General features: G+C 56.5%; 51 protein-coding genes, 2 tRNA genes and 1 pseudogene (2 of these 54 running past the window's edge). 29 read left to right on the top strand and 25 right to left on the bottom strand.

What is annotated here, in order from left to right; genetic code table 11:
- Positions 1 to 326: the 3' portion of a helix-turn-helix domain-containing protein gene (locus GNG27_RS08540; RefSeq protein ID WP_156263388.1), read on the top strand. The gene continues 127 nt to the left of window position 1, outside the view; the window shows 326 of its 453 coding nt (coding positions 128-453); its start codon lies off the left edge, out of view; the stop codon is at positions 324 to 326.
- Positions 327 to 371: 45 nt separating this feature from the next.
- On the opposite strand, the gene GNG27_RS08535 is transcribed toward GNG27_RS08540, so the two are convergent.
- Both GNG27_RS08535 and GNG27_RS08530 read right to left on the bottom strand, forming a co-directional pair.
- The gene (locus tag GNG27_RS08535) at positions 372 to 2300 is read right to left on the bottom strand and encodes a bifunctional diguanylate cyclase/phosphodiesterase (protein ID WP_142489002.1); all 1929 of its coding nucleotides are present in this window, start codon (positions 2298 to 2300) and stop codon (positions 372 to 374) included.
- Between the two features lie 17 nt (positions 2301 to 2317).
- Positions 2318 to 2812 (bottom strand): molybdopterin-dependent oxidoreductase, encoded by a 495-nt coding sequence (locus GNG27_RS08530; protein WP_142489001.1) that lies wholly within the window; start codon positions 2810 to 2812, stop codon positions 2318 to 2320.
- A 768-nt stretch (positions 2813 to 3580) separates the two neighbouring features.
- Between GNG27_RS08530 and GNG27_RS23635 the strand changes: the two are divergent.
- Positions 3581 to 3739 (top strand): annotated as a pseudogene (locus GNG27_RS23635) (GNAT family N-acetyltransferase); the annotation flags it as partial.
- Here the strand turns inward: GNG27_RS23635 and GNG27_RS08525 are convergent.
- The 3 genes from GNG27_RS08525 to GNG27_RS08515 are packed head-to-tail and all read right to left on the bottom strand — an operon-like array spanning position 3705 to position 4929.
- Positions 3705 to 4235, bottom strand: coding sequence for a DUF4865 family protein (locus GNG27_RS08525; protein ID WP_156263387.1), 531 nt, complete (start codon positions 4233 to 4235; stop codon positions 3705 to 3707). The pseudogene GNG27_RS23635 and the gene GNG27_RS08525 overlap by 35 nt on opposite strands.
- On the bottom strand, positions 4232 to 4621 hold the full coding sequence (locus tag GNG27_RS08520; RefSeq protein WP_156263386.1) for a tautomerase family protein: 390 nt from the start codon (positions 4619 to 4621) through the stop codon (positions 4232 to 4234). The genes GNG27_RS08525 and GNG27_RS08520 overlap by 4 nt, the downstream gene beginning before the upstream one ends.
- Before the next feature lie 5 nt (positions 4622 to 4626).
- Positions 4627 to 4929 (bottom strand): carboxymuconolactone decarboxylase family protein, encoded by a 303-nt coding sequence (locus tag GNG27_RS08515; protein WP_156263385.1) that lies wholly within the window; start codon positions 4927 to 4929, stop codon positions 4627 to 4629.
- A gap of 100 nt (positions 4930 to 5029) precedes the next feature.
- Here GNG27_RS08515 and GNG27_RS08510 point away from each other — a divergent pair, with 100 nt between their 5' ends.
- Both GNG27_RS08510 and leuA read left to right on the top strand, forming a co-directional pair.
- Positions 5030 to 5902: a LysR substrate-binding domain-containing protein gene (locus tag GNG27_RS08510; protein ID WP_156263384.1), complete on the top strand. Its 873-nt coding sequence runs from the start codon at positions 5030 to 5032 to the stop codon at positions 5900 to 5902.
- A 95-nt stretch (positions 5903 to 5997) separates the two neighbouring features.
- Positions 5998 to 7674 (top strand): 2-isopropylmalate synthase, encoded by a 1677-nt coding sequence (leuA, locus tag GNG27_RS08505; protein WP_156263383.1) that lies wholly within the window; start codon positions 5998 to 6000, stop codon positions 7672 to 7674.
- On the opposite strand, the gene GNG27_RS08500 is transcribed toward leuA, so the two are convergent.
- Together GNG27_RS08500 and GNG27_RS23630 are read right to left on the bottom strand one after the other, a co-directional pair.
- Complete coding sequence (locus GNG27_RS08500; RefSeq protein ID WP_156263382.1) at positions 7626 to 8420, bottom strand: helix-turn-helix transcriptional regulator; 795 nt, start codon at positions 8418 to 8420, stop codon at positions 7626 to 7628. The genes leuA and GNG27_RS08500 overlap by 49 nt on opposite strands.
- A 3-nt stretch (positions 8421 to 8423) precedes the next feature.
- Positions 8424 to 9011: a YcxB family protein gene (locus GNG27_RS23630; RefSeq protein ID WP_231600436.1), complete on the bottom strand. Its 588-nt coding sequence runs from the start codon at positions 9009 to 9011 to the stop codon at positions 8424 to 8426.
- A gap of 262 nt (positions 9012 to 9273) precedes the next feature.
- On the opposite strand from GNG27_RS23630, the gene GNG27_RS08485 reads away from it, so the two are divergent.
- Both GNG27_RS08485 and GNG27_RS08480 read left to right on the top strand, forming a co-directional pair.
- Complete coding sequence (locus GNG27_RS08485; RefSeq protein ID WP_142488994.1) at positions 9274 to 10158, top strand: SDR family oxidoreductase; 885 nt, start codon at positions 9274 to 9276, stop codon at positions 10156 to 10158.
- A gap of 428 nt (positions 10159 to 10586) precedes the next feature.
- Complete coding sequence (locus GNG27_RS08480; protein ID WP_156263381.1) at positions 10587 to 11579, top strand: hypothetical protein; 993 nt, start codon at positions 10587 to 10589, stop codon at positions 11577 to 11579.
- Positions 11580 to 11812: 233 nt separating this feature from the next.
- On the opposite strand, the gene GNG27_RS08475 is transcribed toward GNG27_RS08480, so the two are convergent.
- Entirely contained in the window at positions 11813 to 13195 is a 1383-nt protein-coding gene (locus tag GNG27_RS08475) for a glycoside hydrolase family 28 protein (protein WP_156263380.1), read from the bottom strand.
- Between the two features lie 263 nt (positions 13196 to 13458).
- On the opposite strand from GNG27_RS08475, the gene GNG27_RS08470 reads away from it, so the two are divergent.
- The 3 genes from GNG27_RS08470 to GNG27_RS08460 all read left to right on the top strand — a co-directional run bounded on the left by GNG27_RS08470 (position 13459) and on the right by GNG27_RS08460 (position 16036).
- Complete coding sequence (locus GNG27_RS08470) at positions 13459 to 14253, top strand: SDR family oxidoreductase (RefSeq protein ID WP_156263379.1); 795 nt, start codon at positions 13459 to 13461, stop codon at positions 14251 to 14253.
- Positions 14254 to 14398: 145 nt separating this feature from the next.
- Positions 14399 to 14635, top strand: a complete 237-nt coding sequence (locus GNG27_RS08465) for a DUF1272 domain-containing protein (protein WP_156263378.1) — start codon at positions 14399 to 14401, stop codon at positions 14633 to 14635.
- 27 nt (positions 14636 to 14662) lie between these two features.
- The gene (locus tag GNG27_RS08460; RefSeq protein WP_156263377.1) at positions 14663 to 16036 is read left to right on the top strand and encodes a Xaa-Pro peptidase family protein; all 1374 of its coding nucleotides are present in this window, start codon (positions 14663 to 14665) and stop codon (positions 16034 to 16036) included.
- A 131-nt stretch (positions 16037 to 16167) separates the two neighbouring features.
- Here GNG27_RS08460 and ttrA read toward each other — a convergent pair whose 3' ends face one another.
- The 3 genes from ttrA to ttrB are packed head-to-tail and all read right to left on the bottom strand — an operon-like array spanning position 16168 to position 20960.
- Positions 16168 to 19236, bottom strand: coding sequence for a tetrathionate reductase subunit TtrA (gene ttrA, locus GNG27_RS08455; RefSeq protein ID WP_156263376.1), 3069 nt, complete (start codon positions 19234 to 19236; stop codon positions 16168 to 16170).
- Positions 19229 to 20224, bottom strand: a complete 996-nt coding sequence (ttrC, locus tag GNG27_RS08450; protein WP_156263375.1) for a tetrathionate reductase subunit TtrC — start codon at positions 20222 to 20224, stop codon at positions 19229 to 19231. The genes ttrA and ttrC overlap by 8 nt, the downstream gene beginning before the upstream one ends.
- The gene (gene ttrB, locus GNG27_RS08445) at positions 20214 to 20960 is read right to left on the bottom strand and encodes a tetrathionate reductase subunit TtrB (RefSeq protein ID WP_142488986.1); all 747 of its coding nucleotides are present in this window, start codon (positions 20958 to 20960) and stop codon (positions 20214 to 20216) included. Before ttrB ends, ttrC begins: the two co-directional genes overlap by 11 nt.
- 164 nt (positions 20961 to 21124) lie before the next feature.
- On the opposite strand from ttrB, the gene ttrS reads away from it, so the two are divergent.
- The gene (gene ttrS / locus GNG27_RS08440; RefSeq protein WP_156263374.1) at positions 21125 to 22861 is read left to right on the top strand and encodes a tetrathionate respiration histidine kinase TtrS; all 1737 of its coding nucleotides are present in this window, start codon (positions 21125 to 21127) and stop codon (positions 22859 to 22861) included.
- The gene (gene ttrR, locus GNG27_RS08435) at positions 22861 to 23442 is read left to right on the top strand and encodes a tetrathionate respiration response regulator TtrR (protein ID WP_156263373.1); all 582 of its coding nucleotides are present in this window, start codon (positions 22861 to 22863) and stop codon (positions 23440 to 23442) included. Before ttrS ends, ttrR begins: the two co-directional genes overlap by 1 nt.
- A gap of 28 nt (positions 23443 to 23470) precedes the next feature.
- On the opposite strand, the gene ampC is transcribed toward ttrR, so the two are convergent.
- The 3 genes from ampC to GNG27_RS08420 all read right to left on the bottom strand — a co-directional run bounded on the left by ampC (position 23471) and on the right by GNG27_RS08420 (position 26530).
- On the bottom strand, positions 23471 to 24613 hold the full coding sequence (gene ampC, locus GNG27_RS08430; RefSeq protein WP_142488983.1) for a CMY2/MIR/ACT/EC family class C beta-lactamase: 1143 nt from the start codon (positions 24611 to 24613) through the stop codon (positions 23471 to 23473).
- 113 nt (positions 24614 to 24726) lie between these two features.
- Positions 24727 to 25875: an FAD-dependent monooxygenase gene (locus tag GNG27_RS08425; protein ID WP_156263372.1), complete on the bottom strand. Its 1149-nt coding sequence runs from the start codon at positions 25873 to 25875 to the stop codon at positions 24727 to 24729.
- The gene (locus tag GNG27_RS08420; protein ID WP_156263371.1) at positions 25865 to 26530 is read right to left on the bottom strand and encodes a DsbA family oxidoreductase; all 666 of its coding nucleotides are present in this window, start codon (positions 26528 to 26530) and stop codon (positions 25865 to 25867) included. Before GNG27_RS08420 ends, GNG27_RS08425 begins: the two co-directional genes overlap by 11 nt.
- A gap of 107 nt (positions 26531 to 26637) precedes the next feature.
- Between GNG27_RS08420 and GNG27_RS08415 the strand changes: the two genes are divergently transcribed.
- Both GNG27_RS08415 and GNG27_RS08410 read left to right on the top strand, forming a co-directional pair.
- Positions 26638 to 27552 (top strand): LysR family transcriptional regulator, encoded by a 915-nt coding sequence (locus tag GNG27_RS08415; protein ID WP_142488980.1) that lies wholly within the window; start codon positions 26638 to 26640, stop codon positions 27550 to 27552.
- A gap of 148 nt (positions 27553 to 27700) precedes the next feature.
- Positions 27701 to 28804 carry an NADH:flavin oxidoreductase/NADH oxidase gene (locus GNG27_RS08410; protein WP_142488979.1) on the top strand — a complete coding sequence of 368 codons (1104 nt, stop codon included), beginning with the start codon at positions 27701 to 27703 and terminating at the stop codon, positions 28802 to 28804.
- A 171-nt stretch (positions 28805 to 28975) separates the two neighbouring features.
- Here the strand turns inward: GNG27_RS08410 and GNG27_RS08405 are convergent, their stop codons facing one another.
- On the bottom strand, positions 28976 to 29422 hold the full coding sequence (locus GNG27_RS08405) for a transposase (RefSeq protein WP_142488978.1): 447 nt from the start codon (positions 29420 to 29422) through the stop codon (positions 28976 to 28978).
- Between the two features lie 175 nt (positions 29423 to 29597).
- Positions 29598 to 29685, bottom strand: a tRNA-Ser gene (locus GNG27_RS08400).
- Positions 29686 to 29863: 178 nt separating this feature from the next.
- Between GNG27_RS08400 and GNG27_RS08395 the strand changes: the two genes are divergently transcribed.
- Genes GNG27_RS08395 through GNG27_RS08375 form a run of 5 tightly spaced genes read left to right on the top strand, consistent with a single transcriptional unit; the run spans position 29864 to position 36409 of the window.
- A complete protein-coding gene (locus GNG27_RS08395; protein WP_156263370.1) occupies positions 29864 to 31687 on the top strand; it encodes an iron ABC transporter permease in 1824 nt (607 codons plus the stop codon).
- Position 31688: 1 nt separating this feature from the next.
- Complete coding sequence (locus GNG27_RS08390) at positions 31689 to 32768, top strand: ABC transporter ATP-binding protein (protein ID WP_156263369.1); 1080 nt, start codon at positions 31689 to 31691, stop codon at positions 32766 to 32768.
- A 25-nt stretch (positions 32769 to 32793) separates the two neighbouring features.
- The gene (locus GNG27_RS08385) at positions 32794 to 33897 is read left to right on the top strand and encodes an ABC transporter substrate-binding protein (RefSeq protein WP_156263368.1); all 1104 of its coding nucleotides are present in this window, start codon (positions 32794 to 32796) and stop codon (positions 33895 to 33897) included.
- Positions 33898 to 33936: 39 nt separating this feature from the next.
- Positions 33937 to 35364, top strand: coding sequence for an inositol monophosphatase family protein (locus GNG27_RS08380; RefSeq protein ID WP_156263367.1), 1428 nt, complete (start codon positions 33937 to 33939; stop codon positions 35362 to 35364).
- A complete protein-coding gene (locus GNG27_RS08375) occupies positions 35354 to 36409 on the top strand; it encodes a substrate-binding domain-containing protein (RefSeq protein WP_156263366.1) in 1056 nt (351 codons plus the stop codon). Before GNG27_RS08380 ends, GNG27_RS08375 begins: the two co-directional genes overlap by 11 nt.
- Positions 36410 to 36445: 36 nt before the next feature.
- Here GNG27_RS08375 and GNG27_RS08370 read toward each other — a convergent pair whose 3' ends face one another.
- Positions 36446 to 37825, bottom strand: coding sequence for a carbohydrate porin (locus tag GNG27_RS08370; RefSeq protein ID WP_142488972.1), 1380 nt, complete (start codon positions 37823 to 37825; stop codon positions 36446 to 36448).
- A gap of 508 nt (positions 37826 to 38333) precedes the next feature.
- Here GNG27_RS08370 and GNG27_RS08365 point away from each other — a divergent pair.
- The 3 genes from GNG27_RS08365 to GNG27_RS08355 all read left to right on the top strand — a co-directional run bounded on the left by GNG27_RS08365 (position 38334) and on the right by GNG27_RS08355 (position 42215).
- Positions 38334 to 39773: an MFS transporter gene (locus GNG27_RS08365; protein WP_185902419.1), complete on the top strand. Its 1440-nt coding sequence runs from the start codon at positions 38334 to 38336 to the stop codon at positions 39771 to 39773.
- 63 nt (positions 39774 to 39836) lie between these two features.
- The gene (locus GNG27_RS08360; protein WP_156263365.1) at positions 39837 to 41516 is read left to right on the top strand and encodes a glycoside hydrolase family 43 protein; all 1680 of its coding nucleotides are present in this window, start codon (positions 39837 to 39839) and stop codon (positions 41514 to 41516) included.
- Positions 41517 to 41927: 411 nt separating this feature from the next.
- Positions 41928 to 42215: a hypothetical protein gene (locus GNG27_RS08355; protein WP_156263364.1), complete on the top strand. Its 288-nt coding sequence runs from the start codon at positions 41928 to 41930 to the stop codon at positions 42213 to 42215.
- Positions 42216 to 42341: 126 nt separating this feature from the next.
- Here the strand turns inward: GNG27_RS08355 and GNG27_RS08350 are convergent, their stop codons facing one another.
- The 3 genes from GNG27_RS08350 to GNG27_RS08340 form a co-directional block, all read right to left on the bottom strand.
- Positions 42342 to 42917, bottom strand: a complete 576-nt coding sequence (locus GNG27_RS08350; protein ID WP_156263363.1) for a hypothetical protein — start codon at positions 42915 to 42917, stop codon at positions 42342 to 42344.
- 358 nt (positions 42918 to 43275) lie between these two features.
- Positions 43276 to 43363 (bottom strand) — tRNA-Ser (locus GNG27_RS08345).
- 145 nt (positions 43364 to 43508) lie between these two features.
- Positions 43509 to 45137 (bottom strand): ABC transporter substrate-binding protein, encoded by a 1629-nt coding sequence (locus tag GNG27_RS08340; protein ID WP_156263362.1) that lies wholly within the window; start codon positions 45135 to 45137, stop codon positions 43509 to 43511.
- A gap of 267 nt (positions 45138 to 45404) precedes the next feature.
- Between GNG27_RS08340 and yccA the strand changes: the two genes are divergently transcribed.
- Complete coding sequence (gene yccA / locus GNG27_RS08335) at positions 45405 to 46064, top strand: FtsH protease modulator YccA (protein WP_032617416.1); 660 nt, start codon at positions 45405 to 45407, stop codon at positions 46062 to 46064.
- Positions 46065 to 46150: 86 nt separating this feature from the next.
- Positions 46151 to 46480 (top strand): sulfurtransferase TusE, encoded by a 330-nt coding sequence (tusE, locus tag GNG27_RS08330; RefSeq protein WP_103823605.1) that lies wholly within the window; start codon positions 46151 to 46153, stop codon positions 46478 to 46480.
- Here tusE and yccX read toward each other — a convergent pair.
- From yccX to GNG27_RS08315, 3 genes are all read right to left on the bottom strand, one after another.
- Positions 46477 to 46758, bottom strand: a complete 282-nt coding sequence (yccX, locus tag GNG27_RS08325) for an acylphosphatase (RefSeq protein WP_142488965.1) — start codon at positions 46756 to 46758, stop codon at positions 46477 to 46479. The genes tusE and yccX overlap by 4 nt on opposite strands.
- 62 nt (positions 46759 to 46820) lie before the next feature.
- On the bottom strand, positions 46821 to 47609 hold the full coding sequence (locus tag GNG27_RS08320) for a helix-turn-helix transcriptional regulator (RefSeq protein ID WP_156263361.1): 789 nt from the start codon (positions 47607 to 47609) through the stop codon (positions 46821 to 46823).
- Between the two features lie 10 nt (positions 47610 to 47619).
- Positions 47620 to 48177: a kinase inhibitor gene (locus GNG27_RS08315; protein ID WP_142488964.1), complete on the bottom strand. Its 558-nt coding sequence runs from the start codon at positions 48175 to 48177 to the stop codon at positions 47620 to 47622.
- A gap of 175 nt (positions 48178 to 48352) precedes the next feature.
- On the opposite strand from GNG27_RS08315, the gene rlmI reads away from it, so the two are divergent.
- Positions 48353 to 49543, top strand: coding sequence for a 23S rRNA (cytosine(1962)-C(5))-methyltransferase RlmI (gene rlmI, locus GNG27_RS08310; protein WP_156263360.1), 1191 nt, complete (start codon positions 48353 to 48355; stop codon positions 49541 to 49543).
- A gap of 60 nt (positions 49544 to 49603) precedes the next feature.
- Positions 49604 to 49921, top strand: a complete 318-nt coding sequence (gene hspQ / locus GNG27_RS08305; protein WP_032617412.1) for a heat shock protein HspQ — start codon at positions 49604 to 49606, stop codon at positions 49919 to 49921.
- Between the two features lie 38 nt (positions 49922 to 49959).
- Here hspQ and GNG27_RS08300 read toward each other — a convergent pair whose 3' ends face one another.
- Entirely contained in the window at positions 49960 to 50373 is a 414-nt protein-coding gene (locus tag GNG27_RS08300; RefSeq protein ID WP_106992629.1) for a CoA-binding protein, read from the bottom strand.
- A 171-nt stretch (positions 50374 to 50544) separates the two neighbouring features.
- On the opposite strand from GNG27_RS08300, the gene GNG27_RS08295 reads away from it, so the two are divergent.
- Entirely contained in the window at positions 50545 to 51207 is a 663-nt protein-coding gene (locus GNG27_RS08295) for a DUF2057 family protein (RefSeq protein WP_142488962.1), read from the top strand.
- Between the two features lie 79 nt (positions 51208 to 51286).
- A complete protein-coding gene (gene mgsA, locus GNG27_RS08290) occupies positions 51287 to 51745 on the top strand; it encodes a methylglyoxal synthase (protein WP_142488961.1) in 459 nt (152 codons plus the stop codon).
- A 161-nt stretch (positions 51746 to 51906) separates the two neighbouring features.
- On the opposite strand, the gene helD is transcribed toward mgsA, so the two are convergent.
- The gene (helD, locus tag GNG27_RS08285) at positions 51907 to 53961 is read right to left on the bottom strand and encodes a DNA helicase IV (protein ID WP_156263359.1); all 2055 of its coding nucleotides are present in this window, start codon (positions 53959 to 53961) and stop codon (positions 51907 to 51909) included.
- A gap of 123 nt (positions 53962 to 54084) precedes the next feature.
- Between helD and GNG27_RS08280 the strand changes: the two genes are divergently transcribed.
- A complete protein-coding gene (locus tag GNG27_RS08280; RefSeq protein WP_142488959.1) occupies positions 54085 to 54531 on the top strand; it encodes a YccF domain-containing protein in 447 nt (148 codons plus the stop codon).
- An 18-nt stretch (positions 54532 to 54549) separates the two neighbouring features.
- Positions 54550 to 55949 carry the 5' portion of a YccS family putative transporter gene (gene yccS, locus GNG27_RS08275; RefSeq protein WP_156263358.1) on the top strand. Its footprint extends 736 nt past the window's final position, so only the first 1400 of its 2136 coding nucleotides appear in the window; its start codon is at positions 54550 to 54552; its stop codon lies off the right edge, out of view.

Raw genomic sequence — 55949 nt, 5'->3', positions numbered from 1 at the left:
AGAAGAGCCTCGGCATCGCAAAAAACATGCTGGCGACCCGGCTGAAACTGCTGGTGGACGAGGGGATTCTGGTGCTGCAACCCGCCTCCGACGGCAGCGCGTGGCAGGAGTATGTCCTTACGGAAAAGGGCCGCGCCCTGCAAACCGTGCTGGTGGCGCTCTCCCAGTGGGGGAATGCGCATCTGTTTGCTGAAGGGGATGTCGGAACGGTAATGGTGGATGCCCGGGATCGGTTGCCGCTGCGCAAGCTGGCGATGGTGGCGAGCGACGGGCGGGAGCTGGGGCCGGAGGAGGTCGTGGCGAAATATCCGCCGGCAAAGGGGTGACAGGGCCTCAGCCTTCCACCACCGGGGCATCAGCAGGTTCGCGGTTTAACCGTTCCGGATCCTCCCGTCGATACCAGGCTGAGGTTTTCCAAACAGATAGCCTTGTGCAAGATCGCACCCCAGTGCCTGAAGATTTTCCAGCTGTTCCAGCGTTTCAACCCCTTCTGCGACCGTTTTCATATTGAGGGACTTCGCCATCCCCGTAATGAGTTTGATGATGTTAAGGGCGTCTTCCTGGGTAGATATCGAATGCACAAAGGACTTGTCTATTTTGATTTTATCGAAGGCGAGTTTACTCAGCCGTGAAAGAGAAGAGTATCCCGTACCAAAATCATCAATGGAGATTTTCACGCCCAGGGCTCTGAGCCGGTTAAGCGTATTCAGCGGCGTACTGTTTTCGGTAAAGAGAGAAGACTCCGTCACCTCCAGTTCAAGGCGGTCAGCCGCAAGCCCTGTCTCTTTCAGAATGGTCAACACTATTGCGGCAAAGGCTTTGCTGCTTAGCTGAACAGGGGAAACATTGACTGAAATTTTTACCGGAACCGCCCAGGAAGCCGCTTCCCGGCAGGCCAGTTCCAGCACCGTTTTGCCCATCTCGTTGATCATTCCTGTTTTTTCAGCAACAGGAATAAAGCTGTCCGGCGACAGAAGGCCCTTCAGAGGATGCATCCATCGAATAAGGGCCTCATAGCTGTAGATCTCCTGACTGAACGAATCGACAATAGGCTGGTAGTAAACCACAAATTCTTTGTTCACTATGGCCATGGCCATATCATGCTCAAGGGTTCTGCTTTCCTGCAGTTTTTCTAACATGCGTTGGCGGAAAACTTTTATATGTCCGGAGCCCTCTTTTTTGGCTTCATACAGAGCCAGATCGGCAAATTTGTAGAGATAGTCGGCGCGGCGTTCGGTTGCAGAGATAACAATCCCCACACAGGTGGCGATATTGATAATCGTGTTATCAATAGTGTAGGGCTGGTTGATAGCGTCACATATTTTTTGGGCGCGCGAAACCGCGCTGCTCTCAGTCAGACCGCTCGAGAGAAAGGCAAACTCATCCCCCCCTAAGCGATAAAGCGTTTCTGACGTCAGGCTTATCGACATCAGGCGGTCGGATATCTGGCGTAATAACCTGTCGCCGGCATCATGCCCCCAGGTATCATTGACCTCTTTGAAGCGGTCTAAATCAAATAGCATCACCGCCACAGAGGCATTATTCCTTTCTGCCGCTTCGATGATTTTTTTTAAATTATCCCAGAAAAACTGGCGGTTATTCATCCCGGTAAGCGAATCGTGGTAGACGTCATATTCCAGCTGGGCGTTCTGAATTTGCAGTTTTTCTTTCGATGTCTGAAGCTCTTCCGCAAGGCTGGTGACCTGCAGATGCGCCTTCTGAATATTTCTGTTCTGATAGAAGATCAGCGTCCCGAGGATGGCGCTCAGTATTATCAGCAGTACAGAGGTTGCGGAATAAATATAGTACAGGGTTTGAATTTTGAGGTTAGCGCCGCTAATCGAGTTAACGTCCTTGTCTAATGCACCGGATGAAAGACGGCTGAGCGGCGCATCAAGCGTATGCATTGTTTTAAGGTAGTTCTCGAGTTCCGGACGGTTCATTTTCTCAAGATGAACATCCAGATATTTAAGTATCGTTTCAAGTTGTATAGCCAGTTCATGGTGTGATTTATTGCTTTCGATATAACGCCCCAAATCACCTTCTTTGGTTAAATCGCTCTGGCTGAGCATAATGTCAAGACGCAGGCGCACATCATCGATCGACAGCGTATCATCAATAGTATAAAGGCCAAGCACTGATTCGAATCGGTAATATTCTGATACCAGCTGTGCAGCAGACCATGAATCAGTGTAGTGAGTCAGTTTTTGTAACTCTTCCTGTCTTTCATGCACAAGAAAAGATATATATCCCGTAGAGATAAAAAGGAAAAAAATGATGCCCGCCAGTATCCTGTTCATGATGCTCTCCTGAACGCCTATTCGATCATCATTTTGCTGACCTGCCATGCAGACCTTGAATAGAAAATCTGATTATTCAGTTCAGGCAGGCTGTCATAAGGATAGACGACGAATAGCGGCCCTTTATCACGGATACGCATATATTCTCCGTTGATTTTCAAGGCAAGGATGACGTTGTATTTTTTGAAATCATTGAGCGGAATAACGGTAGTGTAGTCATTGAGCGCCGTGACCTTAACGATAGAACCTTTCGCCCCGACATAATCCATGAGCTTTTGCAGTGGAACACCCGTAAAGGTAGGACGCCCATTATACCAGGGAGAGGTGGTCTGAAAACTTACCATGCCCAGTTTCTCAAGGCTGGCGATATCAAAAACGGCTTTCCCGTCTTCATTTGTATTTTGGATATTACCGGACAGGGTTAAAAGGACTTTACCGGCAGGTTTGGGAAGCTCACCCGCCCAGACCTGAGTGGCTGCCACGAGGCCTAACAACAAGACAATCAAGCGCATTCTAACCTCACCTTTCCATCAAATGTAAAGAAGTATAATTTAGTTATTATGCTATTAATATATGTCGTCAGACTATTATGGATTCAATAAATTACAATTAGCATTTATCACATAAAAATCAAGAAGTTAAACCCCATTGCGATTCATGATGTTGGTTAGGTATGGTCTGAATTGTTATTTGAGATAGGTTAACGCCTTTCTTGCCTGTACAAAAAACAAGCCACCGGGTTATTAAGTGTAAATATACCCGCACAGAGATGAAGGTTTAATTTCTCTTTGCAGCCACACAGGATTCTCACCCGCATGCCGAACGTGCTTCATGCGTTGCAGCCCACGGTAGCACGTTTACTGCGCGAGACCTTTGCCATGCAGACGTTCGTTCCTGGATGCAGCGCGTCTCTGGACCAGCCCCGCAACTATTCAGATCGGTGCAGGGATTCATTTAAATATTTCCCGCTCGACGCCAGTCTCGTTCGTTGCATAATATTTAATTTCGGCTTTTTGCAGCCGCGTTCCGCCCATACGTCCGGTGTGAGTGGCCATCTAACAGAAGTGAGGTAATACATCTCTGCAAGCCCCAGCGATTATATTAGTGTAAAAACCTATATTACCTGGACTTGTCCATCTGAGATATTCAGTGCATTACGCTTAAACTCAGAAACAATTTAGAAATGCGTTTTACGATATCGATAATTTATATTCGTTTTAATTTATTATTTCTGACTATGCCACGGACTATTTTCTGTAAATAAAGTCCGTTCCCGGACGCGGGCCCCGAAAGCGGCTGTCAACAGCCGGTCGAGAAGCCTGTCAGAGCGTAGCGGCATGCGTTTAGTTCGCGTCGAAAAAGGGCAATACGTGTCCGGTGAGCTGGACACGGAATTATGGGAGATCACGCGTGAGGAGTGGCAGCGATTGGATCCGTAACCCCGCTTGCCACATACCCAATACGGTAATTCTCCATCCCCGCCTGGGGCGCGTCGCCGAATTCCACCTGCAACAGCTGCCAGCGGCTGACATCCCAGGCACAGAGCGGCGCGTGCATCGCCAACGCCGACAGGTCGCCGTGAGCGGCTATTGGCTGACGATCGATAGACAGCCAGGCGGCATCTTTGACCTCATCAACTGCAGGCAGGCGCAGCGCCAGCCAGGTATCAATCTGTGGCCAGCCAAAATCCTGCGTCAGCTTGCGAAAGCCTGGGCTCTGTAAAAACCGCGCCATCGCCCCGGCATCTTCCCAGACGTAGAGAGGCGCATAGCGGTTCTCTTCGGTATATTCGTCTTCACGTCGGGAAACGAGGTACGCCTTAAACAGCAGCCCGGCGAAACCATCCAGCTTCGCGCCATTCTCCGCAATGCGGTTCTCAACGATCGCCATATCGTAATCGGCTGGCAGGGTGAAGCGGTATTGCATTACGATCATAACCCCTCCTCCGACAGCATCCGCCCCTGGCTGAAGCTCCAGTCATCGGCGGTGTTGAAGTGAATCATCACCATCACGTCATCCGGGTGAATATCCAGCGCCGTATGCAACCGTTCGCACAGCAGGCGACAGAGGTTGTGCTTCTGCTCGCGCGTGCGGGGCTTGCCCGCAAGAATGTGGAACTGGATAAAGTTGTCGCTGCGCCCATTGCTTTTGTAATGGCGGTCAAACACGCGCAGCCTGGCCGGAAGCAGCTCGAAAATCTGAAAGCAATCCCCCGGCGGGACGGCAAACTCGGCCTCAAGGCTCTGCCGCAGAATGTCGGAGATCTGCGTTATCTGTGCGTCGCTGTACCCCGGACGCAGGGAGATGCGGGTGAAAGGCATCGGCGCTACTCCTCGTCCAGGCAGCCAAGAGCCGACACCGCCGCCGGCCAGCCGGCGTAAAACGCCAGATGGGTGAAGGCTTCGGTGATTTCCTCTCTGCTCAGGCCGTTTTGCTGCGCGAAATCGATATGCCAGGGCAGCTGCTGCACGCGCCCCAGCGCCGTCAGGGCGGCCAGGGTGATCAGGCTGCGGTCGCGCGGGGAGAGCGCGTCACCTTTCCAGATATCATTGAACAGGATCTCCCTGCTCAGCTCGGCCAGCTTAGGCGCGATGCGGGACAAAGTTTCAGCAGTTAGTGATTTCGCCATGGTGTTCTCTCCGTATTGACAGTAAGGCGATTCTGGCGCCATATTTTCATCCTGAAAATCAAATAATCTGCGGCCTACCATCCCGCTTTTCAGGACGATTATGAACAAGCTTCCCCCAACGATCGACCTCGACGCTCTGCGCACTTTTGTTACCGGTATGGAGTGCGGCAGCTTCGCTCAGGCCGCCATCCGCCTTTGCCGCTCCACCTCGGCGGTGAGCGCCCAGCTGAAAAAGCTGGAACAGCAGTGCGGGGCTGAACTGGTAATGAAAAAGGGCCGCGGCCTGGCGCTGACCCGCGACGGCGAGATTGTCATGGGCTATGCCCGCCGGATGCTGGCGCTGAATGATGAGATGCAGAGCGCTCTGAAGGGCGAACAGCTGCAGGAGGAGATCCGCATCGGCATGCAGGAAGATTTTGGCGAGTCGCTGATGCCGGGCATCCTGGGCCAATTCAGGCGCCACCATCCCGGCGTGCGGATTATTGCCCGGGTGGATCGCAACCGGGCCCTGCTCAACGCCTTTGACGCTAACGACCTCGATATGGTGCTGCTGTGGCAGAACGAGCGCGAACCGCGTCAGGGCCGGACAATCGGCCAGAGCCAGATGGTGTGGATCCAACACCCGGATCTGGACATCAGCGCCCTGCTGGCCAAGGGCGAACCCCTGCCGCTGGTGATGTTTGAACACCCCTGCCTGATGCGATCCCGCGCCATCGACTGCCTGAACCGGGCGGGCATCCCCTGGCGGGTGGTATTTGTCAGCCATAGCCTGAGCGGGATCTGGGCGGCAGTGCAGGCGGGGCTTGGCATCACGCTGCGCACGCGTATCGGGATGCCGGGCAACCTGCGGGTGGTGAGAAACGTTCTGCCCGCGCCGGGCAGCCTGGGGATCACCCTGGAACAAAAGGACGGAACCAACGCCCGGACGATGCTGGCGCAGCTGATGGAAGCGGCGCTGCCTGAAGCGATGTGATATGGCGGATCCTCACCACAGGTTGTCAGTTTTGCGCCAGTACCCTCCCCCGTTATTCGCCAGGATAAAAACACAACATCACCTGGAGAAACGCTATGCTGACCAACCCCTCGCAAAAGTACGCTGCCTTTGCCCCGATTGCCTTACCCGATCGCCAGTGGCCGGACAAGACCCTGACCCACGCCCCGCGCTGGCTCTCTACCGACCTGCGCGATGGCAACCAGGCCCTGGCGGAGCCGATGGATATCCCGCGCAAGCTGCGCTTTTGGGAACAGCTGCTGAAGTGCGGATTTAAGGAGATCGAGGTCGCGTTTCCCTCCGCCTCAGAGACGGACTTTCAGTTTGTCCGTCAGCTGATTGAGGAGCAGCGCATCCCGGAAGACGTCACCATTCAGGTGCTCACCCAGGCCCGCAGCGATCTGATTGAGCGCACCTTTGCCTCGCTCGACGGGGCAAAACGGGCCACGGTGCATCTCTATAACGCCACCGCGCCGCTGTTCCGCCAGCTGGTGTTCCGCCAGAGTAAAGAGGAAATTATCCAGCTTGCCGTCAGCGCCACGCGCCAGATCCGCACCCTGTGCGAGGCCAACCCGCAGACGCGCTGGAGCTACGAATACTCACCGGAAACCTTCTGCTTTACCGAGCCGGAGTTTGCCCTGCAAATCTGTGAGGCGGTGGCGGATGTCTGGGAGCCCTCTTCCGCACGGCCGATGATCGTCAACCTCCCCGCCACGGTCGAGGTCAATACGCCCAACGTTTATGCCGATCAGATCGAGTACTTCTGCCGTCACTTTTCCCGCCGGAGCGAGGTCTGTATCAGCGTGCATCCCCATAACGATCGCGGCAGCGGCGTCGCCAGCGCCGAGCTGGCCCTGCTTGCCGGGGCCGACCGGGTGGAAGGCTGCCTGTTTGGCAACGGAGAGCGTACCGGGAACGTCTGCCTGGTGACGCTGGCGATGAATCTCTACAGCCAGGGGGTCTCACCCCGCCTCGATTTCAGTGATATGAAGCAGGTCGTGGAGCTGGTAGAGCAGTGCAACCAGCTGCCGGTACATCCACGCCAGCCTTACGCCGGCAAACTGGCGTTTACCGCCTTCTCTGGCTCACACCAAGACGCGATCAAAAAAGGCTTTCACGCCCGGGAACAGTCGGCCTCACCGCAGTGGGAGATGCCCTATCTTCCGGTCGATCCGAACGATATCGGCTGTAGCTATGAGGCGGTGATCCGCGTCAACAGCCAGTCCGGCAAAAGCGGCGCGGCCTGGATGCTGGAGCAGAATCATGGCCTGGTGCTGCCCCGGGCGCTGCAGCAGGATTTCAGCCGCTACGTCCAGACCCACACCGACCGGGAAGGCAACGAGATGACGCTGAGTGCGCTCTGGCAACTGTACCGTGAGCTGTACGGACCGCATCAGCACGCCCCCCGGCAGCTGCTGGATTACCGGACTGAAAGCCAGGCCGACGGCGGGCTGGCGCTGTGGGCCCGCGTACAGACCGCGGACGGTATTGTGACCTTAGAGGGGAAAGGTAACGGCCTGCTCTCGGCCGCCGCCGGGGCGATAAAGGCCAGCTTTAATCTGACGTTCGCCATCGAGGATTATCACGAGCACACGCTCGGCAGATGCAGCGAAAGCCGGTCGGCGGCCTATATTCGCTGCAGTTCTAAGCAAGGAGCGAGCCGCTGGGGAACCGGCATCGACAACGATGTTTCCCGGGCGTCGCTTCAGGCCTTGCTGAACGCGCTGCCGGAGAGCGACTCCGGCTGGAAGTAGTCGCTCGGGGCCACGCCGAGGGTGCGGCGGAACATGGCGCTGAAGGCGCTGTGGCTCTCATAGCCGAGATCCAGCGCCACCCGGAGCACGGACTGCCCCTGCGCCAGGCGGTTCAGCGCCTCCATCAGCCGCGCCCGGCGCAGCCATTCGCTGAACGCCAGCCCGGTCTGCTGGCGAAAGTGCCGCAGCAGGGTGCGCTCGCTGATATTTAACTGACTGGCAACCCGCGCCGTGGTCCAGCGGATGCCTGGGTCGGCCTGGATCTGGCGGCACAGCGCCAGCAGCGCGGGTGACTGAGGCTCAGGAAGATTGAACGGCAGCACGCTTATCCCGCGGATTTCATCGAGGATCAGCTCATAAATGCGCTCCGCCCGGCTACCCGCCGCATAGCTCTCCGGCAATTGCAGCGAGGCGATGATCAGCTCGCGCAGCAGGGTCGAAATCTGCACCACCTGGCAAACCGACGGCAAATCCGCCCGGGCAAAAGGATCGATAAACAGCGTCCGGGCCGCCACGTTGCCGGTGATCAGCAGGCGATGCTGCGTCCCGGCAGGCAGCCAGACGCCGCGCCCCGGCGGCACAATCCAGAAGCCCTGCGCGGTCTCCACGCGCACCACTCCACTCAGGGTATGCAGGAGCTGAGCGCAGGTATGGCTGTGCCAGGGCTCCGTTTCGCCGTGGGTGTAATCATGGGCAAAGGGCACCAGCGGGCGTGTGGTAAAGCTGAACTGCTGTTGGGTTGTCATGGTTTATTTATTTTGCGCTATCTGCACGTTGATAAAGTCAAACACTTCCGCTGCTTCACCGGCAGAAGCAAAAACCCGTTCCGGAATAACCACACAATTATCATTCTTCATATGGATAAAAATAAACCCATTTTTCCTGTAGCAGTCCTTAACGTTTTTCCAGTAGATCTTACCGCTGGCGTTAGGAGTAATAGTTTCGACAAAAAATCGGTTTAATTTAACTTTTTGTAAGATCCCGGCGTCCTCCTGCTCAACCGGTTGCTGCTTCTGCATGGCGTTATTCATCAGCACGTCATAGAGTTTAAACAGGGCCAACGCGACGCCAAACAGCACCAGCAGAGCAATACTGAACATTTTTGTTCTTGCCAGAAAATCACTGTCCAGCGTGGTTCTCAGGCTAAACTGCAGCAAAGTAATCACATTAAATAAAACCGCTACCGCTAAAATAGCGACCGCAGCCTTTTGAATGAGAGAAATATAACCGTAGGGTTTGAGATATTCTTTTTTATGATCGTGGATGAGCTTGCTGGCCTGAGTTCGCTCTAAAACGGATAACGAGTAACCCACAACGATCCTGTTTTTTCTTATCATGCAACCCTCTTGCTAATCTATTCAAGTCCCGTTTAATTGTACCGGGTTAATACCACTCGGAGAAGCCTTAATCGCCCCGGTATCAGCGACAGGCTTTACACGCGGTTTTACCGCCTGATGACGTCGCTTATTTTTGGGTATGTCATAAAGAGAGAAAAAGCAAAAATATATCCAAAAGAAGAATAGTCCGAATTATGCCGTCCGGAAATGTGTCTCTTGTCACAATGGCTATTATTTATATTCAATAACTAAGGAGGCCGGGATGACATCAGGAAACACCACTTCAAAACACTACCCACGTCCACCCTTTGTGGAGCAGCCACAACAAATGCCCGGACTGGCATCAGAAATGAAGCCAATTCCCGATCACGGCGAGACAAGTTATATCGGATCCGGGAAACTTGCAGGTAAAAAAGCACTTATTACCGGTGGTGACTCCGGTATTGGACGCGCCGTCGCAATCGCTTATGCCCGCGAAGGTGCCGATGTGGCCATTGGTTATTTACCGGAAGAAGAAACTGATGCTGCGGCCGTTATCGCGCTTATTCAGGCTGAAGGGCGTAAAGCCGTCGCTATCCCCGGTGATATTCGGGTAGAGTCGTTTTGCGATACCCTGGTTGAACGGGCAGTGAGTGAACTGGGCGGTCTCGATATTTTGGTTAACAATGCCGGCCGACAGCAGTATTGCGAGTCCATTGAAGAGCTGACGACAGCCGCGTTCGACGCCACCTTCAAAACCAACGTGTATGCCCCCTTCTGGATCACGCGCGCCGCGCTGCGTCACCTCACGGAAGGCGCGGCGATCATTAACACCTCCTCGGTTCAGGCCTTCAAGCCCAGCGAAATTCTGCTGGATTATGCCCAGACCAAAGCCTGCAACGTGGCGTTCACGAAATCCCTGGCAAAACAGCTGGGTCCGAAAGGCATTCGGGTGAATGCCGTGGCCCCGGGCCCATACTGGACGCCACTGCAATCCAGCGGCGGACAGCCTCAGGAGAAGGTGCAGCAGTTTGGTGCTGATACCCCGCTGGGAAGACCAGGCCAGCCGGTTGAAATTGCCCCTCTGTATGTTCTGCTGGCGTCCGAAAGTTGCTCTTATGCCTCAGGTCAGGTCTGGTGCTCCGACGGTGGTACCGGCGTCGCGTAGCGGTTTATTAAATCCGGCGCGCCTGATGAACAGTAAGGAATATTATAAAATCCGTTACCTTAAGCGGTAACGGATTTTTAATGAGTACGGCACCCCGTCCTGAATATTATTGCAGGCGCGTAGATTGTGCGGGAAATTCTTTACTCAAGCATCACCGCTGCCGGTACGCTTATTTCTTTGGATCAAAACGTGCCCGGTGCAAAATTATCAACTATCATAAGATCATTGATTAGATTTCTATATTCAATTTTCAGCTGTTTTATTTTCTTAAACTTTTAGCGATGATCTCGTTATAAGTTGTATCGATCGGTCCTGAAAGCGTTTCAATGTTGAAGTTGATAATGATTCCTGTTTTTTCAATCAGTTCCTGGTACTGAACGCATAACAGACCTGCGTTCCGGCATAAGATTATTTAAAGGACAACAGCTATGACTCACATTCACGATCATTCCACTGCTAACACTCAGTATGTTGATCCGCGTCTGCCCCTGCCCGACGCGAGCAGCAGTAGTGCCGTATCATGGGGCGCCATCTTTGCTGGCGCGGCGGCGGCGGCTTCCTTGTCGTTGATCCTGCTGATGCTGGGCGCCGGGCTAGGCCTGACTTCCGTCTCGCCATGGGAAAACGAGGGGCTCGAAGCCGGTACGGTTGGTATTGCGGCAATAGGTTGGCTGACGTTCACGCAGATCGTGGCGTCCGGTATGGGAGGCTATTTAGCCGGGCGACTGCGCACCAAATGGGTTTCTACCCATACCAATGAAATTTACTTCCGCGATACTGCGCATGGATTTTTGGCCTGGGCGGTGGCTGCGCTGGTCTCGGCAATGCTGTTAACCTCCACCGTGAGCTCCATTGTGGGAGGAAGCGCGAAGGTCGTGGGTTCCGTAGCAGGCGGGGCTGCCGCAGCCACGGTAGGCGGCGCGGCGGGTATGGCGAACGCATCATCTGAAGGTTCCGGTTCCCCAATGGCGTATTTCGTTAATTCGATGTTCCGTCCGGGTGCCCCGGCTGCGACACCTGATACGTCAGTATCCCCGGATGCGCCAGCAGCGGCTCCCGCTACGCCGGCACCCTCCGCGCCTCAGCAGGAGCTCACCCCTGCTCAGCTGAATGAAGTGACCGGTATTTTCACCAACAGTATCACCACCGGCCAGTTACCTCAGGAAGATCGTCAGTATGTCGCGCAGCTGATTGCTCAACGTACCGGTATCAGTCAGCAAGAGGCTGAACAGCGGGTACAAACCACGTACGACAAAGCCCAGGCGAAATTAAAAGAGACGAAAGAGAAAGCTCAACAGGCGGCTGATACCGCACGTAAAACGACAAGCTATCTCATGCTCTGGACATTTATTTCTCTGTTGGCGGGTGCTTTCGTCGCCAGCCTGTGTGCGACCTTCGGTGGCCGTCAACGCGATCTTTAATACTTAATTAAGCAGGAGGTTTACATGCGCTCATTACTACTGTTCTTTTTAGGCGTCCCGATCCCAATCATTATTCTGATTGCGCTGTTCTGGCACTAATCGGTATCTGACAGGATACATCCAGTTAAAACATAAATGCCCGGAAGGGCATTTATGTTTTCTGCGTGGGTTGCTCCCCCTCCCTCAGGAGGGGGCGTTGCGCAGATCCCGCCGCAGTTGTCCTGGCTTTCAGGTTATTCGCGGACGATAGCGCCCGCATCCTGGCGGATCGTCGGCCCCTCTTTCACCTTCAGGCTGAGTCCTTTAGTCTCCAGTTCGGCATTGCGAATGCGCAGCCCCTGAGCGGCTTCAATATTGACGTTGGTGAAATGGAAACCGCTGAGTGGGGCTTCCGGGGTGCCAATAATATAGGCTGCCGCCTTGCTGTCACCGGTAGACGTTAAGTTCTCCACAGTGATGTTACTGAAGTGCGGGGTGGTGTGTTTGTCGAAGGGCTGTTTCGGATCGCTGTCCGGCGGATAGATCTGCTCCCCGAGGGTAAAACCGCCCGCCTGCAGCAGCTTGTCAACCTCTGCCTCAACAATAGGCGCGGCTTTATAGTAGGCGGAGAAGACCAGGGGCACTTCGACGTTGTGCATTTTGGTATTGCGGTAAACGATGTTTTTCACCTCGCCCCCCTTACCGCGCGGGCTTTTGATGCGGATGCCGTACATCGACCCCTCGAAGGTGTTGTTTTCCACCAGCACGTTATTCACCCCGCCCGCACTCTCGCTGCCGATGGAGATCCCGCGTCCCTGCTTCAGGGTGTTATTGGCAATATAGATATTATCCACCACGCCATCCGGGAAGCGTGGGTCCGCTTTTTCCGCTTTGATGGCGATGTGATCGTCGTTGCAGTCAATATAGTTATTGGTGATACGAATGTTCTGGCTGTCGATAGGATCGATGGCGTCGGTATTTGGTGCATGCCAGGGGGAGAGAATGCGCGTCCCGTTAATATCGACATCGTGCGCATAGCGCGTCACCACGTGGAAGCTCGGCGAATGGGTCAGTGTGACCCCATCGATAAGCACGTTGTTCGAGCGCGTAATATAAATCAGCCGTGGCCGATCGGTCCCGCCCTTCTTACCTGTCGCGCGGATGTTTTCCCGCCAGCGCTCCCACCACACGGCGCCCTGACCGTCGATAGTGCCTTCGCCGACGATAGCGACATTTTGCGCATCCGCGATGCTGATAAACGGCAGCCAGCCGTTTTCCGCTTCGGCATATTTTGATTTTTCATCGGCACGATAAGCCGCAACTTCGGTTGACGCCACCAGGGTGGCATCTTTCTCCAGCTTCAGCTGGATGTTATTGCGCAGAAAGAGCGGGTTGGTCAAAAAATTGCCTTTGGGTACCAGCACGGTTCCGCCGCCTGCGGCAGCGCAGTCGTCAATTGCTTTTTGAATAGCCCCGGTGTTGAGAGCAATCTGTAATCGATGGCCCTCCGCGCCGTAGTCGGTGACCTTACAGACTTTATCGGGAAATTTAACGGAACTCGCGGCCTGGACGGCGTGAAGCGGTATCAGGCTCGCCACAGCGGCGGCAGCCCACAGAGGTAAAGTGCGGGAGATCATAACGTCATCCTTTTATGGTTTGTTGTTTTGCAAAATTAGCACCGCTGTTTCTTTTCTGTGAGTGTAACGATCACGCTTTGCTGCATGTCGTTATTTTGCCTGAAAATAACGCTGATTTTTTGGGCAAATGACACAACTTTCCCGCCCTTTCCCCTTCGCAAAGATAAAAAAACCTTCCACAATTGGTTGCATTATAAAACCATATAGCGCAGGCTTTATTTAGTTTTATGTTGAAACCAATTAACGCATTCCGAGGTATCACAATGAGTACGCAACGTTCTACGGCTTTGATTACAGGTGCATCTTCCGGGATTGGCGCGGTCTACGCCGACCGTCTCGCCGCCCGCGGTTACGATCTGGTACTGGTGGCCCGCCGGGAAGCGCGCCTGCTGGCGCTGGCGGAACAGCTGGAGCAGCGCTACGGGGTGAAGGTTACCACCCTGACGGCGGATCTTACCGATGAAACCGGGATCCGTGCCGTGGAGGAGATCCTGCGCAGCAATACCGCTATCGATACCCTGATCAACAATGCCGGCACCGCGCAGATGGCCCCCTTCCTCGCGGGAGATGTGGTGCAACATCAGGCAATCAACATGCTCAACACTACTGCCCTGATGCGCCTCACCTATGCCCTGCTGCCGCGGCTGGCGCAGAACAACCGCGGCACCCTGATTAACATCGCCTCGGTGCTGTCGATTCATGCCCGGGCGGGCAGCGCGCTCTACAGCGCCACCAAAGCCTGGGTGCTGAATTTTACGCGCGGGTTGCAGGAGGAGTTTGCCGACAGCCAGGTGCGGATCCAGGCGGTATTACCGGCAGCCACCGCCACCGAAATCTGGGGGCTGTCCGGCATCACTGCTGACGATCTGCCCGCCGGATCGGTGATGACTACCGACAATATGGTGGACGCAGCGCTGGCGGGGCTGGATCAGGGGGAGTTGATCACCATTCCGCCGATGCACGACGAAACCCTGTGGGCGCGCTACGAAGAGGCGCGGCTGGCGCTGTTTGCCAGCGCCCGCACCGGAGAACCGGCGCCGCGCTATCTGCCCCGCTGAGGGTTAACGCTTAAGCGGGTCGCCGTACTCGTACATCCAGGCGGCCAGCGTGGACGCTGATCTCAACCCTGCGACACAGCTGTCGCGGGGTTAGGGTCTCTCTGGCATAGTGAAGCAGACGCAGCCTGCTGAAAGGAAAGAAACTATGCTTGAACTTCGCCCGAACTGTGAATGGTGTGACTGTGACCTGCCCCCTGACGCCCTGGACGCCAGAATCTGCTCCTTCGAATGCACCTTCTGCGCCGCCTGCGCCGAAACCCATCTTAACCATCGCTGTCCCAACTGCCAGGGGGAACTGGTGCGCCGCCCGGTGCGGCCGGCAAATAAGCTGGTGAATTCGCCAGCTTCCACCCTGCGGGTCCACGCGCAAAAAAGGGCCTGACTTCCCCGCTTTCTGACGATGAGGTAAATGATGATCCAGTTGCAGACCATCCCGGCACCGCGCCAGTTCACCGGGGTGGCCCCGGTATTGCTCACCGATGCCACCCTGCTTGAGCGTAAAAATAAGGTGCTGACCCGCATGAACGAGGCAGGCTATGACGCCCTCGTGATTTATGCCGACAAGGAGCACGGGGGTAACTTCGAGTACCTGACCGGGTTTGTACCCCGCTTCGAGGAGGGGCTGCTGATCCTTGATAAGTCGGGCGCTGCTACGGCAATTCTGGGCAATGAAAACCTGAAGATGGCGCAGCATTCGCGGCTCCCGGTCACCCTGAAGCACTGTCCGTATTTCTCGCTGCCCAATCAGCCGATGGACAATGAGACCTCGCTGGAGACGCTGTTCAGGGACATCGGCCTTCACCGGCTCGGCAAAATGGGTCTTGTGGGCTGGAAAATGTTTACCGCTACAGGGGCCGATAATAAACACCTCTTCGATCTGCCGTACTTTATTGTCGAGGCGCTCAAAAACAGCACCGACGCGCAGCTGGAGAATGCCGCGCACCTGTTTATCGGCGGCGATAACGGTGCCCGAGTGACCAACAACGAGAACGAAATCGCCCATTACGAATATGGCGCTAATCTGGCCTCAGGCTGCATGCTGAATGCCATGAACGCGGTGGAGCCGGGGATCCGCGAAACCGAGCTGGGGGCGTTGCTCGCGGCGGAAGGCCAGTATCAGACGGTGGTGACCATTGCCGCCGCCGGGCAGCGTTTTGAGAAAGCGAATTTTTACCCCACGTATAAAAAGCTGGAGCGCGGCCAGCCGCTGTCGATGACCACCGGATTTAAAGGCGGGCTATCGAGCCGGACCGGGTTTGTGATTGCCGACGAGAGCGAGCTGCCTGAAGCGCAGAAAGATTATCTCGATCGGGTGGCGAAGCCCTATTTTGCGGCGGTCGTCAGCTGGCTTGAGACTATCCGCATCGGGATGCCGGGCGGCGAGATGTACGCCCATATCGAAAAGGTGCTCAACAAAACGCAGTATGGCTGGCACCTCAATCCCGGGCATCTCAGCGCCGATGAAGAGTGGATGTCCTCCCCCATTTATCCTCACTCCACCGAGACGCTGAAAAGCGGGATGATCCTGCAGATCGACATTATCCCCTCCGTACCGGGCTACACCGGGGTGAGCGCCGAGGAGAGCATCGCGCTGGCTGACCCGGCGCTGCAACGCAAAATCCAGACGCTCTATCCGGATGTATGGGCGCGGATTGTGACCCGCCGGACCTATATTCGCGACGTGCTGAAGATCAATCTCGCGGATGAGGCGATCCCGCTGTCGAATACCGTGGCCTATTTGCGCCCGTTCCTGCTGGCGAAGGAGAAGGCGTTTACCTGCTGAGGCGAAGGCTGGTACTGCCGTTTGCAATGACCAGATAAAGTATCAATAAATAACCTGCCTCTCCCCCTCTCCTTTAAGGATGAGGGGGAAAAGACCGCCCCTGTAGTCGGCCCTTCACTTACCGTACCGGATCACACTTTCTCTATCCTGGCCGGTAACCCCTGGCGCACCGAGGAGCCCGTCACCCACTCCAGCCACGGACCGGGCACCTTACGGGTGGGATCGGCAAAACCGAGATCGTTGAGATTCACCCCAGAAGCAATCTGGCTTCGCTGCGCCATCGGCTCACCATCCAGCCAGTGTTGCCGCGCCCCCATCTCTTTGTGCCCGTAACCATGCTCCATGGCAATCACCCCTGGCATCACCCCGGAGAGTAAACTCACCTGCGCCTCCACGCTACCGCCCGGCGTCCGTATTCGGGCGAGATCGCCGTGCTGCAGGCCAAACCGCGCGCCATCCTGCGGGTGGATCGCCACCAGCCCCGTCGGCTTCACGTGGTGCAGCCGTTCCACGACGGTGCTTGAGCTGCTCATCACATTTGATTTAAACGACATCAGCTGCATCGGCCACTCCGCTGGCGGGTAGACCGCCTCCAGAGCCCGGCCATCTGACAGGCGGGCCGGATACCAGGTCGGGCAGCCGCTGAAGCGCTCGCCGGTAATGGCGTGTTTGTATGCCGCGACCTGCGGGTTCCAGATATGCAGCGGTTTAGCCCATTCGGTTCCCACCGTCTCCCCTGAGCGGCCCGAGGCATCCGGCGCAAACCGCCCTCCCCGGCTGTAGAGAAACGCCACCGGTAGCGCCTCCCGGGCCGTTAGGGTCTGTTTGATGGCCGGGAAGATGCGATCCACCCCGGATAACAGGATGTCCTGCTCGTTGGCTCCGGGCAGCGGTTTCTGCCCGGCAAAGGCGATATTGGCGGCGGCGCGCAGGTAGTAATCCTCCGCGCGGTGTAGCGGGTGCATCTCCCCCTGCGCATCCGGGATGGCGTTATCGCCAAACCCCGGGAGCTGCATTCGTGTGGCCACCGCAATGCAGAAGGCCTCCATGGAAACCGGCTCGCCCCCGGCGGTTTTCGCCGTCGCGGCGGCCACCACCGGCCAGCGCGCGGTGGTGGTTTTACTCGCCACGCCGCCCCACGGGGCGCTGAATCCCCAGCTTTCGAAATTATGCGTATCCGGCACGATATAGTCCGCCAGGGCGGTGGTCTCATTCATGAAAGCATCGATGGCGATAAACAGCGGCAGGCGCTGCGGATCCGCCAGGCGCTCCTCAATCACCCCCCGCAGCCCCGGGACGCCGTACAGCGGGTTGGTCATGTTGGAGATCCACGCCTTCAGCGGATAGGGGTAGCCCTCCAGCGCGGAGGGCAGCAGCTCGGTCAGCTGCCCGGCGACAAAGGGATACCAGGGGGCACGGGCAGGCCACGGCGACTGGCCTGCGGCGATCTTCGCCTGATACTCCTCCGATTGGGCGTAGTCGGCTTTGCTGCGGGCGATATTGAGCCCTTTGGGCGCCACCTTGCCGGGGAACTGCTCCAGGTTGTAGCAGGGCCCGTTCACCTCGCCGTTGAATTTCCCGCCGCCGACAAACACCCCGCCGCTGAGGCTCATGTTCCCCAGCAGCACGTTGAGCATCATTACCGCCCAGGCGTTGTAGAACCCGTTCCCGGACATCATGCCGCCGTGGGTCACTACCGCCGCCTTGCGCCCGTAGCCTGTAAAGGTCGTGGCCAGGGCGACGATCTGATCCACCGCCACCCCGCACTGCTGGCTGTACTGCGCCAGGCTGAAGCGGTGGGCCGACTCTTTCAGACACTGAAAACTGCTTTTCACCGTCACCAGGGTGCTGTCGTGCAGGGTGACCTGCTGCGTCACGTAAAGCGCGCCGCGATCGCACTGGCTGACGGGCACCAGCTCGCCCGCCTCGTTCACCACCAGCGCCTCATCCCCCTGCCCGTCGCCGCCGTTCAGATGGGAAAGGTGTAAATGCTGGCCCGCCAGAGGGTGCGCTTCATCGGTAATGACCAGCCAGGTGGCGTTACTCCAGCTCTTCTCCCCGGCACGCGCCATCGCCTCGCGGCTGGTGAGCGTCAGATACTCTGCGGTATAGCGCTCGTTATCGATGATCCAGCGGATCATCGCCATCGCCAGCGCCGAGTCCGAACCGGGCTTAACCGCCAGCCAGTGGCCGCGATCGTCGGCCAGCACCGTGGTCAGCGGCAGGGCCGGCGAGACCACCACGTAATTGAATTTCCGCAGCCGGGCGCTGGCAAGCTGGCGGGCCTGACGCTTGAAGGGGTTACCCGACTGGGCCGGCGAGGTGCCCATAAACAGGGCAAACTCGACGTTTTCCCAGTCCGGTTTGGCGTGCGGGTTTTTATCCAGATCGCCCATCAGCGCCCCGGACCCGGCGCGGTAGGCCAGGCCGCAGTAGGCCCCGTGGGCACCAAAGTTCTTCGAGCCGAAGCTGTTGAGGGCAAAACGGCGCAGGAAACCGTCCCGCCCCTCATCGCTGGTGTTGGTCACCAGCAGCTGATTGGCCTTCGGCCCCCAGGCGGGATGGCGGGCATCCACCGGGGTGGTGAGATCGCGAATGGCGCGCAGCCCGTCCACGTGCCCCTCGCCGAACAGGTTACCGCCCTCCACCACCTCTTCGATCAGCTGCTCAAAACTGATGCGTTGCCATTTGCCCTCGCCGCGTTTGCCCGCGCGCTTCATCGGGGTGAGGAGCCGCAGGGGGCTGGTCAGGCTTTCCAGCAGGGTGGCACCGCGCGCGCAGGCGGTGGAGCGGGACCCGAGCCCGCTTTCTCCGGCAAGGCGGGACATCGCTCCGGCAAACGGCATGCTGCTGGGGAACGGTTTCTCATGGGAGAGCGGATGCCAGGGGTTACCGGCGATGCGCAGCACCTGGTTCGCCTGCTTGTCCACCCGCACCCGGATGCCGCACAGCGTCCAGCAGCCAAAGCACTGGGTCATGGAGACCGCCTGGCCGGGCGTGTTCTGCCAGCCGTTATGGACGCTGCCTTCCGGCGGGAGCGAGTTGCCGTGGATCCGGTCGCGGGTCACCTTGCCGGAGGTGCCGTTGACCAGCCCCTCGAGGGCCCGTTGTGCAACATCGCGATAGCTCAGACCGAACGCGGCAAAACCCCCGGCGGCCACGCCGATTTTCAGCCATTGACGGCGGGATAATTTAGGCATGCTGATATCTCCTTGAAAGCCAGGTCACGCACTCCCCGAGGATAATCATCAGGGCCAGCCACAGGCCGAAAGTGCCGATAATCGCCAGCAGGCCGTCGGTGCCCATCGGCAGGGAATAGTCATTTGTCAGGGCGTTGTATTTCGGGATAATTTGCCCCCCCATCAGCACCGCCCAGCGCAGCGTCCAGCAGAGGATCGCCACCAGCAGCGCGCTTGCGAGGGTGATAAAGAACGGGGGCTGATACCGACTGGCATACAACGAGACTGTCAGCGCCGCCGCCCACAGCAGCATCAGGGTAAGCAGGTAAAGGCGGATGTCACCGCCGAGCAGCCACTGCTGGCGCAGCGCTTCCCCCGACAGGGTATCGCCCAGAGACCACGCCAGCATCACCGCCCCGAGCAGGACGAGGGCCATAACCTGCCCCTGCGCCAGCCGCCGGGCGAGGTCGCGCATCACAAGACCGAGCAGCGCCAGCAGCGCGCTCATGGCGCTGAAGAACATCGCCACCGGGAGCCAGTAGCTGAACCACACCGGCCTGGCGCGCACCACGGAGACTTCCCGCCCGGTATAGAGCAGCAACCCGATGGCGGTCAGCGCCGCCGCCAGCGCCAGCCCGCGCAGCAGCCGGGTATTGCTTTTGCGCAGGTGAAACAGTAAGAACCACAGCCCCAGCAGCAGAGTGAACAGTGGTAAAAAGAGCGCGCCCCAGGGCATCCATGACCAGGGGGTCGGCCAGGCGTAAAAGTGCCAGAAGCGCGCGGTCTGGTGCAGGTCGGCGGTCAGCGCCAGCGGGGCGGTGATCCCGCAGGTCAGCGCGATGAACAGGCACACCCGCTCAAACCGCTCGCTGTGCCGGTGTCGCAGCCAGCGGGCCGCGCAGGCCAGCAGGACGGCGCAGGAGGCAATCCCGATAAAGAAAAAGTACTGCACGGCCCAGGGCAGCCAGGTGATGGCCTGGGGTTGAGCCAGCATCTCATCAATGATCATATTCCACCTCCTGCCAGAGTGCGGGTCGGGCGCGGCCCTGCAGCGGCGAGACAAAGGCCTCATCCAGGCCGAGATAGAAAACCTGCGGTCGGGTGTTATTTTCCGGCTTCAGCACCTTGATTTCGTCCCGGTGCGTCGCTAGCATCCGGCTCAGGGTGCTGCGGGGATCTTTCAGGTCGCCGACGATCCGGGCGCCTCCCACGCAGGATTCCACACAGGCCGGCAGCAGCCCGGCTTCGAGGCGGTGCGCGCAGAAGGTGCATTTATCCGCCGTCTGGGTGGTATGGTTGATAAAGCGGGCATCATACGGGCAGGCCTGCACGCAGTAGGCGCAGCCCACGCAGCGGGTGTTGTCGATCACCACAATGCCGTCCTTGCGCTGGAAGGTGGCCTGCACCGGGCACACCGGCACGCAGGGCGGGTTATCGCAATGGTTGCACAGCCGGGGCAGCAGCACGTTGGTCACCTCGTCGCTATCGGCAAGCCGGACCTGATACTGACTGACGGTGGTGCGGAACGCCCCTTGCGGCGTCTGGTTCTCAATGGCGCAGCTTACCGTACAGGACTGGCAGCCGATGCAGCGGCGCAGATCGATAAGCATGGCGTAGCGATGCTGGTCGGAACCGCCATGCCGCTCAGGGCCGAACGCTATCTCTGCCTCTGCCAGCGGAACCAGCGCTGCGCCGGCCGTGACAACGCCCATTTTCTGTAAAAACTGGCGCTTACTGATGTCCATGTTGCCCTCCACTCAGTGCGCATAAGAAAACGATCAGGGATGGTATTACCTGACCAAATGTGGTTATTTACAGTCTAAAAATCTGGCCGGGTCGCTCACTATTGTGGTTAACCACATAAACCCGATGGGCTTGATCTAACGCAAAAGAAAGGGGCAGGTATTGCATGGAGCGCAGCGTAAAAATCCTTTTGTTCCTGATCGTTACCGGCCTCACCTCCCCGCTGCTGGCAGCCGACTGGACCATCGGCATCCTGGCCTTACGCGGTGAAACCGCCACCCGCACCCACTGGCAGCCGCTGGTCGACTCGCTTAATCACGCCGTGCCCGATGCCCACTTCCGCCTGCTGCCGCTGGATCTCAACGGCATGCGCGAGGCGGTAAACCAGGGCACCATCCAGTTTGTGCTGACCAACCCGGGGCAGTTTGTCCAGCTCAACAGCCACTACCATCTGCGCTGGCTGTCATCGCTGCGCTCCGGGCAGGGATCCGCCGTGGAGAGCATGACCACCGGCAGCGCCATACTGGTGCGCAGCACCAGCAGCATCACCCGCCCACAGGATCTGGCCGGAAGAACGCTGGGAGCGGTGGATGCGCAGGCTTTTGGCGGCTATCTGCTGGGCTACCGGGCGCTGCGTGATGCCGGGTTACAGGTGGATGACAGCAAGGTGCGCTTTGTCGGTTTTCCGGCCGATGCCCTGCTCTATCTGCTGCGTGAAGACGCTATTCAGGCCGCCATCGTGCCGGTCTGTTTACTCGAGAGCATGGACAGCGAGGGGCTGATCGACAAAAGCCAGTTTCGCGTGCTGCTGCAAAAAAACGTCGCCTTTCACTGCCTGACCAGCACCCCGCTCTACCCTGACTGGTCGTTTGCCGCGCTGCCCGGCGTGGACGACCGGGTGGCAGACGCGGTGACCCGGGCCCTGCTGAGTTCGCCCCGCTGGGGGGCTCCGACCTCCACCAGCGATACCGAAGCCCTGCTGCGGGAACTCAACCGCCACCCGGAGCAGCAGCGGATCGGGCAGACGGTGATCGACTGGATGCGCCAGCACCGGCTGGCTATCGGGCTGTGTTTACTGCTGGTGGTGCTGTTTATCGCCAACTATGGCTGGGTGATGGTGCTGGTGAATCGCCGTGGCAGGGCGCTGGAGCAGGCAAACAGCCAGCTGCTCGCCCAGCAGCAGACCCTGGAGCAGGCCCGACAGATGAGCATTCTGGGGGAGATGGCCTCCGGTTTTGCCCACGAGCTCAACCAGCCGCTGGCGGCCATCCGCATGTATGCCCAGGGCGGGCTGAACCATCTGTCCGCGGCTGAAAACCGTGCCGCGGTCGAAAAGGCGCTGGTCAATATTGAATCGCAGGCCGAACGCTGCGGGTTGATCATCCGCCACCTGCGGGAGTGGGCTAACCCGGCGCGACAGAGTGAACAGGCGACGGAAAGTGTGACCCCCTGCGATGTTGCCGGGACCCTCAGGCAGGTACTGACCCTCCTGCAGCTGGAGAAGGCCGCGCCCGGCCTTGCCGTACATCTGACCCGCCACCAAACCGTTATGCTCTTTCTGCCGCCGGTGGTGCTGGAGCAGGTGCTGGCAAATATCATTTTGAACGCGGTGCAGGCGGGTGCCAGCAACCTGTGGATTGACCTGGATCGCGATGAGCAGCAGCACCGGATAACCCTGCAGGATGATGCCGGCGGCGTCCCTGCGGAACAGCTCGCTGAGCTGTTTCGCCCCTTCCATTCCGGTAAAAAAACGGGCATGGGCCTGGGGCTGGTTATCTGCCAGCGGCTGCTGCGTGGCGTTAATGGCGATATCAGCGTAAACAACCACCGCGCGCCGGACGGGAGCGACGGGACGCGCGTGACCCTTACCTTTGCGATCGGCGAACACAACGGAAAAGCGTAATGATTCATTTAGTTGACGACGACGAGGCGGTCACCAGCGCCTGTTGCTATTTACTGGAGAGCCTGGGCCACAGCGTCCGGTGCTGGAACCGGAGTGAGCTGTTTCTGCGCGAAGCCCCGCTCGGGACGACGGGGGTCGCGCTGCTGGATATGCGGATGCCGGAGATGGACGGGCATGCGCTTTTTCAGGCCATGCGCGAGGCCAACAGCACCCTGGCGGTGATCTTTCTCACCGGGCACGGCGACGTACCGATGGCCGTCCAAGAGATCCAGTCTGGCGCGGTCGATTTTTTACAGAAACCCGTCGCCGCCGGGGCCCTGACGGCGGCCATTGAGAAAGGTTACGCCCACTCAGCGCGCCTGACACAGACCAACGAACTCAGGCTGCGCTACGCCACGCTGACGCCAAAAGAGAAAGAGGTGGCACACTGGGTCGCCGCCGGCCTGATGAATAAAGATATTGCGCTAAAGATGCATATCGCGCTCCGCACGGTGGAGGTTCACCGGGCGCGGGTGATGGAGAAGATGGACGCGAAAAGCATGGCGGAGCTGGTGTTGCAGATTAACCGTTCAGGCGCATAAAAAAGCCTGCCGAAGCAGGCCTCCGTCATTACTGCAACGCGTCCAGAATGTGATACGCCGCCTTCACCCGCTCCGGATTGGGGTAATTTTTATTCGCCAGCATCACAATGCCGAGATCCTTCTCCGGGATAAAGGCGATGTAGCTGCCAAACCCGCCGGTCGCCCCGGTTTTATGCACCCATGAGGCCTTTACCGGCGGCTGCGCCGGGGTGATGGCCACGGCATCCCGCGCCGCCAGGGCGTACTTGTTATCCGCCCCGGCCTCCAGCGTTTGGGATGTCACCGGCCAGTTCAGCATCTCCCAGCCCAGCCCCTGATACATCTCCCCCATTTGCCAGTAGCGTGACTGGGCGATCGCCACCCCTTTTTTCAGGGACGCATTCTGAATGCCATCCGGCCGGAGGTTGGCCTGTAGCCAGCCCGCCATATCCACAATGGAGGTTTTCACCCCGTAGGCTTCTGCATCGAGCATGCCCGGTGAGACGTGCACCGCCTTGCCGTCCCGGTAGCCCCAGGCATAGTTCGCCCGCTCATTTTCCGGAACAGCGATCCACGTATGGGAGAGGTTTAGCGGTTTCAGCACCCGATGGGTGAGCGCCTGCTCAAAATTCATTTTCGAAGGTTTCACCGCCAGGGCGCCAAACAGGCCAATACTGGCATTGGCATACTGGCGCCTGGTCCCCGGAGCCCATTCTGGCTGCCAGGCCTGGTAATATTTTTCCAGCGATGCGGTATCGGTGACGCTGTCCGGTACCTGTAGCGGCAGGCCGCCTGCGGTATAGGTCGCCAGATGCAGAAGCGTGATCCCTTCCCACTGCTTGCCCGATAACGCAGACCAGTACTTGCTGGCAGGATCGCTGAGCGCAATCTCTCCGCGCGCTACCGCATCGCCGCCCAACACCCCGGTAAAGGTTTTGCTTACCGAGCCGAGTTCAAACAGCGTCTGGCGGGTGACGGGCTTGTTCCCGGCGACATCCGCCTGCCCCCAGGTGAAGAAGTAGGGTTTGCCCTGATAAATCACCGCCACCGCCATACCCGGGATCGCCTGCGCCTTCATCAACGCCGTGATGGTGGGGTTAACCACCTGCGCGACCTGCGCCGCCTCCGGCGTAGTGGCCAATGCGGAACCGGACAGGCAGAAAAGGAGCGCACAGAGCAATGATTTCTTCATCGGGATGATCTTTATCGAAAAGTGAGGGGGCTATTTTGCAGATCTGACGGAGGAATGTAAAACGGGCCAGGGAGCCTGCACGGCCCCCTGGGGTGATGCTTGATGGTTCCCGATTATGCCCGGCCGAAAAGCAGTCGATCCCCTATCTTCATCCCCATTTCGCGTAAATACTTGCCGCGAAAAATTTGTTCCCTTTCCCACTCAGCCAGGGCCTTATCCGTGTCATCCGGCCAGGCTTGCAGGGCATCGCCTAACGCCAGGGCGTTGGCGGCCGCTTTGGAGGTGCTCGCCGCGGTATGGGGCCGGGGAACAGAGGCGGCGTCACCCAGTAAAATCACCCTACCCTTCACCATCTTATCGACGGCGAGATCGCGTATCGCCTGGGCAAAGGGCTCCTTTGTCGCCTGTACAATTTCGCGGAAGCCGGGCGGGAGTAGCCGCTGTGCTTCGTCCATCAGATGCGCTTTCCAGCGTGCGGCCAGCAGCCCTTCCGGCACGGAATAGCTTCGCGCAACACCGTCTGTTCCCGTCATGATCGCTTCCCGCTGCGCATCACCGACGACCCGGTACCAGACCCAGTTGTAAAAACGGTGGCCTGGCCGTAAATCGTTATCCGCCCCCGGCACCAGATAGCCCAGAATGTGCGAGCCCGCGTTGCTGGCGAAGGCAAAATCGCCGTGAAGCTGCTGTCTGGCCAGCTCAGGCATGTCGTTTTCGGCAACCAGCCCGCGCCATGCGATATACCCTGCGTATTCGGGCGTGTCTTTCCACAGCAGATTGCGCACAAAAGAACCGTTGCCATCAGCACCGATCAGCAGATCCCCGGTCTCCTTGGCGCCGCCTTCAAAGATGGCGGTGACGTGCTGGTTGTCAGGAAACGCTACATCCGTAAGTACATGGTTTTTATGATAATGAATATCGCGGATCGTCGAGCGCATCAGCGAATAGATCAGTGACCACGAGGTTTGCACCTGGGGGGCATACTGCCGCTGCTCCACCGAGCCGTCCGGGCGATACACCACTCTCTGCGCTGAGCGCACGCCCAGAGTGTCCCAGTCGCGTTCGATACCGCTGCGGCGGATTAACGCCACCACTTCGGGCTGGAGCACAATGCCGCCGCCTCTGCTGTCGAGATCCCGGGCCGAGCGTTCGAAAATATCGACGTCCCAGCCCGCCTGCTGCAACATATTCCCTGCAAATAATCCCCCTAACGAGCCGCCGATAATCAGGGCCCGTTTTCTGGGGTGCATTTCACCGATCATATCGGGCTCCCTCTCGTTTAATCAGGTCGCGATAAGTATCCATGATGTAATAGCGGAGCTGATCCACCGGAACGGCGCCCGTCAGCCTGATACCGGCAATATCAAAGGTGGGAACGCTGCTAATATCGCCCTGCCGCGCCAGGTCTTCCAGCTGGATCACTTCCGCCTCTCCCGCGGTACTGAGCAGATAAATGCGCGCGGCCTCTTTGTCCATCCCGCATTCGCCGGCCACCTCCGCCAGGACATCAAGGTCGCCAATATCTCTTCCCTCCTCGAAGTATGCCTGAAACAGGCGCTTAACCAGCAGGGATCGGGCCTTTCCGGCAGGGGCAAAAAGCGTCAGCCGATGCGCCGCAAAGGTGTTAGGAACGCGCTGAATGGCCGGGTAGTTAAAGGCGACATCGTCCGTTTTCCCCTTCTCAACGGTGTGCTCATCCAGCTGATGCGAATATTCCCAGCTCCCGAATTTAGCGCGGCGATAGGCGACACGCTCCATGCCCTCCAGCGGCATACCGGGGTTAAGCTCAATGGGTAGCCAGTCGACCTCGACCCCGACATCTTCGGGCAACGATTGCAGTACCTTTTCCAGCCGGGCATCCGCAATCCGGCACCAGGGACAAATAAAATCCGACGTAATCTTGATAGATACTTTCATGTTTCACCTCTCACTGCGGAGAAGGCTAACACTGTTACTTAAAGGTGATAATATGGTTAAAACAGCTTACAGAGTTGCGCAAGGCGCAACGATGCGGGGAGAGAAAAATGGATATGCTGGCATCGCTTGAAGCCTTTATTACGGTGGTCGAAGAGGGTGGCTTTGCACCCGCCGGCAGAAAGTTAGCCCTGGCAACGTCCTCGGTCACCCGACAGATTGACGGTCTGGAAAAGGTGCTCGGCACCCAGCTGCTAACCCGATCGACCCGCAGCGTGGTGCTGACGGCGGCCGGGCATGTTTACTTCGAGCACGCGGTCAGGATCCTCAACGACCTGGAGTATGCCAATCAGGAGGTGCGGGACCAGACGGGGGAACCCCGGGGGGTGTTAAGGATCAGCCTGCCGGTCTCGTTTTCCAGGCTGCATATCGCCCCGCTGCTGGCCCCCTTCTCTCGCCGCTATCCGTTGATCTCACTTGATCTGACCTTTACCGATGAGGTCGTCGATTTGGTGGAAAAGCGGCTAGACTTGACTGTCCGACTGGGCAAGGTCGACTCCCCCAATCTGATCGCACGCAAGCTGCTTTCCCAGCGTCGGTGTGTCTGCGCCAGCCCGGACTATCTGCAAGCGCAGGGTTATCCTGACGTACCTGCGGATCTTAAAAACCATAACTGCCTGATCTTTTCCTATTCGTCCGGCAAAACGAAGTGGTATTTCAACGGGGAAAGCCAGGTCGCTATCGATGTGAAAGGCACGCTGAAGTGCAACAACTCAGAAATATTGCGCGAAGCGGTGTTAAGTGGCTATGGCATCGCGCTGCTGCCTGACTGGCTGATCGGCAAGGATATCCAGGAGGGGAAGCTGATCGGGTTACTGCCGCAATGGCGCGCAGAAGTGAACGACGGTGAGGATGATTCCGCGATTTATGCCATCTACCATCCCACCCGCAGGAACACCAAAAAAGTGAAGGTGTTTGTCGATTTTCTGATGGCGCATCTTTCCCCGGAGACGGAAAGTGAATAGTGCAAATTTAACAGCGTTGCGTCTGACGCAACGTACTTTTGCGTAAACGTCATGTTCTGTTATCGCTGGCTGTACGGTATGTTGATGAATATTCAAGAATAAAAATCGCTAAATTCCATTTCTAACGCTGCAATCCGGAGTGACATGTATGTCTAAACCCAAGCTGTTTACACCGTTACGTATCCGCAATCTTGAACTTGAAAACCGTATCGTGATCGCCCCCATGTGCCAGTATTCTGCCGAAGAGGGCTGTATGACTGACTGGCATACTCTCCATCTGGGGCAACTGGCCCAGTCCGGCGCGGGCCTGCTGACCATTGAGGCGGCAGCCGTCTCCCCCGAAGGGCGAATCACCTACGCTGACGTCGGGCTCTATGATGACAAAACCGAAGAAGCGATGGCCGGGGTGCTCAAGACTCTCCGTAAGTGGTCAAATATTCCTGTCGGCATCCAGCTGGCCCATGCGGGCCGCAAAGCCTCAACTTACAAGCCCTGGGATAAGCACGGGCAAATCCCACCCGATCAGCAGGGTGGCTGGCAAACCTTAGCCCCTTCCGCAGTGCCTTACAGCGAGGGCTATACCCTCCCGACCGCTCTCGACAGCAACGGGTTAGCCGAAATCCGCAGCCAGTTCGCACAGGCCGCAAAACGTGCCGCCCGACTGGGTATTGACCTGATCCAGATCCACGCCGCGCATGGCTATCTGTTACATCAATTTTTATCCCCGCTCTCTAACCAGCGCACGGATAATTACGGCGGTTCGCTGGAAAACCGGGCCCGCTTCCCGCTGGAGATCGTCGACGCGGTGCGGGAAGCCTTCCCTGCCGATAAAGCGATCAGCGTGCGTATCTCCGCGACGGACTGGGTTGAGGGCGGGTTTAACCTTGAGGAAGCCGTGGAGTTCTCGAAGATGCTGGAAGCCCGCGGAGTGGATGCGATTCACGTCTCCAGCGGCGGCCTGCACCCCGATCAGCAGATTGAGGTCTACCCAGGCTATCAGGTGCCGCTGGCAAGAGCGGTGAAAGCTGCCGTGAAGATTCCGGTGGTGGCGGTGGGGTTAATCACCGACCCGGAACATGCAGAATCCATCGTCGCCAGCGGAGATGCGGATATCATCGGGATCGCCCGTGGCGCGCTCTACAATCCGCGCTGGCCGTGGCATGCGGCGGCGGAGCTGGGTGCGCAGGTGCATGCGCCGGATCAGTATCTGCGCTGTCAGCCCCACACGCTGAAGAACCTGTTTAAGTCGTGATCCTGTCTCTGGCAAGTACCCGTGGCATCACGGGTACTCTTCAAGCGCTCAGAGATAAAAAAGCCCAAAACTCTGCGAGAACAGATTAGATAATGATGAAGTGAACCAAAGCACTCACCATTGCTAAGTTAAAAAAGAGACTAGTTCTGCTCGAAGGCGCGGGAATAAGAATTAACGCAAAATCATATATGCCGCGCAGAGCGTAAACAAAATAACAAATATCCAGCTGAACCAGTAAAATGCATTACTTGCCCCCAATCCTGTGCGAGAAACAAAGACATTATCCGTTGCAACAAATAATCCGGACGTCTTACGAAATTGAGCAATATAATAAACGCAATAACCCAGCATGAAAAATATGAATAACACACCACCGACCTTATGAGAAAAGATCGCCAGCAGCAAGCTAACAGCTATTATGCCCAAATAGACGACTGCTGCGGTAGATTCCATTTTTTTTAATTTTTGCCTGATGGCGCTATCATGCAGCGCTTTCCAGCGTCGAAGTGTACTGATACTAAAAGCATATTTTTCGCACAACGCTTTATCAGGTACGCCTTCTTTAGCCTGGCGAAGAAAATCTGCAATTTGTTCGTCTGTAAAACGCTTTTTACTCATCGAGTCTCTTCCTTCGCAGAACATAGATGGGATTTGCCCTCACCTGCAAGATGAGTAACGGAAAAGATTCTGAGTGAGAGAGGTACAGATTCTAGATACAAAAAAGCCCGTTTTCACGGGCTTTTTATGCAGGAGAAACCGAAAATTATCGTAAATTTTGATTTCGCCTTAAATTTGGCGGAAGCGTAGAGATTCGAACTCTAGAACCCTTTCGGGTCGCCGGTTTTCAAGACCGGTGCCTTCAACCGCTCGGCCACGCTTCCAGAGTGAGGCGCACTATAAACATCTCTGTGCGCTATGTAAAGAGGCTAATTGAAGAATTTGATAATGTTCCGGTTTTGCACCCGGCGCACTTTTTTGCACATATGTGCAAACTTTTAGCAAAAATGTAACATTGCGTCGATATATTCCTGACTGTCTTTCACAGCCAGGGGTCAACGAGTGTCTTACCCATCTGATATCTACCCACGCCACAGCGCGTGGCAAAAGCTCCGCCATACTCTGTCGATTGTCAGCCATGAGCCCGCCAACCTGCTGGCTGTGCTGCTGCTCGCGCTGTTCAGCTGGATAATCCTGGCTCCGGTCATTTCCGTGTTGCTGAACGCGGTGCTGGTGCAGAGCGGCGATGAAGGCCGTACCGGAGCAACCGAGGGGGCATTTACCGCCTGGTACCTGCTGCGCACGCTCAGTTCGCGTATGTCCGATATCCTGCTCTGGACGCCGTTGCTTAATACCCTGGCGGTGGCGCTGAGCACCGTCACCATCGCCCTGGTGGTTGGCATCGTGCTGGCATGGCTGGTGAATCGTACCGATATCGCGGGCCGCAAGTGGTTTGCCACCCTGCTTATCGTCCCCTTTATGCTGCCCTCCTGGACCTTCGCCCTGGCATGGAGCACCATCTTCAAGAATCACGCCATCGGCGGGCAGCCGGGATGGCTGGAGGCGATGGGGATCCAGACCCCGAACTGGATGGCCTACGGCTATTTCCCCATCGTGACCATTATGGCGCTGCACTACGCCCCGCTGGTGATCCTGATTGTCGGTAACGCCCTGAAGCGCATGGACAGCCAGATGGAGGAGTGCGCCCAGGTTCTCGGCGCATCCCGCCGGGTTATCGCCTTTAAAATTATCATCCCGCTGGTACGCCCGGCGCTGCTCTCTGCCGCCCTGCTGATTTTCGCTGACTGTATCGGCGAGTTCGCCCTGCCCTATATTCTTGGCCTGCCGGTGCATTTCGATACGCTCTCCACCGGGCTGTACCGGGCCATCGGCACGCGTCAGTCCGGCGTGGCGGCGGTGATTGCGGCGGTGATCATGCTGATGGGCATGCTGACCCTGATGCTGGATATGAAAATGCTGCGCGAGGCGAAACGCTTTGTGACCCTCGGCGGAAAAGGGGTGATGGAGCGCCGGCGCAGCCTGGGACGCTGGCGCAGCGCCGCTACCGCCCTGCCGCTGGTATTCGTGCTGATGGGAGTGGCGATCCCGCTGCTGACCCTGTTCCTGTCAACGGTGATGATCCTCCCGGGCCGCTTTAGCGCCGATAACTTTACCCTCGATTACTGGGTTGGTCACAACCTCGACACCGTAGCCCTGCACAACGGTATTCTGCTGAGCCCCGAATTCTGGCGCACTGTGGGGAACACGCTGGTCATCGTCGGCTCGGCCTCTCTCGCCTGCGGCGTGCTGGGTCTGCTGGTGGGCTACGCGGTGCTGCGCTGCCACTTCCGCTGGGTCGCCGCCTTCCTGCGCCAGCTGACCTTCCTGCCCTATCTGGTGCCGGGCATTGCCTTCGCCGCCGCCTTTCTGTCGCTGTTTGCCGTGGCCCGGGGGCCGGTTCCGGCCCTGTACGGCACCCCGTTTATTCTGATCCTCGCGCTGATTGCCGAAAAAATGCCCTACGCCAGCCGCTCCGGCATCGCGGCGATGACCCAGCTCGGCAAAGAAGCCGAAGAAGCGGCGCGGATTGCCGGTGCCGGCTGGTTTGCCCGACTTCGCCGCATCGTCATCCCGATTCAGGCTGCGCCGCTGGCGACCGGGATCCTGCTGCCGTTTATCTCAGGGATTAAGGGGGTCAGCCTGTTCGTCATCCTCGCCACCCCGGCCACCGACGTGCTGACGACCTGGTCCCTGCGCCTGATTGACTACAACTACCAGCAGGCGGCCAATGCCGTGGTGCTGATGATTGCCCTGATTTCATGGGCTGGCACGGTGATGATCCAGCGGATCACCGGTACCGGTCTGGCTGATGGTCTGGAGAAATAAGATGCCTGATATTCAATTAACGAATCTCACCAAAACCTACCCTGGCAGCGATGCCCCGGCGGTGAACAACATCAACCTGACGGTGAAAGACGGCGAGTTTATGTGTCTGCTGGGGCCGTCCGGCTGCGGCAAGACCACCATCCTGCGGATGATTGCCGGCATTGAGCACGCCAGCGGCGGGGAAATTAGCATTGGCGACAAGGTCGTTGATTCCATCGCCAGGGGCACGTACGTGCCGCCGGAAAAGCGCGGCATCGGGCTGGTCTTCCAGAGCTATGCGCTCTGGCCGCATATGACCGTCGAGCAGAACGTGGATTTCGGCCTGCGGCTGCAGAAAGTGCCCGCCAAAGCGCGTATCGCCCGCTGCCAGGACGTGATGGAAAAACTGCGCATTGCCGATTACGCCAAACGCTATCCGGCGCAGCTCTCCGGCGGTCAGCAGCAGCGCGTGGCCCTGGCCCGTATGCTGGCGGTCAATCCTGGCGTGCTGCTGCTGGACGAGCCGCTCTCGAATCTCGACGCCACGCTGCGCCTGGAGATGCGCGCCGAGCTGCGTCGCCTGCATGAAACTTTCGGCACCACCATCGTGTTTGTCAGCCACGATCAGTGGGAGGCGATGACCCTTGCCACCACCATTGCGGTGATGAGCGCCGGACAGATGCAGCAGGTGGGCACCCCGGATGAGATTTACGCTACCCCGGCCAACCGCTTTGTCGCGGAATTTATTGGCACCCCGCGCCTGAACATGATCCCGCTGCACCAGCCCTGCAGCGAGCTGGCGCAGCATCTGCAACGGCGCTTTACCCTGCACGATCAGACCCAGCTCTGCGGTATCCGCCCGGAAGAGATTGTGCTGAGCGCAGAGTCTTGCAGCAACGCCGTTCCGATGACCATCGATAATATTATGCCCACCGGTGGAAGCTGGGTGATTGAGCTGGTGGCCGGGGAAGATCGGCTGTTCCACTCCACGCAGCTGCGACCGCGCTGGCAGACGCGTCAGCAGGTGCATTGCCAGCTCCCGACCTCGTCCCTGCACTTTTTCAACCGCAACGGACTGCGTCACGACGTGACCGCGAATTAACCCCATTGACCCTTAAGGAATTCACATGAAGCGCAAGTTGTCCGCCGTCCTTATCACCAGTGCCCTGCTGAGCAGCGCCGTCGCTCAGGCTGAAACCTTCGATCTGCAAAAGCTGATCGCCGCCGCGAAACAGGAGCAGCCGATTACCGTTTATGCCTCGACCGGTAAAATCGTGCAGCAGGCAAAAGCCTTTAGCGAGCAGTACGGCTTGCAGGCCGTGGGCGTGAAAGCCGATGCGCCGCAAATCATTGAGATCATGAGCCGGGAAGCGCAGGCCAAAAACGTTCGCGCCGATGTCGCTATCGTTGAGGACGCCCCTGCCGGGATGACGCAGCTACTCAAAAAAGGCTATGTCCAGAGCTGGGTGCCGGACGATCTGAAAGGCGACATTGCCGCCCGCTATCAGGAGCCCCTGACGGTGGTGCTGGCGCCAAACGTGTTTGCCTATAATACCGATCATCACGCTACCTGCCCGGTGACAAACCTCTGGCAGTTGACCGAGCCGAAATGGCGGGGCCGCGTCGCAATGCAGGATCCCACCAGCAAACCGGCCTATACCGACTGGTTCAGCCAGATGGAAACCCACTACGATCGGCAGGTTCGCGATGCTTATCAGCAGGAATTTGGCAAGCCGCTGCAAACCGACGAAAAATCCGCAACCGCAGCCTTTGTGAAGGCGCTGGCGGCCAACGGTGTACTGCTCACTCACTCCGATAACGACGCGGCATCCGCCATCGGCGCGCCGGACAGCAAAACCGACTTTGTCGGCCTGGTGTCAACCGCCAAGTTCCGCGACAACAAGCAGGGGATGAAGCTGGGTCTGTGCAGCGGCCTGAAGCCGTTCATCGGCTGGAACTACCCGAGCCTCGGCGTGGTCGCCACCGGCAGTAAAAGCCCGAACACCGCGAAGCTCTTTACCCACTATCTGCTGACCGCCGAAGGCATCGCGCCCCAGGGCGTGGACGGTAAAATGTCCACCAACCAGAAGGTCAACCTCCCCGCCGACGAAGCCTCCGGGATTGAAAAACATCGCGGCGAGCTGATGGAATACCTGACGGCCACCGCCCAGGGCGACTGGGCGAGCCGCCAGGACTGGCAGGACATCTGGAGCCTGAACTACAAAAAGTAGTTTTCAGCGTACATTTTCATTCTGAACAGGCAGCACACTTTGACTACTCATGATATTGAACAGCGGGAAGCCGCGCTGAGGCGCATTATCGTTGACGCCGGGGATACTGCCCTGCGCTTCTTCCGGTCGCGAAAAGCGGGCGAGTATGAACTGAAGGGCCATCAGGATCTCCTGACCGAGGCCGATACCTTCGTTGAGAAGCAGGTTCTGGAGGCCCTTGCCGGGGCGTTCCCGGACGATTTGATCCTCGGCGAAGAGTCCGCCAGCCAGCCTGCCAGCGCGGAGAGCCTGTGGGTGGTGGATCCCATCGATGGCACCGCCAACTTCGCCCGCGGCATCCCCCATTTTTGTGTCTGCATGGCGTGGGTTCGCCAGGGTGTTACCGAGCTGGGGGCGATTTATAACCCGGTAAGCCAGGAGCTTTATCTGGCCCGTCGCGGCCATTACGCCCTGAAAAACGACCAGCCGCTGCGCTGCACCACCATTACCGACCCGCAGCGGGCCGCCGTTGAGCTGGGCTGGTCTTCCCGCCATAGCCACAATCACTATCTTAAGGTGCTGGGCTCGCTGCTCACGCTGGGCGCCAGCGTGCGTCGGGGCGGCTCCGGGGCGCTGGCGCTGGCCTGGGTGGCGGAAGGCCGCACCGACGGGTATCTCGAAATTCATATGAACGCCTGGGATTGCCTGGCGGGGCTTTTACTGGTGCGCGAAGCCGGTGGCGTGACGGGGGTTATTCCTGAAACTGCCGGGGGTATTTTCAACGGCCTGCCGGTGCTGACTGCCGCGCCGGGCATTGCGGCGGAACTTGCGGCTGCGGCGGGGATCCCGCTGACGATCGAAACAGAGGCGAAACCCGCGGCAGGGCACTACCCTCGCCCGCCCATCAGCCTGATCGCCGAGGATTTTCCCGGCTGGGGCGTGGATATTTATATTGGCGGATCCAGTGGTGTCAGCGATGCGGCCCTGCTGGCCGAACATGATATCGGGGTCGTGATTAACTGCGCGGTCAACCTCGATATCGACTGGGTGATACGTCCGGAAGCCAGTGCGCCTCCGCACCTGTTATCTCATGGTTCAAGCCCGGTCCGCTATTACAAGCTGGGGCTGGTCGACGGCGAAGGCAATGCACCAGAAATGCTGCACGCTGGCTATCAGCTGATGCGTTCGGCGTTGCTCCAGCAGATCCCGGATAAAGCCTCCTACCCTGTCCGCAAACGCGGCAATATCCTCGTCAACTGTCGCGGCGGGCGCAGCCGCTCTGTCGCTCTGGTGGCGCTGTTTATGCATCTGGAGTGCCCGGCACGCTTCCCGACGCTCGAGGCAGCTATCGATCTTATCCGCGACCGGCGCCAGCTCCACCCGGACGAGTGGTATGAAACGCCGAAGCCGTCGCTGATCCGCCTGGCCGAACATGCCATTATCCGCGAACGGGCCATCGCCGGAGTGGAACAGCGTCATGAGCAATAACAGCCTGCGGAAAAATCCCGGCTTCGCCAGCGCCACCGAGGTGGCGCGCCTGGCAGGGGTCTCCCGTTCTGCGGTGTCACGCACCTTTACGCCGGGTCGCAGCGTGTCTGAGGATACCCGGCGTAAAGTGCTGGCCGCCGCTGAAGCGCTGAATTACCACGTCAATCATCTGGCGCGGGGGCTCTCCCGGGAGGAGAGTCGTCCGGTCTGTATTCTGGGCGGCAATCTGTCGTTTCCCTGGCAGTCCAGCCTGCTCGACCACCTGACCCGCCGTCTGCACCAGGCCGGACGCGCGGTAATGGTGATCAATACCGACGATGACGAAACGAGTGCCCGGGAGGCGCTGCAGCAAACGCTAAATTATCGCTCAACCGCCACCATCGTGCTGTCGGGCAAACCACCCGGGTCATTGATTGAACTCTGCCTGCAGAGCGGGCAACAGGTGATTGCCATCAACCGTATGGGCCAGTTCCCCAGCGCGGACAATATTGATATCGATTACAGCTCGACGATGAAGGAAGCATATGACTGCCTGATTGCCGCAAACTGCCGCCGTCTGGCTGTGGTCTCCTCCTCTGCCCGCTCCCCGAGCATGATTACCCGTGAAACGCGCTTTCTGGAGGCCGCCGCCGAAACGGGGAGCGAGGTCACGCTTATCCGTCCCGGTAGCGCCAGTTACCAGACCGGCGTCCTCGCCGCACGGGAATTGCTCAGCCAGGCTTCTGTGCCGGACGGCGTCTTCTGCGTCACGGATCTCATCGCCTGCGGTTTTATCGATGCCGCCCGCCACGAGTTTGGCCTGCTTATTCCTGAAGACATCAGCGTGATTGGTTTTGATGATATCGAACAGGCCAACTGGCTGGGGTATCAGTTGACGACCTTCGCCCAACCGCTGGCAGAGATGGCGGAGGCTGCCTGTGACATGCTGCTTGCAGCAGATGCTGAAAAACCGGCCTGCCGGGTGTTCAGGGCGCAGCTGGTGAAACGGCGGACCACGGGTCTTGCCCGGCGGCGCTGCGCTTGCACGGGCCTACAAAAACCGTAGGCCGGGTAAGCGCAGCGCCACCCGGCAATACTTACCTTAGAACCACGCCTCCCACATCGCGCCGACGTTGAAGTCGTCGAGCGTTTCATCTTTCGTGTTGTTCACGCGGGCGGTGCGTTCGTTATCCACCTTACCGCCGGTGACGTAGAAGCGCAGCATCGGACGGAATTCCGGGCCCATCGCAATGGACATGTTCTGCGACAGGGTCAGCTTCCAGCCCTTGTTATCCCCGCCGTTGTCGTAATCAACATGCTGCCAGCCCGCTTCCAGCCAGGTGGAGTGCACGTCGTTCCACCAGTGCATCGGCCGCACGATGGCGTTGTAGTTCTTGCGGTTGTCGGTGCTGTCACGGCTGTTGTCGTAGTCGTGGAAGGCCAGAATGTACTCCACCTGGGTCGCCTGGGTGAACTTGTGCAGCCCTTCGAAGCTGGCGTACACCGTGGTCAGGTCCTCGGTTTTGTTGAACACGCTGTTATCGGAGTTATCAGAGTAGCGGGCGATCACCTTGTTCACGCCGCTGTCGTTGGTGTGGCTCAGGACCACGCCGCCCTGCCAGGCGTTGGTGCGCTCTTCCGTTTCGATGGCTTTCGAGTCAAAGCCGTAGTTGGCGTACAGCTCCAGGTCGATGGGGCCGAGCTTCATGCCGTGAATTTTGGAGGTGGCCGCGTAGTTGCCCTTGTCGCCGGTGCCGGAGCCGCCGGTACAGGTGATGCGCGACGGGTTGGCCTCGTCGTCCATCACTTCCGGGCTACAGGATTCGACTGCCGCCACGGTCGCCACGTCAAACTGCACGCCGCCGATGTCGAAGTTCTTCACCCCGGCACCCTGGCCGTCGTGGTTCATCCAGAAGTAGTCGTTGATACCCTGTTGCGGACGCTGGTGGAAGTCACGCCCGGCCCAGAGATAGGCGTTCGGGTTGGACGCCAGAATGTTGGTCACCCCGGCGTAGGCCTTCTTCAGGTTAACCTCGTCGCCCCAGTGGTCGATCATCACGTTGACGTCCCAGATGGCGCCGTTTTCGCCCTTGAAGGCCTTGGAGAGCTGGAACTCGCCGCCGTTACCTTCGTTACCCAGACGGCCGATCGCCGAGGCGCCGTTATAGGAGCCGTCCACCGCGACGTATTTCTGATCGGCGGCCTGGAAGTGGGCCCCGTAGCGGGCATAGCCGGTAAATTTAATCCCGAACGGGATCGCCATATCCGGGGACTGGGCGGCGCTTTGCGGTTCGTTGATGACGTCGGCTTTTTTCGCCACCGCGGCATCCATTTTCGCCTGGCGATCCGCCAGGGCTTTATCCACCGCTCTGGCCACAATGGCGTCGATTTGCTCCTGCGTAAACTCCTGGGCGAGGACAGAAAGTGGGCAAAGCGCGGCGATTACCGCCATTGTTAATGGAAGTTTTTTAATCATATTCATGGTTATCTCAATATATTTAAATTTTATTCAGACAATAACCACCCCGTTCCGGATTGACAGAATATGTCGCTATCATCAGAAAAGGTTGATTTTTATTTTTTAGGGTCCAGAGGCTTTATACTATTATCGTAAGGTTATCTCCTTCACAGAATTATTCATGTTGAATTCAAAAAATGCGGGCGCTCACAGGAAGCGGCCAATAATCGGCTGAGACATACCCTCTATTTTTCTGGCCGATTGCTCAATTACGTTATTTCACTATCAGAGTAAGATAATGCTCAAACGTGAACCGCGTCGCAAAAATAACCTTATATTTCCACCACATTGACAACCCGGCGGCTGAACTATTTAGTGAGGCTATATAAACCAGCGCTCGACGATCACAGAAGTAAAAAAACATAATTACTTAATTTAAAAACGTAATGGATTCTCCCGGACCACCTGTGTCAGAAAGAGCTTAACATTCATAAAACAAATCGGAGATCGGATTAGAATGAGTAAAAACATAATGCAAAGCCGGCATGATGAATATCATAAATTATCTCGTGGGGAACGGATTGGTTACGGGATGGGTGACTTTGCGCAAAACCTTGTGTTTGGGACGATAGGGGGTTTTCTGGCACTTCACATGTTGACCGTAAATACAATCGGTACAGCAACGGCGGGATTCATATTTCTTTTTGTGCGCATCATCAACGTTTTTTGGGATCCGATGGTAGGCACCTATGTTGACAAAAGAAGTTCAGCGGCTGGCAAGTATCGCCCCTGGATTTTAAGGGCCGGGGTTCCGCTCGTTATTCTTTCCGCTTTACTTTTTGCGCCCATTCCGGGCGTCAAAGGTTCCGTTCCCTTTGCGTTTATCGTTTATCTGGCACTGGATCTCGTCTATTCCGTAGTGAACATACCTTATGGTTCCCTGAATGCTTCTTTAACAAGAGATCCTGAATCGATTGATAAACTGACCAGTACGCGAATGATGTTGGCTAACAGTGCCAATCTGCTGGTCTATACCCTCTTCCCTATGTTTGTCCAGATGGCCTCGCCAAAGGATCGGAGCCTTAAGGATACGGGGTTCTTTGGCCTTGAGCTCAATATGGGGAACTATACCGATCCATCAGCGAACTACGCCTGGTTTGGCGTTTACTCGATTTATATGGTAATCGGAGCGGTTGCACTTTTCATTTGCTATAAATTCACTAAAGAACGTGTGGTTGCCTCTGCCGAGCAAACGGCCAACGTAAAAACGACAGATTTATTCCTTGAACTCAAAAATAACCGCCCTCTGGTTATTCTCGGACTCTTTTTCATGCTGGCCTTTACGTTCATGTTCTTCATGAACACGGTAAATGGCTTTTTCAATCAGTATGTTGTAGGCCATTCCGAATGGATGGGCGCCGTTGGCCTTGTCGCCTCAATACCGGGCATCCTGTTCCCGATTTTTTGGCCCAAACTGAAGAAAATCTTCGGTAAAAAAGGGTTCTTCCACATTTTCCTGGGCATGTTTATTGTAGGGGAATTATTAACTTACGTTTGGTCACGTGAGGGTATGCATGATGCGCTCTGGCTGGCTTACATCGCTACATTCATTAAACAGTGGGGTTTAACCTCGGCTACCGGATTCATGTGGGCACTTGTTCCTGAAGTCATTGCTTATGGTGAATTAAAATCAGGCAAGCGAAATGCTGCCATCATCAACGCCATTATGGGTCTCTTTTTCAAAATTGGTTTTACTATCGGCGGAGCGATTCCACTGTGGTTACTGGCTGTTTATGGCTTTAACGAAACAGGGGCACAACAGAGCGCCAATGCTATTGACGGAATAATCATCACTGCGGTCTGGATCCCAATCGTGTTAGCCTTTATCTCGATGATCGTTATTCACATTTATCCTATCTCAGATAAACATGTCACGGATATTAACCGTCAGCTTGATGAGATCCGCGTTTAGTTTTATTTTCATTAAAAAGTCTTAGAACGATATAAGTCAGTAAAATTTAAAAGGTAGAATGTTATGTCACTTATTCAGAACCCTGTACTCCCTGGTTTTAACCCAGACCCAAGCATTATCCGTGTAGAAGATACCTACTATATCGCAAACTCAACGTTTGAGTGGTTCCCTGGCGTTCGCTTGCATGAATCAAAAGACCTGCAAAACTGGACTCTTCTGCCCAGTCCTCTGTCCACAACAGCGCTTTTAGATATGAAAGGCAACCCCTCTTCTGGCGGGATTTGGGCTCCGGCGCTCTCATACGCCGATGGCAAATTCTGGTTGGTTTATACAGATGTGAAAATCACAGAAGGCGCTTTTAAGGACATGACAAATTATCTGACCACCGCAACAGATATACGTGGTCCGTGGACCGATCCCATCAAACTAAATGGCGTCGGCTTTGATGCGTCACTGTTCCATGATGAAGACGGGCGTAAATATTTGGTTCAACAAACCTGGGACCATCGCGAATACCATCATCCTTTTGATGGTATCACCTTAACGGAGCTGGATACCCGGACCTTAAAATTAAAACCAGAGACAGCGCGTACGATTTATCGCGGCACTGCCGTTGCACTTGTTGAGGGGCCACATCTCTACAAGCTGAACGGGTACTACTATCTTTTCGCCGCTCAGGGCGGGACTGTATTTACCCACCAGGAGGTGGTTGCGCGATCCAGAACCTTAGAGGCCAACAGCTTTGAAACACAACCGGGAGAGGTATTCTTAACTAACGTCGATACGCCAGACAGCTATATCCAGAAGCAGGGGCATGGGGCGTTGGTGTCCACCCCCAGCGGTGAGTGGTATTATGCCTCGCTCTGCGCACGTCCGTGGAATCGTGCAGGTGAGTCAGCCTACGATCCTCGTGGTTGGTCAACCCTTGGCCGGGAAACGTCTATTCAGAAAGTGTACTGGGATGAAGATGGCTGGCCACGTATTGCGGGAGGCCATGGTGGAAAAACCTTTGTCGAGGGGCCGGCCGATGCCATTTATACCGAAAGCGCAAAAGACCATAGCCAGCACGATGATTTTAAAACGGCGACACTGGATATTAACTGGAATACGCTTCGTGTCCCCTTTACAGAAAAAATGGGTACCACGGGCGATGGAAGGCTGACGTTAACGGGACAGGGTTCTTTAGCGAATACCCATAACCTTTCGCTGATTGCCCGACGCTGGCAAGCCTTTTATTTTGATGCTCAGGTTAAAGTCAAATTTAATCCATTTAATTACCAACAAATGGCCGGGTTGACGAATTATTATAATGACCGCCACTGGAGTTTCGTTTTCATTACCTGGAATGAAATCAACGGCTCTGTCATCGAAATAGGTGAGAATAACCGTGGAAAATATACCTCTTATTTGAAAGATAACGCCATCAAGATCCCAGAGGGCACAGAATTTGTCTGGTTCCGCACGAAAGTTCGGAAGGAAACTTATACGTATGAATACAGCTTCGATGGCGTCACTTTCACAGAGATCCCTGTTAAATTAGATGCCGCTATTCTTTCTGATGATTATGTCCTGCAAAGCTACGGCGGCTTCTTTACCGGAGCGTTCGTTGGCCTGGCGGCAGTCGACTACTCTGGTTACGATGCCAGCGCAGAGTTTTATAACTTTGTTTATCAGGAGCTTGGCGATAAGAAAACTGGCGATAATGCCTGGAGCTGGGACGCGAGCGAATCACGTTTTGATTAAATAATAAAACGCCTGCGTTATTGCAACGATAACGCAGGTTCTAAGGGGCTACCTGATACCGTGACGCCGCGCGTGTAATAGCAAACGGCTTTATGCGGCACCCGGGTAGATGAAGCAATGCTGGTCATGGCAAACCTCTCCTGCACAAATAATTGCCAGAATATCTCTTCCGCTTGGCATAAGCATCATGATTATTAGTAGGTTTATCATAAATAATTCGGTGCTTAGTTGCTGAAGAGATTAGCATGTAGTATTTTGAAATTTTCACAGTAACGCTGATTTTTCAGGAAGTTATTAAGTTTCATAATAAATATACGATTAAATGAGCTTCGCGGCAGAATATATAAACAGATCATTTACGGCGATTTATTTCCCCAGGGAAATAAAGCATGACTAAGAAGGGGCAATAAAATGAAGAAAATACTATTCATGACAATTTTCCTGGGTATGAGCGCATCGGTTGCTGCCGGAGAAGCGCATTTTTGTGGTTCGCCTGAAGTTAGTGCTTTGGCAAGCGGTCGACAAGATATTAATGACAGCACGGTTTTCACCTGCGGGGGTGGCATTAAAGGTACTCTTCCAGAACTGGCAAAACAGGGCTGGAAAATTGTGCAAGTAAGCGATCAGATGGCATCGACTTCCCAGATGGATCCGAGTAAAGCCACTGTCTATTCGCGTTTAATTATACAGAAAGACTGAGTGCGTTCGGTTGCTGTATATTCTTTATAAACTCCGCACTACGACAGAACAGAGATTCCCGGCAGACATACCGGGAATCAGATAAAACTGCAAATTTCATAAATGAACAACTGGACAGGATATTAATCAAAGATAGGGGAACATTTTAAATGCCGACCATAAGTTATCATTGAGCGCAACAAGCCCAACGGAAATATAGGCCAGTATCGCGAGAAACCCTGTCAGGTATAAAATGGGTTTTTTAATTTTTCGCCTGAATTTATAAATGACGACTGTAGTGATCGCCATCACAATGGCCTGCCATATCAGATTTGTACCCAGATCGTAGGGATTAACCACACTCCCTATCATCATGGGTACAGTAAGAATAGAGTATGCACCCTTGAGTACAAACCATACGATCCCGCCAGGAACTGCGAGAATACCGCCCTGATAAACTAACATACCCGCAGAATTGAGCCCGGGAATGAGAATTAAACCAAAAACAATCGCCCAGGCCAGGCAGGCGACTATAAGATACCCAATAACCTGACCTATAACCTGATCACCCTCATGATGCGACGAATTAAGAGCAGAGTTAGCAAGTTCTGATTGATATTTTTCCTTCGCGTCTGCAATTCGAGCCTGTGATTCAGTATCGTACTGTAAATGAGGTCTGGCATTTGTTACATAATTCCCATCACCATCTTGTCTTACACCCATAACAAATCCTCTTTATTATTAATTAGCTTTGATGCGTAGTTAACAACTTATTTTCTTATGAGAATTTACTCACCCATATTTTCAAGTGGATATTGTAACTAAGTAGAAAAGAAAATGAAGACAGCAGAGAAATTATATTTTCATTGCAATATGAAGTACTTCATTCCTGATTGCTATTTCTATTCATTTAGCATTCCTGTCCTTCCGGCTGGTGACCGCAACACTGGCCACTGCCTGTGATGACCGGTGGGCCCTGCTCAGTGAGCTGGTTAAACTCATTGTTTAAACGGTATCAGCTTTTAATAAAAAGCAGTAACAAAAAAGCCCTGCGATATTGCTATCGCAGGGCTTTCAAATTTGGCGGAAGCGTAGAGATTCGAACTCTAGAACCCTTTCGGGTCGCCGGTTTTCAAGACCGGTGCCTTCAACCGCTCGGCCACGCTTCCTAAGTGAGGCGAACTATAAACACCTCCGGGCACCCTGTAAAGCGCACCCGCGATCGTTCGCCTGAAAAATAGTCAAAATGCGTTTAATCGGTTGAATAGACAACGCATTGACCATTTTCTCAGCACAGTGTCTTAGCGGCGGCCCTTAGTGCTTTTTAATATACATATCTTTGGTGAAGTAATACCCCAGCTTATCCGGCGTAAAACCCCCCACCCACGGTTTTACCAAGTGGGTGCGAACATAGTGATAAACCGGGATCGCCGGCACGTCCCGAGCCAGCAGATCTTCAGCCTGCTGGTAGAAGGTGCCGCGCTCGGCGGTGGTCTTCGCTTTTGCGGCGTTGTCCAGCGCCTCGTCATAGGCCGGATTGCTGTACTGGCTGGTATTTTGACTGTCGCCGGTACGGAAGTTATTCAGGAAGGTGGCCGCATCGTCGTAATCGGCGATCCAGGCATAGCGCACCGCATCAAAGTTGTGGGTGTGCATGGTGTCCAGCATCGTTTTCCATTCCTGGTTTTGCAGCTTCGCCTCCACGCCGAGGTTTTTCTTCCACATCGAGCTGGCAGCGATGGCAATCCGCTGGTGCGACTCCGAGGTGTTATACAGCAGATTAAAGCTCAGCGGATGGCTGTCGTTATAGCCCGCATCGTTCAGCAGTTTTTTCGCTTCGGCAATGCGTTTTTCCAGCGGCCAGCTGGCGTAGTCCGGATTGTGCAGTTTGACGCCGCCGATATCCGGCTGGCTGATGACCCACGCCGGACGCTGCCCCTGCCCTAACACCTTCCCGGCGATAATGTCTTTATCCAACGCCAGGTTCAGCGCCTGACGCACGCGCGGGTCGTTAAACGGCGGGCGGGTGGTGTTGAATTCGTAGTAATAAGTCGCCAGTTGCGGGGAGACATCCAGCTCGCTGCCCAGCGTTTTTTGCAGCTGGGAAAACTGGTTGATTGGCACGGTATAGACAATATCAATTTCGTCCGCCTTGTAGCGGTTGACGTCGGCGGCTTCGGAGGCGATCGGCAGGTACGTCACCTTGTTGATCACCGTATGGGCGTTGTCCCAGTAGCGCGGGTTACGCTCGGCAACGATCCGCTCGTTGACCACCCACTGGCTGAGGGTATAGGGCCCGCTGCTGACAAAGTGCTCCGGCTTGGTCCACTTATCGCCATAGCGGCCAATCAGCACCTTATCGACCGGCACCAGCGACGGGTGCGCCAGCATGGCAAGGAAGGCGGCGTTAGGCTGGGTTAGCGTCACTTCAAGGGTGGTGTCATTCAGGGCTTTTACTCCCAGGGTGTCGGGAGATTTCTTGCCCTCGGCGATATCGGTGGCGTTCAGCAGATGCATGCTGCCGGGGTAGCTGGCGTAGGGCGAAGCAGTTTTAGTATCCACCAGCCGTTGCCAGCTCCAGACCACGTCCTGAGCGGTGATGGCAGTGCCGTCACTCCAGGTAATGCCCGGGCGAAGATGGAACGTCCATACGGTGTTGTCCTTATTCTCCCATTTCTCAGCCAGCCGCGGCTGGATCTCCCCGTCCGGCGAGACGCTGACCAGACCTTCGAACAAATCGCTGATAATATTGAATTCGACGTCGCTTTCGACTTTATGCGGATCGAGCGATGCCGGTTCATTGCCATTATTCCTGACCAGTTCCTGCTTCTCTGCCAGCTCAGTGCCTGCCGGTACGCTGGCGGCAAAGGCCGTTGCGCTTGCGCAAAGGATGCCTGCCGTCAGCAAAGAGAGTGTAAATGTCGCGCGTGATGATGGTTTCATGTCCTTCGCCTTATCGTTTCGTTTTGTCGACGCAAAATAACTCTTAGCGTTGCGGCTGGAATAAGGCAATATATTTCAGTGACCTATAAGAGCTTGATCTGATTAATCCTGACAAACCGCGGTTCGTTCTGCATATGGTGCGTTGTGGAACATTTCATGCTGGCTCTTCCCCTAAGACGCTGAGTAAAGATGGGTAAAACCACTTTGTAACCGGCGCGTCGTTTTCTATTCTTGCCGTTAATTACATCTGTCATAAGAGAGTGACTCATGGATCGTATTATTAGTTCTTCACGCGACCGCACATCGCTGCTCAGTACCCACAAGGTGCTGCGCAATACCTACTTTATGCTCAGCCTGACGCTGGCCTTTTCTGCACTGACGGCAACCGCCAGCACCGTGCTGATGCTGCCGTCTCCGGGTCTGATTCTGACGCTGGTCGGCATGTATGGTCTGATGTTCCTGACCTACAAAACCGCTGACAAGCCGGTAGGTATTTTGTCCGCGTTCGCCTTCACCGGTTTCCTGGGCTATATCCTGGGGCCAATGCTTAACACCTACCTGTCTGCCGGGATGGGCGATCTGATCGGCCTGGCATTGGGTGGTACGGCGCTGGTGTTCTTCTGCTGTTCCGCTTATGTGCTGACCACCCGCAAAGACATGTCTTTCCTCGGCGGTATGCTGATGGCGGGCATCGTGGTGGTGCTGATTGGTATGGTGGCAAACATCTTCCTGCAGCTGCCGGCCCTGCACCTGGCCATCAGCGCAGTGTTCATCCTGATCTCCTCCGGGGCGATCCTGATGGAAACCAGCAACATCATTCATGGCGGCGAGACCAACTATATCCGCGCCACCGTGAGCCTGTATGTGTCGTTGTATAACATCTTTGTTAGCCTGCTGAGCATCCTGGGCTTCGCCAGCCGCGATTAACCCTCAGTGCTGTATAAAAAGCCCCGCTTATGCGGGGCTTTCTTTTTTGGTAAACTGCCGCAGTTTTCGATAAACCTGTGATGATTATGCTGAACTTTGAAGGTAAAGAGATTGAGACCGATAGCGAAGGCTATCTGAAAGAGACCAGCCAGTGGAGCGAAGGGCTGGCGGCCATCATTGCCGAAAAAGAGTCTATCGCCCTGACGCCGGAGCACTGGGAAGTGGTGCGTTTCGTGCGTGACTTTTATCTTGAATTCAACACCTCCCCGGCCATCCGCATGCTGGTGAAAGCGATGGCCAATAAGTATGGCGAGGAGAAAGGCAACAGCCGCTATCTGTATCGACTGTTCCCGAAAGGCCCGGCAAAACAGGCGACCAAAATCGCCGGCCTGCCTAAGCCCGTGAAGTGCATTTAATAGCGAATACCGAAATTGACGTAGTCCCGGTCGGGTTGATGCGGTTCTGACAGGACCTTTTCAACCCGGGCGATGCGGGGCCCGCCCGCTTTAAGCCAGGCAAGCAGTTTGTCGACCTGTTCCGCTTCGCCGCAGGCCACCACCTCAACGCTGCCGTCATCCATATTGCGCGCGTACCCGGTCAACCCCAGATCTGTAGCTTCACGCTGGGTGCTATAACGAAAGCCAACCCCCTGAACCGTGCCGTGAACCCACGCGATTGTGCAGACTTTTGCCATGATATTTCCCCTTATCCGTGTCTGGCCCTGAACCACAAGAATAGCAAATTATGGCCGGACGATTAGCGTAACGTTTTGGGTAAGCACCCGTAATGCTGGCGGAAACGGGCCGTAAAACGCGAGCTGGAAAGGTACCCACACTGCATGGCGATCTCACCGACAGACAGCCGTGTCGACTGTAACTGAGACAGCGCAACCGCCATGCGCACCTCCTCCACGATCTGGCGAAAGCTGTGCGACTCTTCGCGTAAGCGTCGGCGTAGAGTCGGCACGCTGACGGCCAGGCGACTGGCAACATCCTGCGCGGTCCATGCCCGGGCGGGTGACATCATGATGAACTGCCGTACCTGCTCGGTGAGATTGACGTTGCGTTCGATAAGCAGCGGCCCCGCCACCCCATCATGCAGCAGCGCCAGCAGCAGCCCGAAAGCCTGATGCTTTTGCAGTTCGTCGGGAAAATCATGCCGGACTGCATGCAACAGGTTGCCCCACATAAAGGCCAGCCCTTCGCTGAGCGGCGCACAGAGCGAGTCGGTTTTGCTGCGCGGCCAGGATTGCAGGTAATGGGCTTTAAACGCCGCGATAATATCCGGCGACAACAGCAGCAAATCAGAATGGAAAATGCCCTGCGCTGGCTGATTAACGATCTCCATCGGCGTATTCGCCGGGATAATGATCAGCTCATCGGGGGTGGCAACAAGACGGCTATCCTCATGAATAATCACCTTACTGCCGTGCGTAATATGGCAGATGGCAGGATAAAACAGCTTAACCTGATGCAGGCGATGCATTTTGCTGGCACTGACCTCAGCCGCGGTCAGATGTTTATGTTGAAAATGAAAATCCTGCACCGGTCGACCCCTATCTTGCGTATGTTGCGGTTAATTGCGCCTTCGCCAGCGCGTGGCTGTTGAGCATGAAACCGACCAGTGCGCCGCTGGCGCTTTTATCGATGGGCAGTTTATCCACATCCAGCGCCCAGACGGTTATCTGGTACGGGTGAGGCTTGTCTCCTTCCGGCGGGCACGCGCCGCCAAAGCCAGAGTAACCGAAATCATTACGTCCCTGCACAGCTCCTGCGGGTAGTTTCTCGTTATTCTGGTTGCCGGCACCGGCAGGGAGCTCCTGCGTTTGTGCAGGAATGTTCACCACCGTCCAGTGCCACCAGCCGCTGCCGGTAGGCGCAGCGGGGTCATACACCGTGATGGCAAAACTTTTCGTACCCTGCGGCTGATTTTTCCATGTCAGCTGCGGCGATTCGTTGCCGCCATGACAACCAAAGCCGTCGAAGACCTGATTCTGGGTTAATCGCTGTTCGCCGGAAATATCCCGGCTGTTGATGCTGAAAGGTAATGCCGCTGAGACCGTAAAACTCATCCCCGCCAGAGTGGCTGCTGCGATTGCAATGTGCTTTTTCATTCGAGTTTCCTTTTGCTGAGCTGGAAACATCAATGTAAATCCCGCAGCAAAGGGGTAATGTGCCAGAGCGATTTTAAATTGTGCCGAAACGCTCAATAGTGTCCGCAGATGATTGCCCCTGACCATCTGTGCTACTCTACGCGCCATTTCCCTGGAATCGACAGAATAGTAAATTATGAGTGTACGTTTAGTGTTAGCCAAAGGGCGCGAGAAATCCTTGTTGCGCCGCCATCCCTGGGTCTTCTCCGGCGCGGTTGCGCGTATGGAAGGCAAAGCCAACCTCGGTGAAACCATCGATATTGTTGATCATCAGGGGAAATGGCTGGCGCGCGGCGCATACTCGCCAGCGTCTCAGATCCGCGCCCGCGTCTGGACCTTCGATAAAGATGAAACCATCGACATCGCTTTCTTCGTTCGCCGTCTGCAGCAGGCGCAGCAGTGGCGCGACTGGCTGGCAAAACGCGACGGGCTGGACAGCTATCGTCTGATCGCCGGTGAATCCGACGGTCTGCCGGGGGTGACCATCGACCGTTTCGGTAACTTCCTGGTGCTGCAGCTGTTAAGTGCGGGTGCTGAATATCAGCGCGCGGCGTTAATCAGCGCCCTGCAGGCGCAGTATCCTGAATGCGCTATTTACGATCGCAGCGACGTTGCGGTGCGTAAAAAAGAGGGTATGGAGCTGACCCAGGGCCCGGTCACCGGTGAACTGCCGCCGGCCCTGCTGCCTATCGAAGAGCACGGCATGAAACTGCTGGTGGATATTCAGGGTGGCCATAAAACCGGTTACTACCTCGATCAGCGCGACAGCCGTCTGGCGACCCGTCAGTACGTCGCCGACAAACGCGTGCTGAACTGCTTCTCCTATACCGGTGGTTTTGCGGTTTCAGCTCTGATGGGCGGCTGCAGCCAGGTTGTGAGCGTCGACACGTCTCAGGAAGCGCTGGACGTGGCGAAACAGAACGTTGAGCTGAACAAGCTGGATCTGAGCAAAGCCGAATTTGTGCGCGATGATGTCTTCAAGCTGCTGCGCAAATATCGCGACCAGGGTGAGAAGTTTGACGTTATCGTGATGGATCCGCCGAAATTCGTCGAGAACAAAAACCAGCTGATGGGCGCCTGCCGTGGGTATAAAGACATCAATATGCTCGCGATCCAGCTGCTTAATCCGGGTGGCGTGTTGCTGACGTTCTCCTGTTCCGGCCTGATGACCACCGAATTGTTCCAGAAAATTGTCGCGGATGCCGCTGTAGATGCTGGCCGTGATGTACAATTTATAGAGCAGTTCCGTCAGGCGGCCGATCATCCGGTGATCGCTACCTATCCGGAAGGGCTGTATCTGAAAGGATTTGCCTGTCGCATCATGTAACTTGAAAAGTGGAATGTTGCCCTCACCTATAGAGTAAGTAACGTTTCCCGGGAGGTGACTATGATTGCCAGCAAATTCGGTATCGGCCAGCAGGTCCGCCACTCCCTGTTAGGATACCTGGGCGTGGTCGTGGATATCGACCCGGAATATTCCCTCGACGAACCGTCAGCGGATGAGCTGGCGGTGAACGCAGAACTCCGCGCCGCCCCCTGGTACCACGTGGTGATGGAAGACGACGAAGGCCAGGCCGTGCATACCTATCTTGCCGAAGCCCAGCTCAGTGGCGAGCAGCAGGATGAACACCCTGAACAGCCTTCCATGGATGAACTGGCGCAAACGATCCGCAGACAGTTACAGGCCCCGCGCCTGCGCAACTAACCAGAAACCCGGTAGCCAACGGCTAACCGGGTTTTTTATTACTTCGCCATCCCCAGTCGAGGGATCTCAATCGCCGGGCAGCGGTCCATCACCACGTTCATTCCCGCGTCACGCGCCAGCACTGCTGCCTGTTCGTTAATTACCCCAAGCTGTAACCACAGGGTTTTCGCCCCGACGGCAATGGCTTCCTGCGCGACGCCCCAGGCAGCTTCAGAATTACGGAATACATCCACCATATCGATTTTTTCCGGTACCTCTGCCAGGGTGCCGTACCCCTGCTGGCCTAACAATGTTTTGCCTGCCACTTTTGGCGATACCGGGATCACGTGATAGCCCTGATCGAGCAGATATTTCATCACCCGATAGCTCGGGCGATCGGGTTTGTCACTTGCCCCCACCAGCGCAATGGTTCGGGTGGTGGAAAGGATCTCAGCAATATCGTTCTGTTTCATGAACTTCCTCCTGGCGTGTTCAACATCAATATCCATGCAGTGAGAGCAACCTGTCATCCCATACGTCTGCATGAGGGCAAATTGCCGGCTTATGTCTATATGTTAGTAAATATGATTGAAGAAAAATTTTGATACATTATTCATGACGCGCGTCTTTTAAGAGGGCTTTTTATGAAAACCGGCATTGCCTGGAGTCTGTTTGCGCTGCTCATGCCGGTTTGCGTTTTTGCCACAACGCTGCGGCTCTCTACGGACATCGACCTGCTGGTGCTGGACGGAAAAAAAGTCTCCAGTTCCTTGCTGCGCGGTGCGGACAGCATCGAGCTGGATAACGGCCCGCATCAGATTGTGTTTCGGGTAGAGAAGACCATTCGCCTCGGCAATCATGAAGAGCGGGTCTATATCTCCCCTCCTCTGGTCGCCAGCTTTAACACTCAGCGCATCAGTCAGGTTAATTTTAGCCTTCCCCGACTGGAAACAGAAAAAGAGTCACAACTTTTTGATCATTCACCGCATATTGAATTACTGGATGGCGATGCGACCCCGATCCCGGTGAAGCTGGATATTCTGGCGATCACCGACACGCCGACCGGCGTGAACTATGAGTACGATACCGAGCGTTATAACAAAGCCGGTCAGAGCGCCTCGCTACCGCAGTTCTCCACCACCATGGCCGATGACAGCACTCTGTTATCCGGCGTCTCCGAGCTGGATATGCCGCCCCCGCAGTCGCAGAATCTGACAGAGCAGCGGCTAAAATACTGGTTTGCCCAGGCCGATCCCGAGACCCGCCGCCGTTTTCTGCAATGGGCGAAGCAACAACCCTCGTCCTGAGCCGCATTTTTTATCCCTTTCCCTTGCAGCATCAGGTGCTTCCAGTAATCTGTAACCAGTTAACTAACGGATAGAGATTATGGAACTCACAACCCGCACACTGCCGGACCGCAAACATATCGCGCTGGTGGCGCACGATCACTGCAAACAGATGCTGCTCAACTGGGTACAGCGTCACAAATCCCTGCTGGAAAAACACCGCCTTTCTGCCACCGGGACCACCGGTAACCTGATTCATCGCGAAACCGGGCTGGAGGTTAATGCCATGCTGAGCGGCCCCATGGGCGGCGATCAGCAGGTGGGTGCACAGATTTCGGAAGGAAAAATTGATGTGCTGATCTTCTTCTGGGATCCCCTGAATGCCGTACCGCACGATCCGGACGTCAAAGCGCTGCTGCGTCTGGCAACGGTGTGGAATATTCCCGTCGCCACCAACCTGTCGACGGCGGACTTTATCATTGCCTCTCCGCAGTTCAACGACCAGGTGGAGATTTTGATCCCAGATTATCAGCGCTATCTGGCTGAACGCCTGAAGTAAGTGCCCGCCCTGCCGGGTGGCGGCTTCGCCTTACCCGGCCTACGAAAAGCCCAAAACCGTCGACCCGCACACCCGTAGGCCCGTGCAAGCGCAGCGCCGCCGGACATCAGGCCGCACCATCCGTAAGCCCGGTAAGCGCAGCGCCACCGGGCAACACACCGCTACGGTTTTCGCGCCACCGGTACATCTATCTCCTTCAAAATGTCCACAAAGCGTGAAGGCTGCTCTTTGTTAAACAGCAGCCAGACGCGGTGACGGGCGCGGGTGATCGCCACATACAGTAATCGCCGCTCTTCCGCATCGGGGAACTCTTCCACTGCCGGCAGCAGAGCCTGCTCCATTACCGATTCACGCGCAGGTGCCGGGAAGCCATCGCTCCCTTCCTGCAACCCCACCACAATGACGTAATCCGCCTGCTGCCCCTTACTGGCGTGAATGGTCATAAAATCGAGCTGCAATTTCGGCCAGCGGGTCGCAGCTTTCTCCAGGCTGGCAGGTTTAAGGTGGTGATAGCGCGCCAGCACCAGAATGCGCTCCTCCGGCCTGGCGTAACCGCTCAGTTTATCCAGCAGGGCATCGAGCTGATCTTCAGCCAGCAGCGTGACCGCTTTTTTGTCCCCGGCCGACAGGCTGTTCAGCGGTTTTGCCAGCTGATGCGGGTTCTGCTGGATAAACCGGTTGGCGATCTCACCGATCCGGTTATTAAAGCGGTAGGTGGTATCCAGATCGCAACGATCGCCCTCGCCAAAGTAGTGGTGGAACGCCGTGGTCAACGACAGCTGCGCGCCGCTAAAGCGGTAGATCGCCTGCCAGTCATCCCCTACGGCAAACAGGGTGGTGTGCTTATTCTGCGCCCGTAGCGCCGCCAGCAGCGCCGCGCGCTGGGGGGAGATATCCTGAAACTCATCCACCAGGATGTGCTTCCACGGGCTGATAAAGCGCCCCTTCTCGAGAATAATGATGGCCTGATGGATCAACCCGGAAAAATCGACGGCATTTTCTTCCTTAAGGGCGGTTTTCCACGCTTTTAACAGCGGAGCCATCAGCTTCACCCGCTTCGAAAACAGGGTCCGGATCGCCTCGGGCGCGCCGGCAATCATCTCGGCCTGCGCGCCGCCGTGCATTCGCATCAGGCTCACCCAGCGATCGAGCCGCGGAGCCAGCCGACGCGCCAGCTTTTCGTTTTGCCAGAAACTGCCTTCCGGCACGCTCCAGTCAAGCTCTTCTTCCAGCCACTGACGCCACCCTTTGGCCTGCGCTTTTTTCTCGCTGCACTGCTGTTGCCAGGCCTCGATAAAAATCTGTTGCCGCGCCACGGTGTCGTTCTCCAGCTTGCTGACGACCGGCACCTTTTTGCTCCCCTGCTGGATGATGTGCAGGGCCAGGGAGTGGAAAGTTCTGGCGGTAATGTCGCGGGTATGCAACCGGGCCTCGATCCGCTCATCCATCTCCTGGGCCGCCTTGCGGCCGAATGCCAGGAGTAAGATTTGCTCGGGAGCCGCTTCATTGCGGGTCAGCAGCCAGCCCGCCCGCGCCACCAGCACCGAGGTTTTGCCGCTGCCGGCCCCCGCCAGCACCAGTAGCGACTGCTCGCCGTTAACCACTGCCCGGGCCTGGGCCGGGTTGAGAGGAGATGACTCAATATCGGCAAAAAAGTCGGCATACTGGCTGAGCATGGCGGTGGTCCACGCCTGGTTGTGCGCCAGCCGGCTCCGGTCAATATCGTCCAGCCAGGCCCGGAACTGACGCCAGGCGTCCCGGCAGTTATCAAACTCTTCCAGCCGCGAGACCGACAGGGGGAGCGCCTGTAATGCCTGCGTAATTTTTTGCTGCAGGCCCAGCGTTTTTTCCCGCGTCAGCCAGCTGTTTTGCTCATTGCTGGTGGAAATGTCATTCAGCGCGTTTTGCAGTACCTGCGCCGCCACCTCGCTCATTTCAACACTCCATTGCTGCCAGAGCGTATTCAGATGGTGGTGAAAACGCTGGGTTTCCGCCCACTCCGTTCCGTGCAGCCGCACCACTTTCTCTTCGGGCAGGACAAACTCCAGCTCGCCCCAGACCAGGCCGCGCTTACAATGAATGGCCAGCAGCTGATTGAAGGGAATGAGGTATTCGTGGCGTTCGCCAGAGACTTTCACCCCGGCATTGAGCAGAACGACTTTGTCGTACGGATGTTGTGCCAGGCGTTTGCCTAACGAAGTTGCTTTCAGTTCCATGTCCAGCCCGATCCACGACGTGAGAAATTGCCTGATAGTTTAACTGCCAGTTTTCAGGTGCTCCAGCGCAAAAAAACGTTACAATCAGCAGGGCTTCAACATTATGGAAAGAATTGAGGTTTTATGCGTACCGTTCTGAATATTTTGAATTTTGTCCTGGGTGGTTTTGCCACCACGCTCGCCTGGCTGCTGGCAACGCTGGTCAGCGTGGTGCTGATCTTCACCCTGCCGCTGACGCGCTCCTGCTGGGAGATCACCAAACTGTCACTGGTTCCGTACGGTAACGAAGCCGTTCACGTGGACGAGCTGGAGCCTGACAGCAAAAGCGCGCTGATGAACACCGGCGGAACGCTGCTCAATATCTTGTGGCTGATCTTTTTCGGCTGGTGGCTGTGCGTGATGCACATTGCGGCGGGGATCGCCCAGTGCCTGACGCTTATCGGTATCCCGGTCGGGATCGCCAATTTTAAAATTGCCGCCATTGCCTTGTGGCCTGTCGGACGCCGGGTCGTCCCGGTGGAAGTTGCCCGTGCCGCGCGGGAAGCCAACGCCCGCCGTCGTTTTCCGTAACAAGGATCCCGTGCGCACATGCTAAGCCCGCTGATTCGCCGCTACACTCTCAACAGCGCCTGGCTGTACAACGCCAGGATCTTTATTGCCCTGTGTGGCAGCACCGCCCTGCCCTGGTGGCTGGGCGACGTGAAGCTGACCATTCCGCTGACGCTGGGCGTCGTCGCCGGGGCGCTGGCCGATCTGGATGACCGTCTCGCCGGTCGGCTGCGCAATCTGGTTATCACGCTGATCTGCTTTTTTATCGCCTCGGCGTCGGTGGAGCTGCTCTTCCCCTGGCCGTGGCTTTTCGCCATCGGGCTGATGCTCTCCACCAGCGTCTTTATCCTGCTGGGCGGGCTGGGCCAACGCTATGCCACTATCGCCTTTGGCGCGCTGCTGATTGCTATCTATACCATGCTGGGGGTATCGCTTTACGACCAGTGGTATCAACAGCCGGTGCTCCTGCTCCTGGGAGCGGTCTGGTATAACCTGCTTACTCTCTCCGGGCACCTGATCTTCCCCATTCGCCCGTTGCAGGACAATCTGGCCCGCAGCTATGAGCAGCTGGCGCACTATCTGGAACTCAAGTCCCGGCTCTTTGACCCGGATATTGAAGGTGACGGTCAGGCGCCGCTGTACGATCTGGCCCTGGCGAACGGCCAGCTGGTGACCACGCTGAACCAGACCAAAGCCTCGTTGCTTACCCGTTTACGCGGCGATCGCGGTCAGCGCGGCACCCGCCGCACCCTGCATTACTATTTTGTCGCACAGGATATTCACGAGCGCGCCAGTTCCTCGCATATCCAGTACGCCGACCTGCGCGAGAAGTTTCGCTACAGCGACGTGATGTTTCGCTTCCAGCGCCTGCTCTCCATGCAGTCTCAGGCCTGTCATCAGCTGTCGCAATCCATCCTGCTGCGCACCCCTTATCAGCACGATCCGCGTTTTGAGCGGGCCTTCACGCACCTGGATGCGGCGCTCGATCGCGTCCAGGCCAGCGGGACCTCAGCCGAACAGATGAAAGCCCTGGGTTTCCTGCTGAACAACCTGCGCGCCATTGATGCCCAGCTCGCCACCATCGAATCCGAGCAGGCGCTGGCAATGCCCGGTAATGATGTTGAAAACCAGCTAGCCGACGACAGTCTGCACGGTTTTAGCGATATGTGGCTGCGCTTAAGCCGCAACTTTTCGCCGGAATCGGCGCTGTTTCGCCATGCGGTGAGGATGTCGGTGGTGCTCTGTATTGGCTACGCCTTTATACAGATAACCGGCCTTAACCATGGCTACTGGATTTTGCTGACCAGCCTGTTTGTTTGCCAGCCCAACTATAATGCCACCCGCCACCGGCTGGCGCTGCGTATTCTCGGTACGCTGGTGGGGGTCGCTATCGGACTGCCTATCCTTTACTTCGTCCCCTCACTGGAAGGCCAGCTGAT

Source organism: Leclercia sp. 119287 (genome assembly GCF_009734485.1).
Taxonomy (GTDB): domain Bacteria; phylum Pseudomonadota; class Gammaproteobacteria; order Enterobacterales; family Enterobacteriaceae; genus Enterobacter; species Enterobacter adecarboxylatus_C.
The sequence above is the reverse complement of the archived record's forward strand: the minus strand, read 5'-3'. Positions and strand labels throughout refer to the sequence as shown.

What these genes read in the sequence shown, in the direction of transcription:
- ttrB (WP_142488986.1), bottom strand. Translation starts at nt 20,960, where the DNA reads ATGGACATCAGTAAGCGCCAGTTTTTACAGAAAATGGGCGTTGTCACG.
- GNG27_RS08520 (WP_156263386.1), bottom strand. Translation starts at nt 4,621, where the DNA reads ATGCCTTTCACCCGCATCTCCCTGCGTCCGGGGTACAGCGACGCACAG.
- GNG27_RS08350 (WP_156263363.1), bottom strand. Translation starts at nt 42,917, where the DNA reads ATGGGTGTAAGACAAGATGGTGATGGGAATTATGTAACAAATGCCAGA.
- GNG27_RS08500 (WP_156263382.1), bottom strand. Translation starts at nt 8,420, where the DNA reads ATGACAACCCAACAGCAGTTCAGCTTTACCACACGCCCGCTGGTGCCC.
- GNG27_RS08420 (WP_156263371.1), bottom strand. Translation starts at nt 26,530, where the DNA reads ATGAAAGTATCTATCAAGATTACGTCGGATTTTATTTGTCCCTGGTGC.
- GNG27_RS08365 (WP_185902419.1), top strand. Translation starts at nt 38,334, where the DNA reads ATGCAAAGCCGGCATGATGAATATCATAAATTATCTCGTGGGGAACGG.
- GNG27_RS08390 (WP_156263369.1), top strand. Translation starts at nt 31,689, where the DNA reads ATGCCTGATATTCAATTAACGAATCTCACCAAAACCTACCCTGGCAGC.
- GNG27_RS08470 (WP_156263379.1), top strand. Translation starts at nt 13,459, where the DNA reads ATGAGTACGCAACGTTCTACGGCTTTGATTACAGGTGCATCTTCCGGG.
- GNG27_RS08535 (WP_142489002.1), bottom strand. Translation starts at nt 2,300, where the DNA reads ATGAACAGGATACTGGCGGGCATCATTTTTTTCCTTTTTATCTCTACG.
- ampC (WP_142488983.1), bottom strand. Translation starts at nt 24,613, where the DNA reads ATGAAGAAATCATTGCTCTGTGCGCTCCTTTTCTGCCTGTCCGGTTCC.
- GNG27_RS08385 (WP_156263368.1), top strand. Translation starts at nt 32,794, where the DNA reads ATGAAGCGCAAGTTGTCCGCCGTCCTTATCACCAGTGCCCTGCTGAGC.
- GNG27_RS08525 (WP_156263387.1), bottom strand. Translation starts at nt 4,235, where the DNA reads ATGATCGTAATGCAATACCGCTTCACCCTGCCAGCCGATTACGATATG.
- ttrA (WP_156263376.1), bottom strand. Translation starts at nt 19,236, where the DNA reads ATGCCTAAATTATCCCGCCGTCAATGGCTGAAAATCGGCGTGGCCGCC.
- GNG27_RS23630 (WP_231600436.1), bottom strand. Translation starts at nt 9,011, where the DNA reads ATGATAAGAAAAAACAGGATCGTTGTGGGTTACTCGTTATCCGTTTTA.
- rlmI (WP_156263360.1), top strand. Translation starts at nt 48,353, where the DNA reads ATGAGTGTACGTTTAGTGTTAGCCAAAGGGCGCGAGAAATCCTTGTTG.
- yccX (WP_142488965.1), bottom strand. Translation starts at nt 46,758, where the DNA reads ATGGCAAAAGTCTGCACAATCGCGTGGGTTCACGGCACGGTTCAGGGG.
- GNG27_RS08460 (WP_156263377.1), top strand. Translation starts at nt 14,663, where the DNA reads ATGATGATCCAGTTGCAGACCATCCCGGCACCGCGCCAGTTCACCGGG.
- ttrC (WP_156263375.1), bottom strand. Translation starts at nt 20,224, where the DNA reads ATGATCATTGATGAGATGCTGGCTCAACCCCAGGCCATCACCTGGCTG.
- GNG27_RS08530 (WP_142489001.1), bottom strand. Translation starts at nt 2,812, where the DNA reads ATGCGCTTGATTGTCTTGTTGTTAGGCCTCGTGGCAGCCACTCAGGTC.
- GNG27_RS08425 (WP_156263372.1), bottom strand. Translation starts at nt 25,875, where the DNA reads ATGATCGGTGAAATGCACCCCAGAAAACGGGCCCTGATTATCGGCGGC.
- GNG27_RS08315 (WP_142488964.1), bottom strand. Translation starts at nt 48,177, where the DNA reads ATGAAAAAGCACATTGCAATCGCAGCAGCCACTCTGGCGGGGATGAGT.
- GNG27_RS08410 (WP_142488979.1), top strand. Translation starts at nt 27,701, where the DNA reads ATGTCTAAACCCAAGCTGTTTACACCGTTACGTATCCGCAATCTTGAA.
- GNG27_RS08280 (WP_142488959.1), top strand. Translation starts at nt 54,085, where the DNA reads ATGCGTACCGTTCTGAATATTTTGAATTTTGTCCTGGGTGGTTTTGCC.
- GNG27_RS08375 (WP_156263366.1), top strand. Translation starts at nt 35,354, where the DNA reads ATGAGCAATAACAGCCTGCGGAAAAATCCCGGCTTCGCCAGCGCCACC.
- GNG27_RS08480 (WP_156263381.1), top strand. Translation starts at nt 10,587, where the DNA reads ATGACTCACATTCACGATCATTCCACTGCTAACACTCAGTATGTTGAT.
- helD (WP_156263359.1), bottom strand. Translation starts at nt 53,961, where the DNA reads ATGGAACTGAAAGCAACTTCGTTAGGCAAACGCCTGGCACAACATCCG.
- GNG27_RS08295 (WP_142488962.1), top strand. Translation starts at nt 50,545, where the DNA reads ATGAAAACCGGCATTGCCTGGAGTCTGTTTGCGCTGCTCATGCCGGTT.
- mgsA (WP_142488961.1), top strand. Translation starts at nt 51,287, where the DNA reads ATGGAACTCACAACCCGCACACTGCCGGACCGCAAACATATCGCGCTG.
- GNG27_RS08370 (WP_142488972.1), bottom strand. Translation starts at nt 37,825, where the DNA reads ATGAATATGATTAAAAAACTTCCATTAACAATGGCGGTAATCGCCGCG.
- GNG27_RS08355 (WP_156263364.1), top strand. Translation starts at nt 41,928, where the DNA reads ATGAAGAAAATACTATTCATGACAATTTTCCTGGGTATGAGCGCATCG.
- GNG27_RS08485 (WP_142488994.1), top strand. Translation starts at nt 9,274, where the DNA reads ATGACATCAGGAAACACCACTTCAAAACACTACCCACGTCCACCCTTT.
- GNG27_RS08300 (WP_106992629.1), bottom strand. Translation starts at nt 50,373, where the DNA reads ATGAAACAGAACGATATTGCTGAGATCCTTTCCACCACCCGAACCATT.
- GNG27_RS08405 (WP_142488978.1), bottom strand. Translation starts at nt 29,422, where the DNA reads ATGAGTAAAAAGCGTTTTACAGACGAACAAATTGCAGATTTTCTTCGC.
- GNG27_RS08465 (WP_156263378.1), top strand. Translation starts at nt 14,399, where the DNA reads ATGCTTGAACTTCGCCCGAACTGTGAATGGTGTGACTGTGACCTGCCC.
- GNG27_RS08515 (WP_156263385.1), bottom strand. Translation starts at nt 4,929, where the DNA reads ATGGCGAAATCACTAACTGCTGAAACTTTGTCCCGCATCGCGCCTAAG.
- ttrS (WP_156263374.1), top strand. Translation starts at nt 21,125, where the DNA reads ATGGAGCGCAGCGTAAAAATCCTTTTGTTCCTGATCGTTACCGGCCTC.
- GNG27_RS08510 (WP_156263384.1), top strand. Translation starts at nt 5,030, where the DNA reads ATGAACAAGCTTCCCCCAACGATCGACCTCGACGCTCTGCGCACTTTT.
- GNG27_RS08415 (WP_142488980.1), top strand. Translation starts at nt 26,638, where the DNA reads ATGGATATGCTGGCATCGCTTGAAGCCTTTATTACGGTGGTCGAAGAG.
- yccA (WP_032617416.1), top strand. Translation starts at nt 45,405, where the DNA reads ATGGATCGTATTATTAGTTCTTCACGCGACCGCACATCGCTGCTCAGT.
- GNG27_RS08340 (WP_156263362.1), bottom strand. Translation starts at nt 45,137, where the DNA reads ATGAAACCATCATCACGCGCGACATTTACACTCTCTTTGCTGACGGCA.
- tusE (WP_103823605.1), top strand. Translation starts at nt 46,151, where the DNA reads ATGCTGAACTTTGAAGGTAAAGAGATTGAGACCGATAGCGAAGGCTAT.
- GNG27_RS08360 (WP_156263365.1), top strand. Translation starts at nt 39,837, where the DNA reads ATGTCACTTATTCAGAACCCTGTACTCCCTGGTTTTAACCCAGACCCA.
- leuA (WP_156263383.1), top strand. Translation starts at nt 5,998, where the DNA reads ATGCTGACCAACCCCTCGCAAAAGTACGCTGCCTTTGCCCCGATTGCC.
- hspQ (WP_032617412.1), top strand. Translation starts at nt 49,604, where the DNA reads ATGATTGCCAGCAAATTCGGTATCGGCCAGCAGGTCCGCCACTCCCTG.
- ttrR (WP_156263373.1), top strand. Translation starts at nt 22,861, where the DNA reads ATGATTCATTTAGTTGACGACGACGAGGCGGTCACCAGCGCCTGTTGC.
- GNG27_RS08475 (WP_156263380.1), bottom strand. Translation starts at nt 13,195, where the DNA reads ATGATCTCCCGCACTTTACCTCTGTGGGCTGCCGCCGCTGTGGCGAGC.